A 57,040-nucleotide genomic window follows, 5' to 3' on the forward strand; every position below is an offset into this window, starting at 1 on the left:
CGGCGGGCGGCCTGGTCGGTGGCCAACAGGGTCAGGACAGCCCCCGGCGCCATGGCCATCAGCGCCTTGCGCGCCCGCAGGACCGGCAGGGGACAGACCAGCCCCTTGGCATCCAAGCTGCGATCCCCGCTCATCGCGGGGCCTTCAGCGCCGCGGTGGCCAGGAACAGCCAGCCCAGGATGAAGCTCATGCCGCCCACCGGCGCCACCGCGCCCAGCGCGCTGGGCCCCCACCAGCCCAGGCCATAAAGGGCGCCGCCGAACAGCACGCAGCCCAGCAGGAATAGCCAACCCGCCAGCGCCGCCAGCCGCCGGTGCAGCACCTGGCCGCCCAGCGCCGCCGCCACGGTCACCCCGGCGTGCATCAATTGATACTGGCTGGCCGTCTGCCACAGCCCGACGGCGTGGGCGTCGCGCACGGCACCCAGGCCGTGGACGGCATAGGCGCCGGCCGCCACCGCCAGCGCGCCGATGATGCCGGCGACCACCACCCGCAGCCGGGCATCCCTTGTCAAGGCGTTCCCTGGCAACGCGTCCCTTGCGGGCATTCCCCTACCCCTTCGCATTCAATGTCTTGGGGCAGGATATGAGACGGCAGCGCCGGAACCGCAAGCGTTCCTGGAAACGCGAACGGGCCGCCCCTGGGAAGGGACGGCCCGCCGCTTGCGTCTTTTATAAGATCAGCCGGCCAGCTTGGCGGCGATCTTCGCGACATGGGCGCCCTGGAAGCGGGCGCCGGCCAGCTCGTTCTCGCTGGGCTGGCGCGAGCCGTCGCCGTTGGCGATGGTGGTGGCGCCGTAGGGGCTGCCGCCCGTCACCTGCGAATTGTCGGTCTGGCCCTGGAAGCTGTAGGGCAGGCCCACCACCACCATGCCCTGGTGCAGCAGCGTGGTGTGAAAGGACAGGATGGTGCTTTCCTGGCCGCCGTGCTGGGTGGCGGAGGAGGCGAAGACGCTGCCCACCTTGCCGATCAGCGCGCCCTTGAACCACAGGCCGCCCGTCTGGTCCAGGAAGTTGCGCATCTGTGAGGCCATCATGCCGAAGCGGGTGGGGGTGCCGAAGATGATGGCGTCGTACTGGGGCAGCTCATCCACGGTGGCGATGGGCGCCTCCTGGTCCAGCTTGATGCCGGCCTTCTGCGCGACCTCGGCCGGAACCAGCTCCGGCACGCGCTTCACCACCACCTCGGTGCCGGCCACGGACGCGGCCCCTTCGGCCACGGCCTTGGCCATCGTCTCGATATGGCCGTAGCTGCTGTAGTAGAGGACGAGAACCTTGGCCATTGCCATCTCCATCAAAGGGTTCAGCCGGCGTTGGTGCGGGGTGCGGCGCCCGGCGTTGCGATGAACGAACCATACCCGCGTTCCCCGTTGCGGATAATCAGGCGACTGGGCATAAAATTGTTCCGCCTTTTGCAACAATTCTGGCACAGCCCGCGAGAGACCTGACATGGACCGCCTGGACGACATGGCCCTGTTCGCCCGCGTGGCCGAAACCCGCAGCTTCACCGTGGCGGCGGCCAAGCTGGGCCTGTCCCGCTCCGCCGCCAGCCGGCGCATGACGGACCTGGAGGCGCGGCTGGGCGCCCGGCTGCTGAACCGCACTACGCGGCGCATCAGCCTGACCGAGGCGGGGGAGACCTACCTGGCCCGCGTGCAGCAGATCCTGGCCGACGTGGATGACGCCGACCGCTCCGTCGCCAGCCTGCACGCCGCCCCGCGCGGTGTGCTGAAGGTGGCGGCACCCATGACGTTCGGCATGCAGCACCTGGCCCCCGCCATCGCCGACTTCCTGTCCGCCTTCCCGGCGATCGAGGTGGAGATGGATTTGAACGACCGCTTCGTCGACCTGGTGGACGAGGGGTATGACGTCGCGATCCGCATCGGACAGTTGAAGGACAGCACCCTGGTGGCCCGGCGCCTCTGCCCCGCCCGGCTGGTGCATGCGGCCAGCCCGAGCTATTTGACCCGGCGCGGCGTGCCCCGGGCGCCGGAGGACCTGGCCCAGCATGATTGCCTGGTCTACACCAACCTGCCGCAAGGGGCCCAATGGCTGTTCCGTACCACGCCGCTGACCCCTGGGGCGCCGCGTGGCGGCAACCACGACCTGGACGCCGCCACCCGCCTGGTCAAGGTGAACTCCCGCCTGCGCGCCAACAACGGCGACGTGCTGCTGCAGGCGGCGTGCGCCGGCGTCGGCATCATCGCCCTGCCCACCTTCATCTGCGGCAAGGCCCTGGCCGAGGGCAAGGTGGTTCCCATCCTGCAGGAATGGGCGGTGACGCGCAGCGCCATCAACGCCGTCTTCCCCGCCAACCGCCACCTGTCGTCCAAGGTCCGCGTCTTCGTCGACTTCCTGGCCGACCGCTTCGGCCCCAATCCCTATTGGGATGCCGGGCTGAAGCTGGGGTAGAGAAGCCCAGCGCGGCAGAAAAAGACGCAACGGAGCGTAGCGACAAGGCCCCGACCGGGGCCGCCGGACCTTTCCGGGGAGCGTAGCGGACTGAAAAGGGAGGATAGCCAAGGGGCGGATGCCCCGCCGGCGCTTGAGGGAACCCAAAACCCATAATTAAAAACGGCGGATCAGGCTTGGGCCCCTGGGGGCATCCATCCTGGTCCGCCGTTTTTTCTCAGTCGGATGGGCAAAAGCCTCGAAACCGCATCCAGGGCGGCCGCTTTGCCGCGATAGATCCGACCGTGTTTCCGGACGTCCCACCATGCCGGGGGTTTCGTTCGGTTCAAAGCGCGGGCTATGCCGCCCGCCTCCTGAGACAAAGCGTGCGCCTGGGCGCCGCCGGGGTCAAACGCCGTTCCGGCATGCCGCGGCGCGGCGGCCGCCCGCCCAGGTCATACCGGGTTAACAGACCGCCCCTTGCGCCCTTGACCTTTGTCCGCCGGGGTACCTCCGCCCGCGAACCCGCAATTGCTGCAACCCGCCCATCCGGGCGGTTCATATGCCGCAAAACATCCCCGCTTGACATGGAAAGGGGAGTGGCTACTTAAAGGGTACTGATTTGGTCCGGATTGCCGGGCCGGGTTTTTCAACAGGCACAGGACCCCAACGCACGTGATCCGGCTGAGCAAATTGACGGACTACGCCGTCGTGGTGATGACCGCGATGATGCAGGGGGATGGCGGCCCGCATACCGCCGTCTCGCTGGCGGAGCGTACCGGCCTGCCGGCCCCCACCGTGTCCAAGATCCTGAAACTGCTGGCCCGCGACGGCCTGATGGCCTCGCACCGGGGTGCCGCCGGCGGCTATCGCCTGGCGCGCGCGCCGGACGCCATCAACGTCGCCCAGATCATCGCCGCCATCGACGGCCCTATCGCCCTGACCGACTGTGTCGAGGGGGCGCCCGGGGCCTGCGGGGTGGAGAGCCTGTGCCCCCGCCGGGGCAACTGGGACCGGGTGAACCGCGCCGTCCGTGGCGCGCTGGAGGGCGTCAGCCTGGCCGACATGGCCCGGCCGATGTTCCCCGATCCCGTCCTGCCCAAGGCGGCGCCGGCCCTGCCGGCCACCGCCGACGCTATTTGATTTCGAGGAAGAGCGAGAACATGGCCGCCACCGAACAGACCGTCGAACAGGTCCGCGCCGTCACGGAGCAGAAGTACAAGTACGGCTTCACGACCGAGATCGAGTCCGACCTGGCGCCCAAGGGCCTGAACGAGGACATCGTCCGCTTCATCTCCGCCAAGAAGGGGGAGCCGGAGTGGCTGCTGGAATGGCGCCTGCAAGCCTACCGCCACTGGCTGACGATGGAGGAGCCGACCTGGGCCATGGTCGACTTCCCCAAGATCGACTACCAGGACAGCCATTATTATGCAGCACCCAAGGCCGCCAAGGACAAGCCCAAGTCCCTGGACGAGGTCGATCCCGAGCTGCTGGCCACCTATGAGAAGCTGGGCATCCCGCTGAAGGAACAGGCCATCCTGGCCGGTGTCGAGGGCGCCGGCGACATGCCGGCCGTGGCCGTGGACGCCGTGTTCGACAGCGTGTCGGTCGCCACCACCTTCAAGAAGAAGCTGGAGGAGAAGGGCATCATCTTCTGCTCCATCTCCGAAGCGGTGCGCGAGCATCCGGAGCTGGTGCGCAAGTACATGGGCTCCGTCGTCCCCTACTCCGACAACTACTACGCCACGCTGAACTGCGCCGTGTTCACCGACGGGTCGTTCGTCTACATCCCCAAGGGCGTACGCTGCCCCATGGAGCTGTCGACCTACTTCCGCATCAACGCCTCCAACACCGGGCAGTTCGAGCGCACGCTGATCATCGCCGACGAGGGCAGCTACGTCAGCTACCTGGAGGGCTGCACCGCCCCCATGCGCGATGAGAACCAGCTGCACGCCGCCGTGGTGGAGCTGGTGGCGATGGATGACGCCACCATCAAGTATTCCACCGTCCAGAACTGGTACCCCGGCGATGAGAACGGCAAGGGCGGTATCTACAACTTCGTGACCAAGCGTGGCGCCTGCCGCGGCAAGAATTCCAAGATCAGCTGGACCCAGGTGGAAACCGGCTCCGCCATCACCTGGAAGTACCCGAGCTGCATCCTGCAGGGCGACAATTCGGTGGGCGAGTTCTACTCGGTCGCCATCACCAACAACTACCAGCAGGCCGACACCGGCACGAAGATGATCCACATCGGGAAAAACACCCGGTCGACCATCGTGGCCAAGGGCATCTCCGCCGGCAAGGCGCAGAGCACCTATCGTGGCTTGGTGCGCATCCTGCCCAAGGCGGAAGGCGCGCGGAACTACACCCAGTGCGACAGCCTGCTGATCGGCGACAAGTGCGGGGCCCACACCGTGCCCTACATCGAGAGCCGCAACCGCACCGCCCGGGTGGAGCATGAGGCCACCACCGCCAAGATCAGCGAGGACCAGCTGTTCTACTGCCGCGCCCGCGGCCTGTCGGAAGAGGACGCCGTGGGCCTGATCGTCAACGGCTTCTGCCGGGAGGTCCTGAAGGAACTGCCCATGGAGTTCGCGGTCGAGGCGCAGAAGCTGGTCGCCATCAGCCTGGAAGGCAGCGTGGGCTAAGGGCGCCGCAACCGCCCCCACCCACCCAAGCTGCACACGACATTCGGTTTCAAGGAACGTTTCAAAATGCTCGAAATCCGCAACCTGCACGCCACCGTCGACGGCAAGGAAATCCTGAAAGGGATCAACCTGACCATCAACCCGGGCGAGGTGCATGCCATCATGGGCCCTAACGGCTCGGGCAAGAGCACGCTGTCCTACGTGCTGTCGGGCCGCGACGGCTATGAGGTGACCGAGGGTTCCGTGACCTTCCAGGGCAAGGACCTGCTGGCCATGGAGGCCGAGGAGCGGGCGGCGGAGGGCGTGTTCCTGGCCTTCCAGTACCCGGTGGAAATCCCCGGCGTGTCCAACACCACCTTCCTGAAGACGGCGTTGAACGCGGTGCGCAAGCACAAGGGCTTGCCCGAGCTGGACGCCATGCAGTTCCTGAAGCTGATCCGCGCCAAGGCCAAGGCCTTGAACATGAACGACGACATGATCAAGCGCGCCGTCAACGTCGGCTTCTCGGGCGGTGAGAAGAAGCGCAACGACATCCTGCAGATGGCCATGCTGGAGCCCAGCTTCGCCATCCTGGACGAAACCGACAGCGGCCTGGACATCGACGCCCTGAAGCTGGTGGCCGACGGCGTGAACAGCCTGCGCAGCCCCGAGCGCTCCATGCTGGTCATCACCCATTACCAGCGCCTGCTGAGCTACATCGTGCCCGACCACGTGCACGTCCTGGCCTACGGCAAGATCGTGCGCAGCGGCGGCAAGGAGCTGGCGCTGGAGCTGGAAGCCAAGGGCTATGCCGAATTCGGCTCGCCCGAAGCCGCCTGAGGGGTGCGTTCCATGGCCGCCATCGCCACCCTGAAAGACCTGTACGAAACCCTGAGCCCCGGCCTGCCCGGCGCCGGTGCCGCCGGCCTGGACCGGCTGCGCGCCGACGGTTATGCCCGCTTCCTGGCCGACGGCATCCCCACGACCAAGGTCGAGGGCTGGAAGTACACCAACCTGCGCGACCTGGCCGGCGTCAGCCTGGCCCCGGCGCAATCGGCCGCGAACACGGATTTCGATATCCCCAGCGTGGCGCCGGGCAAGACCCACCGCCTGGTGTTCGTGGACGGTGTGTTCAACGCCGCCCTGTCCGCCGTGGGCACCCTGCCCCAGGGCGTCACCCTGGACAGCCTGCGCGGCCTGATCGAGTCCTCCCCCGCCACGGCGGCCGAGGTGCTGGAGCGCTTTCCGGCGCCCAAGGCCGACACCGGCCGGCGCGTCGGCCCCAATCCCGGCCGTGGCCAGTCGGGCGGCCTGGTCGGCCTGAACGGCGCCTTCCTGGCCGAGGGCGCGGTGCTGACCGTGGGTGAGGGCGTGACGCTGGCCCAGCCGGTGGAGATCGTCTTCGTCGCCACCGCCGCCGATGGCGCCTGGCATCCCCGTTTGCTGATCGACGTGGCGGCGGGCGCCGAGGTGACGGTGGCCGAGCACCATGTGGCCCGGGGTGGCGGCGCCACCTTCGCCAACATCGTCAGCGGCGTGCGCGTCGGCGAAGGCGCCATCCTGCGCCACGCCAAGTTCCAGGAGGAGGATGACGCCGCCCTGCACTTGGCCAGCGTCACCGCCACGGTGGCGGCGTCGGCCACGTATGAGACCTTCGTGCTGACCACAGGCGGCCGCCTGGCCCGCACCGATGTCCAGGTGCGCCTGGAAGGGTCGGGCGCCAGCACCCGCGTCTCCGGCGTCTATGGCGTGGATGGCAGCCGGCATGCCGACTTCACCAGCCTGATCGACCATGTCGCCGCCAACTGCACCAGCCGCGAGGTGGTGAAGGGCGTCATCGACGGCAAGGGTCGCGCCGTGTTCCAGGGCAAGATCATCGTGCGGCCGGACGCGCAGAAGACGGACGGCCACCAGCTGAACCGCGCCCTGCTGCTGTCCGACACGGCCGAGATCGACGCCAAGCCCGAGCTGGAGATCTACGCCGACGACGTGAAGTGCAGCCACGGCGCCACGGCGGGCGAACTGGATGAAGAGGCGCTGTTCTACCTGCGCGCCCGGGGAATTCCGGCCGACACCGCCCGCGCCCTGCTGATCGCCGCTTTCCTGGACGAGGTGGCGGAGGAGATCGGCGACGCACACCTGCGCGCCTATGCGACCGCCCGCATCCAGGACCGCATCGGCCGCCTGACGGGCATCACAGTCGACACCGACGTCCCGGTGTTAGGGGAGTGACCTCATGGACACCCGCATCTTGACCAACGCGCCGTACGACGTGGACAAGGTCCGCCAGGATTTCCCCATCCTGACGCGCCTGGTGCATGAGAAGCCGGGCCGTCCGGGCAAGCCGCTGGTCTATCTGGACAATGCCGCCAGCGCGCAGAAGCCGCGGGCCGTCATCGACGCCATGGCGAATTTCATGGCGCACGATTACAGCAACGTCCATCGCGGCGTGCACTACCTGTCCCAGGTGGCGACCAACCTGTATGAGGCGACGCGGGTCAAGACGGCCACGTTCCTGAACGCGCCCTCCCCCGACACCATCGTCTTCACCCGCAGCGCCACCGAGGCCTTCAACCTGGTGGCCAGCAGCTGGGGCGGCGCCCATCTGAAGGCGGGTGACGAGATCATCCTGAGCGTGATGGAGCATCACGCCAACATCGTGCCCTGGCAGCTGCTGCGCAGCCGCACCGGCATCGTCATCAAGGTGGCGCCGGTGCTGGACGACGGCACGCTGGACCTGGACGCGCTGGCCGACCTGCTGAAAAGCCCCAAGGTCAAGCTGGTGTCGATCACCCACGGCAGCAACGTGCTGGGCACGGTCACGCCGGCGGCGGAGATCGCGCGCATGGCGCACGCGGCCGGCGCCAAGGTGCTGTTCGACGGCAGCCAGGCGGCGGTGCACATGCCGGTGGACGTGCAGGCCATCGACGCCGACTTCTACATCATGACCGGGCATAAGCTGTACGGCCCCACCGGCTTCGGCGTGCTGTACGGCAAGGCCGAGCTGCTGGAGTCCATGCCCCCCTATCAGGGCGGCGGCGACATGATCCAGACGGTGACCTTCGAGGAAACCACCTTCCGCGAGGTGCCGCACCGGTTTGAGGCCGGGACGCCGCCCATCGTGGAGGGCATCGGCTTCGGCGCCGCCATCGACTATGTCACCGCCCTGGGCATGGACGCCATCCACGCCCATGAGCAGCGCCTGCTGGCCTATGCCACGGAGCGGCTGCAGGCCATCCCGGGCCTGCGCCTCATCGGCACCTCGCCCGCCAAGGCGGCCATCCTGTCCTTCACCATCGAGGGCGTGCACCCGCACGACATCGGCACCCTGGTGGACCGGGCCGGCGTGGCGGTGCGGGTGGGCCGGCACTGCGCCGAGCCGCTGATGGACCGCTTCGGCGTGGGCGCCACCGCCCGCGCCAGTTTCGCCCTGTACAACACCGAGGCCGAGGCCGACGCCCTGGTGGACGCCGTGCGCGCGGTGAGGGAGTTCTTCAACTGATGTTCGACGATCTGCGCGACCTGTACCAGGAAGTGATCCTGGACCACGGCAAGAATCCCCGGAACTTCGGCAAGCCGGAAAACTTCAACCGCATGGCCCGGGGCGAGAACCCGCTGTGCGGCGACAAGATCAACGTCTACCTGTCCATCGGCCCCGATGGCCGGGTGCGGGACGCCCATTTCGACGGCCGTGGCTGCGCCATCAGCCAGGCCAGCGCCTCGCTGATGACGGAGACGCTGAAGGGCAAGACGGAGGCGGAGGCCGAGGCGCTGTTCGGCCACTTCCACGATATGTGCACCAAGGACGACCACGAGCACACCGACCACGGCCCCCTGGACCCGGAGGCGGTGGAGAAGCTGGACGTGCTGTCGGGCGTGCGGGAATTCCCCATGCGCGTCAAGTGCGCGACCCTGGCCTGGCACACCATGCATGCCGCCCTTGAGGGCGACGACAAGACGACGACGGAGTGAGCGAGATGTCTGGAGCCGAACGACCCATCGCGCCGGATGTTACGCTGCAGGCGCCGGCCACCATCCCGGATGAGGACAAGCTGCCCCCCGACGCGCCCCTGGCGGATCGCGTGACGGAGGCGTTGAGGACCGTCTACGACCCCGAAATCCCGGTGAACATCTATGAGCTGGGCCTGATCTACCGCTGCGACATCGACGCGGACGGCCTGGTCGAGATCGACATGACCCTGACCGCCCCGGGCTGCCCCGTGGCCGGGGAAATGCCGGGCCAGGTGCAGGGCGTCGTTGCCTCCGTCGACGGGGTCAAAGACGTGACCGTGAATCTGGTGTGGGAGCCGGCCTGGAACCCCAGCCTGATGTCCGATGAGGCGCGCGTCGCCCTCAACATGTTCTGACGTGTGGAGAGAATCATGAGCCGCATGGAACGCCCGAAAGCGATGAGCCTGACGGATGCCGCCGCCGCGCGGGTGAAGGAGATCATGGCCCAGCGGGAAACGCCGGCCGTGGGCCTGCGCGTCGGCGTGAAGGCGCGCGGCTGCTCCGGCCTCAGCTATTTCGTCGAATACGCCGACGCCAAGAAGCCGTTCGAAGAGGTGGTGGAGGAAAAGGGCGTGACCCTGCTGCTGGACCCCGCCTCCACCATGTTCCTGCTGGGCACGGAGATGGACTACAAGGAGGACAAGTTCCAGTCGGGCTTCGTCTTCACCAACCCGAATGAAAAGGGCCGCTGCGGCTGCGGCGAGAGCTTCACGGTCTGACCGGCCGACGCTCATAGACTTGGCGCCCAGGGCGCGGCGGGACACCCCTGCCGCGCCCTTCGCTTTTCCGGGGCCTGGCGACGCCCCTGGGCGGGCCCATTAATTAAAGCAAATTTCCGAAACTACCCGCCCCAACGTTGATTATCGCTCTCATTCCCAAATGATGGATCAGCCACCTATCCTTTAGGTGCGTACTTATATTTGTACATTACAGGCGAATGTTTTCGCTGTCAGGATAATTGCCTCCTATATACGAAAGATAGCGCCATACACCCAAACGTTACTTGGGAAGCGCCCCCAAAATTAATCCCCCGTTAAGCGGATTGCGGCAATGTGTCGCAGTTTGGATGCCCTATCCGCCGCTTGATTTGGAGAGATCGATGATCCGCTGGTTCGCCAACCTGAAACTGATCATGAAGCTGGCCATTCCCCTGAGCTTGATCGCGGTGGTGGCCATCAGCATCGTGGTCATGGCCAGCCGGGGCTTGAACGATCTGAACGACGCCACCAACCACGTCATCGAGGTCGACGCCGCCCGCCAAGCGCTGGCGCTGGAGACGCAGAGCCAGCTGAACGCCGCCACCGTGGACGCCAAGAACATGATCCTGGTGGAAAGCGAATTCAGCAAATTCGAGAAGACCTACCGCGAGAAGATCGCCAAGGCCCAGGCCAACATCGACAAGCTGATCAGCCTGGCCGACACGCCGGAGCGGCGCGCCATCAATGAAAACCTGAAACAGTTGCTGAACGCCTATGTCGCCGCCAACGAGCCGTCCATCGAGGCCGCGCGGCGCAACGAGGATGCCACCGCCGCCAAGATTTCCATGGGCGCCGCCCGTGACGCCCGCCTCGCCGTCATGGAGGCCCTGCAGAAGCGGGTGGAGGCCAACCAGGCCGCCATGGACAAGGCCAAGGTGGACACCGACGTTCTGACCGACAACGTCAGCAACACCCTGATGACGCTGGCCGGCACCGGCATGGTCGCCAGCTTCGGCCTGATGGCCGCCATCGTCATCTTCCTGACCGTCCGGCCCATCAGCCGCGTCACCGGCGCCATGAGTGCCATCGCCGACGGCCAACTGGAGACCGAGGTGCATGGCGCCGACCGCAAGGATGAGGTGGGCGCCCTGGCCCAGGCCCTGCTGATTTTCAAGGACAACGCCTTGGCCGTCCGCCGGCTGGAGGCCGAGCAGGCCCAGGCCAAGGCCCGTGCCGAGGCGGAGAAGCGTCAGGCGATGGAACGCCTGGCCAACGATTTCGAGCGGACCGTCCTGGGTGTGGTCAACGGCGTGACCTCCTCCTCCTCGGAGATGCAGCAGGCCGCGCAGAGCCTGTCCGCGACCGCCGAGCAGACGTCCCGCCAGGTCACCTCCGCCGCCGGCGCGGTGGAGCAGGCCTCGCAAAGCGTCCACACCGTGGCCGCCGCCGCCGAGGAACTGACCGCCTCCATCAACGAGATCGGACAGCAGGTCGCCCGCTCCACCGCCATCGCCGGCGAGGCGGTGCAGGAGGCCGGGCGCACCCAGGAAAAGGTCGAGTTCCTGGTCCAGGCCGCCAACCGCATCGGCGAGGTCATGACCCTGATCTCCACCATCGCCGGTCAGACCAACCTGCTGGCCCTGAACGCCACCATCGAAGCCGCCCGGGCGGGTGAGGCCGGCAAGGGCTTCGCCGTCGTCGCCGCCGAGGTCAAGGGCCTGGCCAACCAGACCGCCAAGGCGACCGAGGAAATCTCCGCCCAGATCTCCGCCATCCAGTCCGCCACCGGCGACGCCGCCACCTCAATCACCAGCATCGCCAGCACCATCGTCCGTATCAACGAGATCGCCAGCACCATCGCCTCCGCGGTGGAGGAGCAAGGGGCCGCCACCCGCGAAATCGCCAGCAACGTGCAGCAGGCCGCCGTCGGCACTTCGGAGATAGCCTCCAACATCTCCGGCGTGAAGGACGCGGCAACCCATACGGGAAGCGCCGCCACCCAGATGCTGGGCACCGCCGGCCGCCTGTCCACCGACGCCGGCGCCCTGCGCACCCAGGTCAACAGCTTCCTCTCCGTCCTCCGCACCGCCTGACCCCGGCGGCAACGGGCCCGGTAGAGGGCAGGCAGGACAACGGTCAGTATGAAGGAAGCGCCCGGCGGCCCCACCGCCGGGCGTTCCTCATGGCGCCGGCGGCCAACCCTGGCGGATCACATCCTTGATCGACCGGACCAGCGCGATCAGGTCCGGGATCATCCGCCGCATCGTGTCCATATTGCCGTCGAATTGGGGGCGAGGGGCGGGGGCGCCGATTATGATGGGTGGATCGTGGCGTTTCCCGGCATCAATGGCCAACCCCAATAAAGTCGAGCCGGTACTTTTGCCCGCCTGCGGATCCTCCCCCTTCATCATTGGCTCAAAGGTGTCGTAGCGCTGAACGACCAAGGAGCCGAACCAGGTCCAGCCGCAGATCTTCTCATGGTCGAACTCGAATACCCTGAACTTCTTATGCCACTTGAGTGAGACGCCGCAGGAACGGAAGATCTCGGCAGCCTCGTCCATGCTAAAGCGCGGGCCGTCAATATCTCCCATCGTGGCATACTTCTCGCAGAACCTTAGATAGTTCCGCACGTAGTCAGAGGCGGCCACAATGCTCAACAGATGCTCGCGGCTTTCGAGGTCACGTATTAAATGCATCAATATATCCTGCCTTCAATATCGCGAATCTTAATGGAAAGGCTGGACGCCTTGCTTATTATGGAGGACGGGACTGGCTTTGTCTGAACCGGCACCTCCAGCCAAAGCTGCCCCATCAGGTGGGATTCCAAGAGTTCTTCTGGTCTGGACGGGACCTCGGCAATCCTGACCCCAGGCCGGTACTTCCTGTAAGCCTCCTGCAACATAGCGAACGCCGACTCTTCCTTTATATCAGCCAACTGAGTGAACTTCCGTGATACCGGGCCGGCACCGAGCATCGGGTCCAGCGGACCATATGAATCGAGAACCCAGTATTTTTTCCCGGACATCTTTTCTATGTAGATTTGATTAAATTGATAACGCGCCGCCTGCTGCCGGTCGAACTCCTTCCCAGCCCGTATCCGTTCCAGCCAGGTCGTGAGGGTGCGCAGAACGGTGACGCCCGGGAAAGCGGCTCCGGGGGTCGCTGCTGTGGAAAACGCGGTGTCGGCCTCGACGACATCGAGCACGGCGAAGCTGCGCCCTTCGGGCAAGCCGGCCACGATTTCCATGCGCACGATCATGGGGCTGAGGCCCTGCGCCACCGCCTGGGCCCGCAGTGCCAAGCCAGCGCGGGCCGCTTCAGCCCGGGCTAGCCCTACCCGGGCGGCCTCGCCCAACGCACTGGCCTGGACCTTGGACGCCGCCGCCGCTTCGGCCCCCCGCGCCATGGCCGTCGCGGGGGAGCGCCCCGCCTCGATGCCCAGGAACTCCAGGAAGCCCAGCAGTTCCTTGCGCCAGCCGGCGGTATCGGCGATCCAGCCCGCGCGGCCGGCACCCTCCACGCCGGCCACCACACTCGCCTGGATACCATAGTTGGCCAAGTCCAGCAGGTAGGCGCCCAATTCCAGCGGCGCGTAGAACGCCCGGTCCACCGTGCCGAGCAGATCTGGACGTTCCATACCCAGGGCCTGTCGCGTCTCCGGCGAAAAGCCCAGCTTGGGGGGCGACCCCAATTCCCGAGTGATGGTCTGGGCGATCGACCGTTCGCGCTCCAGCGGCGGCCGGAATCCGGGGACGGGATAGATGAACCGCGGATGCCCGGCCGGGTCGGTGGCCATCAGCGGGGCCGTGGCGCCCGGTGGCGTCAGGCTATAGCCGTCAGGCAACCACCAATCCGGTGGCAATTCCCGCATGAAGACGCCGACATAGGCATCGGTCTCGGCCATGGCACGTCCCCGTGGTTGCGCGCCCGGGTTGATTTACGGCGCGCACCCTCACGGTCAAGGCTGACATCTTGGCTTATGCATTTCGGTGCCCGGGGACGCCCTTACCCGGGGCTGGCGACACCCAAATTGGTGACGGCCATGTCCAGCTCCTCCAGATCGACGGTGGCCACGTCGATGACCACGTAGGAGGAGGCGGGAAAGCGGGCCATGAGCCGGTTGCGGAAATCGCGCGGCCCGGCGGCATAGCCATGGACGACGCGGGCGCCGCCCTTGCCTCCACCGACGCCACCGGCCACCAGGCTGATGCGCGCCTCGAACAGGGTGTCACCCGGGGACCATGCCTGGGAGAACAGATTCAGATGGCGGGGGATGACCTGCTGAAGGGTGCCGCGCCGCTCCTCCACCTCCTTGGAGCGGGCGGCGATCTCCTCCATCTCGCCATCCAGCTCCCGCAGGGTGTCACGCAGCTCCCCTTCTTGCAGGCGGGCCTGGCGCAACTTGGCGGCGGCGCGGTTACGCTCCTCCACCGCCGCGGTGACGCGCTTTTCGGTCTTGCGGATCTCCGCGATCAGGCGCTTCAGCGACCAGGCCATGATGGCGCCGCCGATGGCCACGGCGCCGACATGGGTGGGGTCGGGGTTGGCATAGGCCTCGGCCAGGGCGTCCATCAAACCCATGGGGAATCCTCCTCGATCGGCGGCTCAGACGGACGCGGGGGCGCCGCGCGCGGCCAGGCCGCCGGACGGGGCCGATCCCTGGACCTGGCGCAGGTTGGTGACGGTGAAACCGTCGGCCAGGGCGAATTCGTTTTGCAGCGCCGTGCGGGCGTCCATTTCCGTGCGGGCCCAGACGCGCGCGCGGTGGAGATGCCGCCACAAGGGGCAGATGGTCTCCATGCCGGCGACCACGCCGTTGGTCAGGGCGCTGTTGGCGATGTCGGCGGAATAGAGCGCCATGCCGGTGGCGGAGGGCGGGCCCAGGTCGTGCCAGACCTCGACCCGCCGCCGCTCGAACTCCTCGCATTCCTTTTCCAGGCGCTGCAGCGCGCTGGTATCGCGGAAGCGTTGCGCGATGCGCTGGTCGCGCACCCGGGTGGTGTCCCGGTTCGCGGCCGCCAGCTTCTCCGCCGTGCGCTGGATTTGCTGGATCTCCTGCTTCACCTTGGCATGGCGGGCCAACAGCTCATAGACGTCGCTGATCACCAGCCGCAGCAATTCCATCAACAGCACGCCGGCCAGGATGGCGCCCACGATGGCTAGGATCACCAGATCCGGTTTGTCGATGTGCACCAGGCCCTCGGCTGCTGATGGAGTGGATGACGCTATCGCATGGATACCCGCGTGAAGTTGTACGGTGAATTGCGCATTAACAGGCTGGGAATCAGCAAAATCTTCCGTATAGGCAACGGCCGGGGGCTGGCCGCTGCCTACAGGGCGGCCCCCATCGGGCGGTCAGGCCGCCGCCTGTCCGGCGGCCCGCGTGGCCGCGTCGCGGATGTCCGCCACCAGCTGGTCCACCCGCTCGGGCTGGGTATCCCAGGCGAACATGAAGCGGGCGCCGCCGCCGATGAAGGTGTAGAAGCGCCAACCGCGCGCCCTCAGGGTATCCAGCACCGCCGCCGGTGCCGTCAGGAACACGGCGTTGGCCTGCACCGGAAACATCGGCGCCACGCCCGGTACATCCGTCAGCCCGGCGGCCAGGCGCTGTGCCCCGGCATTGGCATGGGCGGCGTTGCGCAGCCAGGCACCGTTTTCCAGCATGCGCACCCAGGGCGCCGACAGGAAACGCATCTTGGATGCCAGCTGGCCGGCCTGCTTGCAGCGGTAATCGAAGTCTTCCGCCAGGGCCCGGTCGAAGAACAGGATGGCCTCGCCCACCGCCATGCCGTTCTTGGTGCCGCCGAAGCACAGCACGTCCACGCCGGCACGCCAGGTCATGTCCGCCGGGTCGCAGCCCAGGCTGGCGCAGGCGTTGGCGAAGCGGGCGCCGTCCATGTGCAGGCGCAGGCCCAGCGCCCGGCAGGTGGCGGAAATGGCGCGGATCTCCTCCAGGCTATAGACCTGCCCCGTCTCCGTTGGCTGGGTAATGGTGACGGCGCGGGGCTTGGGGAAATGGATGTCCGACCGCCCGGTGGCCAGGGCGCGGATGGCATCCGGCGTCAGCTTGCCATCCGTCGTCTGCGCCACCAGCAGCTTGGACCCGTTGGAGAAAAACTCCGGCGCGCCGCACTCGTCCGTCTCCACATGCGCGGAAGCGGAGCAGATGACGCTGTGGTAGGACTGGCAGAGCGAGGCCAGGGCCAGCGAATTGGCCGCCGTCCCGTTGAAGGCGAAGAAGACGTCGCAGGGCGTACCGAACAGATGGCGGAAGGCATCAGCCGCGCGCGCCGTCCACACATCCTCGCCATAAGCCGCGGCGTGGCCGCTGTTGGCCTCCGCCATGGCGGCCCAGGCCTCCGGACAGACGCCGGAGTAGTTGTCGCTGGCGAACTGCTGCGCCTGGAACTGGGGAGGAACGGTCGCGGTGTGGGTGTCGCTGGTCATGGGAAGGCCGCCTTCGTCATCTCTGGTTTCGATCAAGAGCGAAACGGACACGTGGCAGCTTCCCGTTCATTGCCGGATCGGCCACATCCTTCCCTGCGGGAAGCGCCACCTTGCCGGGTAAGCAGGTTGGCGTTGAGCGTCAGCCCAACTCTTGATGCATGGCGAGAGGGATAACGGCAGACGGCCGCCGACGCAAGCCCCTTGCCGCGCAGACCCGGTGCGGCATTTGCGGGCGGCGGGGAAATCAGCCGCCTACGGCAGGGGCAGGGGTCAGGCCCAACCCCTGAGGGGCCGGCTGCGCCGAAGCGGGCGGGCGTACGGGCAGCGGGCGTACGGGCAGCGGGCGCGGCGCCAGGGCTGACGGGGGGTCCTCCACCGGCTCCGTCCCATCACCCTCCCCCAACAGGTCGGCCAGCGCCTCATCCTCCGCCGGGGGCTCAAGGGGGGCGGCGCCCTCGGGCCCCCCATCGGCGGCGGCGGTATCATCGCGCAACGAGATGGGCAGCACGACGCTGATGGTGTAGCCGCCCTCCCGCGCCAGGCGATTGGTGACCAGCACGCGGAAATCGGCCTCGGTGGGGGCATAGCCGTGGACCACCCCCGCCTCCGCCATGCCACCGCCGCGGCCCACGCCACTCCGGCCCATGCCACTCCCTCCCACTTGGCGGGGCGCCGTCGCGGCGCGCAGGTGCGCCTCGAACAGCTGGTCGCCCGGCGCCCATTCCAGGGAGACGAGGTTGAGCGGGCGGGGCACCGTCTGGCGCAGCACCGCCATACGGCTGCGCACCTCCTCCGTCTGGGCCGCGATCTCGCGCAGCGCGTCCTCCCCCTCCTTCAGGGCCATGGCCAGCTGTTCCTCCTGCTGGCGGGCGACGCGCAGGTCGGCCGCGGCCTCGTTCTTCTCGTCCACCACGGCGGCGATGCGCCGTTCCGTCTCGCGGATCTTGAACAGGATGCGGCGAACGGAAAAGGCCAGGAAGGCGCCCCCCACCGCCAGGATGAGGAAGACCACGAAGTTCAGGTTGCTATAGGCGCCGGTCATCAGCGCACCATGCGACGGTGCGGCCGCACCAGGCGGGCCTGCGCCGCGGACCGCACCCCGGCCGCCGCCTCCGCCACCGCCTTGAAGCCCTGGGCGGCGCGCAGGTTGTTGATGGTGAAGCCGTCCTTGGGACCGAAGGCCAGCAACAGGCGCGAGCGCGCCTGGCGCTCGTTGCCCGCCCAGACCCGCGCGCGGTGGGTATAGCGCCAGAGCGGACAAATCTCCTCCGCCCCGGCGGCGGCCCGCTCCATCAGGCTGCGGTTGTTCAGGTCCGCAAGATAGAGCTGATCGTCCAGGGTGGCGTCGCCCACCTCGTGCCACACATCCACCCGCCGCCGCTCCAGCTCCTCACACTCCTGCTGCATGCGGTGCAGGATGGTGTTGAGGCGGAAGCGCTCGGCGTTGTTGCGGTCGCGCACCATGGCGTTGGCCCGATTCTGGGCCCACAAAGTCTCCGTGGTGCGGCGGGTCTGCTGGATCTCGTACTTGATCCATCGGTACTTCGCCGCCCACTCATAGATGTCGACGATCACCAGGCGCAAAACCTCAAGCAGCGCCACGGCGGCCAGCACGGCGCCCGCCACCGACAACACCACCAGATCCGATTGCGCGACCTGCACCGGGGCCCCTCTGACCGACCTCTCCCGCCTGGCATCGATGATATCGCCTGAGCCGGTAAGCGGCCCGCGCAAAATACCCGTCTAAGTCATTAGGACAGGCGGCCTGTCCAACCGGAGAGGGTCACGACCCGGAAACGCGACAGGGGAAACAGGGTTGGCGGGCCGCATCCCCCTCCCCTATCCTGGCGGCCAACCATCAGTCCCCCTGAACGGAAGCCCGCCCCATGGACAGCCGCCTCGACACGGCCACCCCGCACGCCATCCACCTCCGCGACTACGCCCCGCCGGCATGGCTGATCGATACGGTGGATCTGCACGTCGATCTGCGGGAAGAGGCGGCGACCATCCGCTCCACCCTCGCGGTGCGGCGCAATCCGGCGGCGGCCGGCGCCACCGCCGCCCTGGACCTGGACGGGCAGGAGCTGGAGCTGCTGGCCGTGCGGGTTGACAACCGCGTGCTGGGGCCCGACGACTACACCCTGACGCCCGACCGGCTGACCCTGGTCGGCCTGCCCGACCACGCCACGGTGGAGATCACCACCCGCACCCGGCCGCAGGACAACACCGCGCTGGAGGGGCTGTACAAGTCCTCCGGCAACTACTGCACCCAGTGCGAGGCCGAGGGCTTCCGCAAGATCACCTATTTCCTGGACCGTCCGGACGTGATGGCCCGCTACACCACCACCATCGAGGCGGAGCGGGCGCGCTATCCCGTGCTGCTGTCCAACGGCAACCTGACGGCCAGCGGCGACAGCGCCATCGAGGCCGGCCGCCATTGGGCACGGTGGGAAGACCCGTGGCCCAAGCCCTGCTACCTGTTCGCGCTGGTGGCCGGCGCGCTGGTGCATATCGAGGACCGCTTCACCACCCGCTCCGGCCGCGAGGTGGCGCTGCGCATCTATGTCGAGCCGGGAAACGAGGCCAAGTGCGGCCACGCCATGGAGTCGCTGAAGAAATCCATGAAATGGGATGAGGACGTCTATGGCCTGGAATACGACCTGGACATCTTCAACATCGTCGCCGTGTCCGATTTCAACATGGGCGCGATGGAGAACAAGAGCCTGAACGTCTTCAACACCAAGTACATCCTGGCCCAGCCAGAGACGGCCACCGACACCGACTTCCTGGGCATCGAGACGGTGGTGGCGCACGAATACTTCCATAACTGGACGGGCAACCGCGTCACCTGCCGCGACTGGTTCCAACTGAGCCTGAAGGAGGGCCTGACCGTCTTCCGCGACCAGGAATTCTCCGCCGACATGAATTCGGCACCGGTCAAGCGCATCCAGGACGTGCAGCGCCTGCGCCAGGTGCAGTTCAATGAGGACGCCGGCCCCACCGCCCATTCCGTTCGGCCGGAAAGCTACATCGAGATCAGCAACTTCTACACGCCCACCGTCTATGAGAAGGGGGCGGAGGTGCTGCGCATGTACCGCACCCTGCTGGGCCATGCGGGATATCGCAAGGGCATCGACCTGTACTTCGCCCGCCATGACGGCCAGGCGGTGACGACCGACGACTTCCTGGCCGCCATGGTCGAGGCCAACGGCCAGAAGCCCACCGACCCGCTGTGGGCGCAGTTCCAGCGCTGGTACACCCAGGCCGGCACGCCCATCATCTCGGGCGACGGCCGGCATGACGCCACCGCCGGCACCTACACCCTGACCCTGCGCCAAACGCTGCCGGCAACGCCCGGCCAGCCTGACAAGGCCCCCCAGGTCATTCCCGTGGCCCTGGGCCTGCTGGGCCCGGATGGCCAGGATTTGCCCCTGACCCTGGCGGGGGAGACAGAGACCGGCGCCACCACCCGCATCCTGGCGCTGACGGAGGCGGAACAGAGCTTCACCTTCGTCGGCGTGCCGCAGGCGCCCGTGCCCTCGCTGCTGCGCGGCTTCTCCGCCCCGGTGCGGCTGGATTTCAAACAGGATGACGCGGCGCTCACCTTCCTCATGGCCCATGACAGCGACGCCTTCAACCGGTGGGAAGCGGGGCAGACGTTGGCGACGCGCCTGATCCTGGCCGATGTCGACGCCCGCGCCCAAGGGGGGAGGCCATTGCCCCCCAGGCCTATATCGACGCCATCGCCCAGACCCTGGCGCGGGCGGGGGAGGACAGGGCCTTCGCCGCCCTGGCCCTGGCCTTGCCCACCGAAGGCTATCTGGGCCAGCAGCGGGTCCTGGTGGACGTGGACGGCATCCATGCCGCCCGGCTGGGCCTGCGCCGCACCCTGGCGCGGGAACTGAACGGCGCCTTCCGCAAGACCTATGACGGCAACCGCACGGACGGCGCCTTCACCATCACCCCGGACGCCATGGGCCGCCGCGCCCTGAAAAACGCGGCGCTGGCCTACCTGATGGCGCTGGACGACGCCCCGGCGCGCGCCCTGTGCCTGGCGCAGTACCAGGGCGCCACCACCATGACCGACGCCATCGCGGCCCTGGCCCTGATCGCCGACAGCGCCATGGACGAACGCGCCAGCTGCCTGGCCGACTTCGCCGACCGCTGGAAGCATGAGGCGCTGGTGATGGACAAGTGGTTCGCGGTGCAGGCGCTGAGCGACCGCACCGATACGCTGGACCGGGTGCGCGGCCTGATGGAGCACCCCTCCTTCTCCATCCGCAACCCCAACAAGGTCTACGCCCTGGTGGGCAGCTTCACCGCCAACCCGTCCAAGTTCCATGCCGCCGACGGCAGCGGCTATGCCTTCCTGGCCGACACGGTGCTGACGCTGGACAAGCTGAACCCGCAGGTCGCCAGCCGCATGGTGAAGCCCCTGGCCCGCTGGCGCCCCTATGACGCCGGCCGCCAGGAACACGCCAAGGCGGCGCTGGAACGGATCGTCGGCACCGCCGGCCTGTCGCGCGACGTCTATGAGATCGTGTCAAAGAGCCTGGCCGCCTGAATAAAGACAACGGAACAGGAATGCAGACTCCAGTCAAGGAACCTGGCATTCCTGTTCATTTCTAAATTCTCTTGCCGGTTGGTCGCCTGTATACTGGAGGAATATTTAATTCCTCACGATGGAAATCATGGCGCTATCAAAACAAAAAGGGCAAACTCGGCTCTGCTTTCTTCTCCTATCCATCGCGACCGGCTGCATGCCATTCAGCAGCAGCGAGGCGGTAAAGCCGTTGTCCGCCACGCTGGCGCATGACGGTTACGTCTCCGATATCGAGATCAAGGCGCTGCCCCCCGACGCCTCGCCCGAGTTCAAGGGCAAGCTGGAACTCGCCCTGCGCACGGAACTGGCGAAATGCGCCAAGGGCAGCCACCCCCTGCGTCTGGAAGCCCGTGTCGCCCGCTTCAGTGGCGAAAACGCGGGGCGCGCCATTTTACTAGGCGACTCCAACGTCGTGCGCGGTTCCGTGCAGCTGTTCGATACCGCGGACGGTGCTCTCGCCGGTGATTATGACGTCAACCGCTCGGTGGGCGGCGGCGGCGTTCTGGCGGCTATCGGCCTGAGAGGTGCTGAAGGTCAAATGGCCCAAGCGTTCGCCAACCAAGTCTGTGAGCAAGCCTTCAAGGCCGAAACCAAACATCAACAAAGCCACTGACCAAGCCATGGGGCGACGGACATGCGTCCGCCGCCCCTGGTCATCATCAGCTGGTGGGGCTGCCGGCGGCCGCCGGGGTCGCCACAACTGGCGACGCCTTGCCGGTCAGCGTGGCCACGAAGGCGGGGTCGGCGAACATTTTCGCCAAGGCGTCGTTCAGGGCGCTGGCGACGGTCTCCGCCGCGTTGGAGCCGTTGGCCATCAGGATGGTCTTCTTGGCCGTGCCAGCATAGGTCTGGCTGAAAGCAGGGGCGCCAGAGCCATTACCCACCGCGACCGTCAAATTCACATCAGCGGTGGCCGTGCCGGAAAACACGCCCGCACCATACTGGTTATAGAACTGGTTGACGGAGACGGTGATCGGCCGGCCACCGGCCTGCACGTGGAAGCCCCGCGCCTCCAACTCCGTCTTGAACGCATCGGTCACGATGGCCGGGACATCCTTATCGGAACGGATGGCCGCCATTTCGGTGCCGAAACCATTAATCTTGGCGGAGATGCGATTGCGGTCGGAAGTGCGGGCGTCCACCACGGTCAAGCCCACCGGCTTGGCATCGGCCACGACCTCGGCCTTGGTGGGGACGTACTTCACGGTGGCGACATCTTCGGACAGCGCACACCCGGCGAGCATGGAAATGGCTACCAGGCCTGCAAACACGCGGATCATCAACTACCCCCATATCTTGGCGTAGGGCCGCCAACCGGCGTCCTACCTAGGCTTTAAGGGGTATGCCAAAGCGGCTGATATCAGCAATGCGGTCGTACAATAATGCATTAATAGTTGAGGGCCCAACACAAGGGTACGTTGGTGGGATTGCCCGCTAATGCGTTGTTACCTCGGATGAAAATCCAGGCCCCCGCCTCTTGCCGGTGGGCCGCTGCCGCAGCGCCCAGCACTGCGGCAGAACGACGCACCACCTTCAATGCGCCAGCAGGACCGGCAGGGTGGCGTTGTAGAGGATGTGGCGGGTGACGCCGCCCAGGATCATCTCCCGCAGGCGGCTGTGACCATAGCCGCCCAGCACCAGCAGGTCGGCATTGGCGGCCTTCGCCTCGGCCAGCAACAGGGCGCCCACCGACCGGCCCTCGGCCATGGGCTGGCGCACCTGGGCCTTGACGCCGTGCCAGGCCAGATAATCGGCCAAGTCGCGGCCGGCCGCGCCATCGGTCTTGTCGGTTTCCACGGCGATGACGGTGACCGTCTCCGCCGTCGTCAGCAGGGGCAGCGCCTGGGCCGCCGCTTGGGCCGACTCACGGCTGCCGTTCCAGGCGATGACGATGCGGCGCCCCAGGCCGGCATCGGCGTTGAAGCTTGGCGGCACCACCAGCAGGGGTCGGGCGCTGTCCAGCAGGATGGCCTCCAGCATCAGCAGGGCCTCGCCCCCCGTCGTTTCCGCCACCTGAGCCATGACGCTGACATCGGCCAGGCGGGCCTGGACCACCGCCACATCTTCCTGGTTGCCCACCACCTCGCGGAAGTCGCCGGTGACCGGCGCGGCCGCGTCGGGGCTTTCCGCCAGGGTGGCGCCGGCCTCGGCCAGGACCGCATCGAAGGTCTGGTGGGCGCGGGTGCGGTGGTTGCGCGACTCCTGTTCCACCATGGTCATGATCTCCTCGACCAGGGCGCCCGACACCCCCTCGCCCAGGGCCGGCACGGCCTCGCGTGGGTCGGGATTGGGCACCAAGCCCAGGACGTGACCGCCATCGCGCCGGGCCAGGGCGAAGGCCGCCGCCAGGGCCGCACGGTCACCGGCGCCGCCGGTCAGCACGGACAGGATCTTGCGATAGGACATGGGGCCGTTCTCCTCTGGACGCCGGCGCTCAGGCGGCCGGCACATCGTGGAGAAGCTTCACCGTTTGGACGGATGCACGCATTGACGTGCCTCAAGCATGGACCCGGCCCCCCCGGGGAGCAAGGGCCACGGGGAAAGCCCGGCGCCTCACGCCTCGGTCCGCCAGGGTTCCGGCCGGGTTAGTTGGCTCAGCAGCCGGCGGGCCACATCGGCGGCGGATCCCAGGACGGACAGGATGTCCCAGCGCATCTCCCCCAGGCCGCGCCCGCCCCGTTCGCCCTTGGGCCGCCCCTCATCCGTGGCCTGCTGCTGGTTCAGCACCAGCCAGAGGCCCAGGAAGGGCACCGGCGCCGCGTGGGCCACGGCCTCGATGTCCGCGCGCTGGTCGGGACGGGCGTAGACGGCGTCGGCCACCACGGCATGGCCGGCCTCCAGCACCAGGCCGGCGCGTCCCGCCATCTCGCCATAGACGCGGGCCGTCACCGCCTCGCTATAGCCGGACGCGGCCAGCGTTCCCTCTTCCGGCGCGTCCAGCAGGCGGCGGCGCAGCGACTCCGACTGCAGGATGACGGCCCCAGGAATGGGTCCGATCTCCGGCGCCAGCATGCGGGCCAGGGTGGATTTGCCCGTGCCGGGCAGGCCGCCGATGGCGATCAGCCGGGGTGCCCGTGGATTCAGGGCGGACAAGGCCAAATCCAGATAGGCCGCCGCCTCCCGCCGGAAGGAGGCGCCCGCCCCCACCGGCCGCCGGGCGGCGGCGGTGCTGGCCGTCATGTGGGCGCGGATGGCCGCGCACAGGCTGATGAACAGCGGCAGCAAGGCCAGGCCGGCGAAGTCCCCGGTCTGCTCCAGATACCGGTTCAGCACCAGGTTGGCGAAGGGCCTTAGCCGCCGATGCTCCAGATCCATCAGCAGGTAGGCGAGGTCATGGAAGACGTCGATGACCGCCGGGCCACCACCGGCCGCCTCGCCTTCCTGCCCGCCGGCTTCGTCCAGCAGGATGGCGGCGCCGAACAGGGTGGGCTGGTCAGCCCAGACGCAGATGTTGCCCAGTTGCAGGTCGCCATGGCAGGGCCGGACATAACCGGAGCGCCGGCGCCGTTCGATCAGCCATTCCTGTCGGGTGACGGCCCCCATCAGCCCCCCTTCCAACCGGTCCAGAGCGGGGGGATCGAACAGGTCGGGATGCAGGCGCAGGGCGCCCAGCGCACCGGCCACCGCCGCCCGCACCGCCTCGACGCCGCCGGGCGGAGGGCGGCCCGGACGGTCGGGGGTTTCGTCATGGGCGCTTTCGTGCAGGGCGGCCACGGCATCGGCCACGGCGCGCATGCCGTCGCGGGTCAGCAGCCCCGCCTCCGCCTGGCGGTCGAACAGGCCGGATTCGGCGAAGCGGCGCATGACCACCACCCAGTCCACGGCCGCGGCATCGGCACCCGAATCGGCCGGTGCCAGCACCAACCGGCCATGGGCGCCCGGCACCACCGCCAGCACGCCTTCATACAGGCCCGGGGCCGTGCGCCGGTTGACCGCCACCTCGGCCAGGGCCACCCGCCGCCGCCTGTCGGGCGTGGACAGATCCAGGTGGGGGAAGTGAACGGCGCGACGGATTTTATAGGCGCGGTCGCCAGCCAGGAAGATGACGGCGCCGTCGGTGTCGATTCGCTCCACCGCCAAACCCTGATGGGTCGCCGCATCGCCCAGCAGGGCGATCGTGGCGGCCTGGTCCATGGAGGACGAGATCGTGGGCGCCGGACACAGATCCATAAGCCGATTTTAGCGATGTTTTATGACAGGCCGACGTGCGGCGTACGTCCCTTTTGCAGGCAGCGGGACGAATACCCCAATCACCCCTGCCTTGCGTCCTATGACCCTGACAGTGATGCGGCAACGAAACCATATAAGGGGCGGACATTGCGCCCATGCGGCGCCTCTTCATGAAATTGTAACCGGCCGGACCTATCAAGTGCGGCGACGGGATCGAGGGTAAGGCCTTGCGCGTGTGTAGCCTGTCTGGCTGGACGCCTCTTTGTCGCATATGCGCAACAGTTGGCGGCTATGCGAGGCAAAAGGTAGCGGTCACTGCTTTGCCCGTTGAGTTGCCTGCCTCATTCGGGAATCATCCTGGAAACTTCTTATTAAGGATCACGGTCGTGCTACGGCGTCTTCTCAAGTCCACGGTATTGGCGTTGGGGCTGGTTTCAGTCGCGGCGCCGGCTTTCGCCGAGGACACCCCCAGCTTCCTCAGCCTCGGCATTGGCGAGTACGACGTGCTGCGGACCGGGCCGAAGCACAACACGACCGACTATCGCATCGAGTATCGCCCCAACACCGCGCTGTTCTCCAGCAGCTGGATCCGGATCAGCCCGTGGGTGGGTGGTGAGTTCACCGGCCAGGGCGGCGCCTATGGTGTCGGCGGCATCCTGTTCGACATTCCGCTGGGCAGCTCCTTCGACTTCACGCCCAACTTCGGCGTCGGCGTCTATGGCACCGGCAGCGGCAAGAACCTCGGTAGCTGGGTGGAGTTCCGCTCCACCGCCGAAATCTCGTACAAGTTCGAGAACCAGAGCCGCCTGGGCCTGTCCTTCGGCCACATCTCCAACGCCGGCATCGGCGAGGTGAACCCCGGTTCCGAGATCGTGACCCTGTACTACCACATCCCCACCAGCTGGCTGTTCGGCGGCTGGTAAGCAGGCCGAGCCACTCGGGGCTGGGATGATCAAGGGCGCCTTCGGGCGCCCTTTTCGTTTTGGGCTCATGGAGCTGGCAGCCACGCGACACAGTCCGCGCACGCGAAAGCGCCCGACGTCCAAGGGGACCGGGCGACCAGAACCAGCATTGTCAGGGACATTTAAGAGGAGTGGTGGGTGTACAAGGACTCGAACCTTGGGCCCGCTGATTAAGAGTCAGCTGCTCTACCAACTGAGCTATACACCCGCCCCTCAAGAGCCGCCGCCGAGGCGTCGACCGCCGGGCGCTGCGTCCCGGTGAGGGCCGCTTTGTAGCGTTCCGGCGCGCCCTTGTCGACAGAAAAATGACAGCAAAAGCGTGTCATCAGCCAGCCGCCAGGAATGGCACCCATGCGGCGAACGATACACGCCGCATATCGAAAATTGATTGGCAGGGCAGGGACTTAGCAAGTGCGCCCAACGGCGGGCACATCAGCATGTCGCCAGAATGAACGTCGAATTTTCAAGGGAGAGGAGTGGTGGGTGTACAAGGACTCGAACCTTGGGCCCGCTGATTAAGAGTCAGCTGCTCTACCAACTGAGCTATACACCCGCCCCTCATGGACCGCCGCCGTGGCGCCGGTCATCCGCGCTGTGTCGCGGTGAGGGCGGTTTCATACGGCGACAGGCGGTGCTTGTCGACAGAAAAATGCAGGGGCGCCTCCGCATGGCGCCCTTGCACGAACCGGGGGCGTCAGAAATCGCTCATGCCGCGGCGGGACATACGCACGTCACGATGGACGTGCACACACAGCAGCAGGCCGAAACCGGTCATGACCGTCAGCGCCGACGACCCTCCGTAGGAGATCAGCGGCAGGGGCACGCCCACGACGGGGATCAGGCCCATGACCATGGCGATGTTGATGAACATGTAGAGGAACAGGTTGACCGTCAGCCCCATGGCCACCAGCCGGCCATACTGGTGGCGGCAACGCATGGCGATGACGTAGCCGTAGACCAGCAGCAGGGTGTACAGGGCCAGGAAAACCAGGGCCCCCACCATGCCCATCTCCTCCGCCAGCATGGTGAAGATGAAGTCCGTCTGCTTCTCGGGCAGGAAGTTCAGGTGGCTTTGCGAGCCCATGAGGAAGCCCTTGCCGAACATGCCGCCGGAGCCCAGGGCTATCTTGGACTGCATGATGTGGTAGCCGTGGCCCAGCGGGTCGTTCTCGGGGTTCAGGAAGGTGTTCACCCGGTTCTTCTGGTAGTCGTGCATGAAGTGCCAGATGACCGGGATGGCGGCCAATACACCGCCGATGACCAGCGCGAACTTCCACAGCCGCACGCCCACCAGCCAGAAGATGGCGCCCGACACCATCAGCAGCATGAGTGAGGTGCCCAGGTTGGGCTGTAGCAGCACCAGGCAGACGGGCGCCACGATCATGATCAAGGCCGGGATGAGGAAGGTGATGCGGCCGGTATCCTCCAGCGAAGCGCCGTGGAAATAGCGCGCCAGCGCCATCACCAGCGTCACCTTCATCAACTCCGACGGTTGCAGCTGCATGAAGCCCAGATCGATCCAGCGCTGGGCCCCCATGCCAACATGGCCCATCACCTCCACCACGATCAGCAGGAAGAAGGCGATGCCATAGAGGAAGTAGGAAAACTTCAGCCAGATGCGGATGTCGATCAGCGCCACGACCAGCATGATCACCGCCCCCACGGCGAAGCGCATGATCTGGCGCGTGGCCCAGGGGTCGAAATTGCCGTTGGCGGCCGAATAGAGCATGGCAAAGCCGATGCAGGCCACCGTGGTGATCAACAGCACCAGGCTCCAACTGATCTGGCCCAGCTTCTCGCTGAGGCTCATGTTGGATTGGGGATCGAGCCCCATGTCGAGGTTCATCATCGCGGGGTCCCTTCCCCTGGCGCGGCCGGCGCGCTGGTGACCCGGGCCAGGGCCGGGGCGGCGGGTTGAGCGGAAGGGACGGCCTGGCCGGAAGCGGTGGGCGCATCGCCTGCCGCCGCGTCAGACGCCGGGGTGGTCCCGGCATCGGCCTGCTGCGCCCGCGCGGCCTCCATCAGCTGGATTTCAAGCAGCAGGTCACGGGCGATGGGGGCCGCGACCGAGCTGCCGCCCACGCCGTGCTCGACGATGACGGCGCAGGCATACCGGGGCGCCTGCACCGGCGCGAAGGCGATGAACAGGGCGTTATCGCGGTCCTTCCACGGCCGCTCGGCCTTCAGCAGGCCAGCGTTGCGTTCGGCCATGGTGATGCGCTTGACCTGGGCGGTGCCGGACTTGCCGCCCATCTCCATGCCCGGCTGGGTGATGCGGGCGGCATAGGCCGTGCCGCCGGCAGAGGTCACCCCCGCCATGCCGGCCAGGATGCGTTGGATGAATTCCGGCTTCACGCCGATGTCGGGCCAGACCGTCTGCTCGGTGTATTCCTGCTCCACCGCCTTGGTCAGGTGGGGCTTCACCGCCTTGCCGCCGCTGGCCAGGCGGGCGCACATCACCGCCAGCTGGATGGGGGTGGCCGTGACATAGCCCTGGCCAATGGCGACACTCAACGTTTCGCCATCGTACCAATTTTCCTTGTAGGTCCGCCGCTTCCACTTGGTATCGGGGATGATGCCGTTCTTCTCGCCCGGCAGGTCCAGGTCGGTCCGTTCACCCAGGCCGAAGCGGCGGGCCATGTCGGCGATGCGGTCCACGCCGATACGCCGCGCCAGGTCATAGAAATAGACGTCACACGACATGCGGATGGCGTCATGCATGTCGACGGACCCGTGGCCGCCCTTTTTGTAGCAGTGGAAGGTGTGGCCACCGAAATCATAGTGCCCTGGGCAGAAGACGCGGTGGGTGGGGTCCACGCCGGCCTCCAGCCCCGCCAGCGCGGTCATGGGCTTGAAGGTTGATCCGGGAGCGTAATGGCCCGCCACGACCTTGTTGGTAAGGGGCGAGGCCTCATTCTTGATCAGGCTATCGTACAGGTCCTGCGGGATCCCCATGGCGAACTGGTTGGGATCGAAGCTGGGATGGGAGGCCAGCGCCAGGACGCCGCCCGTCTGCACGTCCAGCACCACGGCGGCGGCACTCTCATGCTCCGCCAGGCGCTGCTGGGCGTAGTACTGCAGCTTGGCGTCGATGGTCAGGGTCACCTGATGGCCCGGCTGGCCGTCGTTGCGCGCCAGCTCACGCACGACGCGGCCCACGGCGTTGACCTCCAGCTGGCTGGTCCCGGCGGTGCCGCGCAGGGCCAAGTCATGTTTGCGCTCGATGCCGCTCTTGCCGATGCGGAACCCCGGCAGGGACAGCAGCGGGTCGCGCGCGTTCTGCAACTCCTGCTCCGACACCACACCGACATAGCCCAGGATATGGGCCGCCTGCTCCCCGAAGGGGTAGGAGCGCACCTGCCCCACCTCGATGGACACGCCGGGCAGGTCGGGCAGGTTGACCTCGATGGCCGACACCTGGTCCCAGGTCAGGTTCTCCCGCAGGGTCACCGGCGCGAAGGAGCGCAGGCGGTCGACATCGCGCAGGATGCGGCGGCGGTCGGCGTCCGTCAGCGGCAGCAGCTTGACCACCTTGTCCAGCGTCTCGTCCACGTCATCGGTGCGTTCGGACACCAGGACGGCGCGGAAATTCTGCTCATTCACCGCCAGGGGCACGCCGGCGCGGTCGACGATGATGCCGCGCGAGGGGGCCAGCAGGCGCAGGGAGATGCGGTTATCCTCCGCCAGCGTGGTGTAGTGGTCGCCTTCCAGGACCTGCAGGTAATAAAGACGCGCCACCAGGGCGGACAAGGCGCCGGCCTTGAGCCCGCCCAGCACCAGCGTGCGGCGGTTCATGACGCGCTGGCGTTCGGCGTCCCTATCGATCGCGTTGAACATGTAAACCTCTTACTGCGGCCGCCGATCGTGACCGATCCAGGAGCCCCCTCGGGCGCCGGGCGCCGCTTGGCTTCACCGTCCCGCCCTTCGGTACTCAACTGCCGGGCCAGCCGTCGCTGGCCTGAAAAACCACTCTGTCAGCTCAGCAGACTGCGGTGCAGCTTGCTGAAGCACCAGGCCGGAACCGGGAACAGCACGATGGCCAGCAGCGCCTGGGCCACCACGTTGCCGGGGGCCACCAGGTGCACCGTCATCAGGCTGTAGGCCACCCACTGCACGGCACCGGCACCCACCGCCACCAGGGCGAACCCCAGCCACAGGAACCAGAAGGAGTTTCCCAGAAAATAGCGGCGCTGCGTCAACACCAGCCAGTAGGACAGCACATAGACCAGCGCGCTCATCCCCAGCGGCGATCCGCCCAGCAGATCCTGCAACACCCCGATGCCGAAGGCCATATAGGGCTTCAGCAGGTCGGGGCGATAGATCGCCCAGTAGTAGATGGCCATCAAGGTGAGGGGCGGCGCCACGAAGGAGTAGTCGGGCAACTGCAGGGGCATCATGCCCACCAGCATGGCCGCCACCGTGGTGCTGAACGGCACCGAGTTCCGACCGGCCTGGTCCAGCCGCTGCCAGATGCCGACCGCCATGGCCAGTGTCACTGCATCGCGCCGGGCTGGGCCGCCTCGGCCGCCAGTCCGCCGGGGATACCGAAATCGACAAGCTGCACGTACTCGATGCGCGACAGGTCGACGATGGGGGTCACCCGCGTTTCGCCATCATGGGTGGCGGCGACGACGCCCACCGGCAGGCCGGCGGGGAACAGGCCACCGTGGCCGGAGGTGAACACCCGTTCGCCCACCGTCGGCTCCACACCGCGGGGGATGTACATCAGGCGCGGCTGGTCGGAATTGTCACCCGACAGCATGGCGCGCTGCCGGGTGGTTTCCAGCACCACCGGAATGCGGGCGTTCAGGTCGGTGACCAGCAGGATGCGGGACGACCACTCGCCCACCTGCACCACGCGGCCGATGACACCCTGCCCGGCCATGGCGGCCTGGCCGCGGCGCACGCCGTCACGCTGGCCGGCCATCACCACCAGGGTCCGGACGAAGGCGCCGCCGGGGTCGGCGATGACGCGGGCGGTGATGTAGGAGGCGGCGGGGTCGGGCTTGTACGCCAGCAGGCCGCGCAGGGAGTTGTTTTCCGCCTCCAGCCGCAGGGCCGTCTGCTGCCACTGGCGCAAACGCTCGTTATCCTCGCGCAGGCGCTGGTTCTCGGCATACACGGAAACCAGCTGGCGGCCGGATTCCAGCACGCTGGCGACGGCGCCAGCGGGGCGGGCGATGAAACCCAGGATGGGGGCGAAGGCGTCGGTGACGCGGGCGCGGGCGGCGTCGATGAACACGGGGTCGGCGCGCGTCATCATCATCAGCCCGATGGCGGCCAGCACCATCAGCATGAATGAGAATCGCTGGAGCAGCGCCCGCATGGGTGCTGCGATCCTGAGCGCGGTGCCACCGCTGCGCGTCTTCACAGGCAGTCCCCGTCCGCTACAGGGGGCCCCGGATCCTGTCCGGTTCAGAACCGATCCGGGCCCACCCTACAAAAACAAAGCCTGCCGCCCATTTGGGCAGCCGAAGGCCCCTGGTCAATACATGCTGATCAGCACGTTGCGCAGGGTCTTCATTTCTTCCAGCGCCCGGCCCGTGCCCAGCGCCACGCAGGACAGGGGATCGTCGGCGATCGACACCGGCAGCCCGGTGGCGTGACGCAGCACGAAGTCCAGGTTGGACAACAGCGCGCCACCACCGGTCAGCACGATGCCCTTGTCCACGATGTCCGCGGCCAGTTCGGGTGCCGTGTGTTCCAGCGCGACCTTCACCGCCTCGATGATCTGGCTCACCGGCTCCGCCAGGCTTTCCGCGATCTGGCGTTCGCTGATGATGAGTTCCTTGGGCACGCCGTTCATCAGGTCGCGGCCCTTTATCTCCATCACCCGGCCCTCGCCGTCTTCCGGCGGGCAGGCGGAACCGATTTCCTTCTTGATGCGCTCGGCCGAGCCCTCGCCCACCAGAAGGTTATGGTTGCGCCGGATGTAACCGATGATGGCCTCATCCATCTTGTCGCCGCCCACGCGCACGGAGCGGGAATAGACGATGCCGCCCAGCGACAGGACGGCCACCTCGGTGGTGCCGCCGCCAATGTCCACCACCATGCTGCCCGTCGGCTCGGTCACCGGCAGGCCGGCGCCGATGGCGGCGGCCATGGGTTCCTCGATCAGGAAGACGCGGCGCGCGCCGGCGGCCTCGGCCGATTCCTGGATGGCCCGGCGCTCAACAGCGGTCGAACCCGACGGCACGCAGATGATGACCTGCGGGCTGGCGAAGCTGCGGCGGTTGTGAACCTTGCGGATGAAATGCTTGATCATTTCTTCCGCGACCTCGAAATCGGCGATGACACCATCGCGCAACGGACGGATGGCCTGAATGTTGCCCGGCGTGCGGCCCAGCATCAGCTTGGCCTCGTCACCGACGGCCAAGACCTGCTTCTTGCCGCGGACGTTCGCAATCGCGACCACGGACGGTTCGTTCAGGACAATACCGCGACCCTTGACGTAGACCAGCGTATTGGCCGTGCCGAGGTCGATCGCCATATCGGCGGAGAAAATGCCAAGCAAGTTCGTAGGACATCGGTTAGTGGGTTGCGGGAAGATGGCCCTGCGAACCGTGGTTTCCCCTGGGAAACGACCATCGCACCGCCACAGGGGTTGCATAGAACAGAATCGCTAGGCCGCTCAAGCCCAGAAAGGCCTCGGCGGCGATTTTATCGCCGCGGCGCGGAACGTCTGCGAACCCAGCGGACCCCGGGGCGCGCTTCCGACGCGGCCGGGCAGCCTGCCCGCTCAACCGGGCCCGGCACTCAACCTGCGGGCGCGCAGGCGGCGGTGGGCACCGCCCGACGCCCCTTCGTGCCGCTAGACTCGGGGTTTACAGCGTTAACGGGCGTCGGGCCTCAGGCGCTGATCGCCGCCGGCGCGGTCTTCTGCCGCTTCACCAGCAGCTTGTTCAACGCGTGCAGGTAGGCGCGGCAGGTCGCGACCAGGGTGTCGGCATCGGCGCCCTGCCCGTTCACGGTCTTGCCCCCCTCCTCCAGGCGCACGGTCACCTCTGCCTGGGCATCGGTGCCGGCGGTGACGGCGTGCACCTGGTACAACTGCAACCGGGCGTCGTGGGGGAAGACCAGCTTGATGGCGTTGAACACGGCATCCACCGGGCCGTTGCCGAAGCTGACCACCGGCGGTACTGCCTCGCCCCCCACCGTCACCTCCAGCACCGCGTGCTGCGGCCCGCGGGAACCCGCGACCACCTGCAGCGAGACGAACTGGATGTGATCGTGCTGGCGGCCAACCTCGTCATCGATGAGGGCGATGATGTCCTCGTCGAACACATCCTTCTTACGGTCGGCCAAATCCTTGAAGCGGCGGAACGCCTCGTTCACGGCGTTGTCGCCCATGTCGTCGTAGCCCAGCTCCTTCAGCTTGGCGCGGAAGGCGGCGCGGCCGGAATGCTTGCCCATCACCAGGGTGGAGCGGTTCAGGCCCACCGACTCCGGGGTCATGATCTCATAGGTGCCGGCGTGCTTCAGCATGCCGTCCTGGTGAATGCCGGACTCATGGGCGAAGGCGTTGGCGCCGACGATGGCCTTGTTGGGCTGCACCACGAAGCCGGTGATGGTGGACACTAGGCGCGAGGCGCGGGTGATGGCCTCGGTCTTGATGCCGGTCTTGTAGGGCAGATAGTCGGCGCGGGTGCGCAGGGCCATCACGATCTCTTCCAGGGCGGCGTTGCCCGCGCGCTCCCCCAGGCCGTTGATGGTGCATTCCACCTGGCGGGCGCCGCCGGCGACACCGGCCAGCGAGTTGGCCACGGCCAGGCCCAGGTCGTTGTGGCAGTGGACGGAGAAGATGGCCTGGTCGCTGTTGGGCGTCTTCTCGCGCACCGCGCGGATAAGCGCGCCATATTCCTCCGGCACGGCGTATCCCACGGTATCGGGAATGTTGATGGTGGTGGCGCCGGCCTTGATGGCGGTTTCCACACAGCGACAGAGGAAGTCCAGCTCGGTGCGGGAGCCATCCTCGGCCGACCATTCCACGTCCGCGACATGGTTGCGGGCCAGGGTGACGCTGTCCCAGATGGCCTGGACCACGGCGTCCGGCTCCATCTGCAGCTTGTACTTCATGTGCAGCGGGCTGGTGGAGATGAAGGTGTGAATGCGCTGGCGCGCCGCCCCCTTCAACGCCTCGGCCGCGCGCTCGATGTCATTGCGGTGCGCGCGGGCCAGGCCGGCGATGGTGGCGTTGCGCACCACCCGGCCCACTTCCCGCACCGCCTCGAAGTCACCGTTGGAGGCGGCGGGGAAGCCGGCCTCGATCACGTCCACGCCCATCTCTTCCAGCGTCTGGGCGATGCGGATCTTCTCTTCCAGGTTCATGGAGGCGCCGGGCGACTGCTCGCCGTCGCGCAAGGTGGTGTCGAAGATGACAACGCGGTCGGAAGACGGATGGGTCATGACGAAAAATCCTGCGCTGCCGTCCCGGCCTGGCGGGCGGGACGGGTATTGAGACTGACGACGAGCCAAGCCGGATCGACTTGATCTACGCCGCAATCCGGCCGCTGGCAACGGCCAACGGGCGTTTTGTTGCCGCAGGACAGATCCCTTGGAAAGGAATGCATCGCCTGCACCGGGCCGAGGAAAAGAAAAAGGCCGGCGCGTCGGCACCGGCCTTGATCCTGACTGAGGTCCCGAACCGCTTAGTTGCGGCTCTTGTCCACCAGCTTGTTGCTGGCGATCCAGGGCATCATGGCGCGCAGCTTGCCGCCCACTTCCTCGATCGGGTGCTCGGCCTCACGGCGACGGGTGGCCTTGAAGCTGGGCAGGCCGGCCTTGTTCTCCAGCATCCAATCGCGGGTGAAGCGGCCGGACTGGATGTCGTCCAGCACGCGCTTCATCTCGGCCTTGGTCTCGGAGGTGACGATGCGCGGGCCGGTGACGTAGTCGCCGTACTCGGCGGTGTTGGAAATGGAGTAGCGCATGTTGGCGATGCCGCCCTCGTAGATCAGGTCCACGATCAGCTTCACCTCGTGCAGGCACTCGAAATAGGCCATCTCAGGGGCGTAGCCCGCCTCGACCAGGGTCTCGAAACCGGCCTGGATCAGCTTGGTCAGGCCGCCGCACAGCACGGCCTGCTCACCGAACAGGTCGGTCTCGCACTCTTCCTTGAAGGTGGTCTCGATGATGCCCGAGCGGCCGCCGCCGACGGCGGAGGCATAGGACAGCGCCACTTCCAGGGCGTTGCCCGAGGCGTTCTGGTGCACGGCCACCAGGCAGGGAACGCCGCCGCCCTTCTGGTATTCGCCGCGCACGGTGTGGCCGGGGCCCTTCGGGGCGATCATGAACACGTCCAGGTCCGGCCGCGGCTCGATCAGGCGGAAGTGCACGTTCAGGCCATGACCGAAGGCGATGGCGGCACCCTGGCGCAGGTTGGCGGCCAGCTCGTCGCGGTACAGGTCGGCCTGCAGCTCATCCGGGGTCAGGATCATGACGACGTCGGCCCAGGCGGCGGCCTCGGCCGGGGTGACCACCTTGAAGCCGGCGCCTTCGGCCTTCTTGGTCGTGGCCGAGCCGGCGCGCAGCGCCACCACGATGTCCTTCACCCCGCTGTCGCGCAGGTTCTGGGCGTGGGCGTGGCCCTGGCTGCCGTAACCGATGATGGCAACCTTCTTGCCCTTGATCAGGTTAACGTCGGCATCACGATCATAATAAACGCGCATGGGTCTAAGCCTTTTGTTGGTTGCGCCCGCCAACCCTTGGGGGCGCGCGCTCATGGAGTGTCGCCTTCCCGGGGGGAAAGCGGTTTGGAAAAAACGGGTCAGATGCCGCCGGGGCCGCGGGACATGGCCACCACGCCGGTGCGCGACACGCCCACCAGGCCCAGCTCGGCCATCAGGCCGATGAAGCGGTCCAGCTCCTCCCCCTGCCCCGTGATCTCGAACACGAAGCTGGTGATGGTGGCGTCCACCACCCGGGCCTTGAACACATCGGCCAGGCGTAGGGCCTCCACCCGCTTCTCGCCCGTGCCGGCCACCTTGACCAGCGCCGTCTCACGCTCGACGAAGGGGCCTTCCATCGTCAGGTCATGAACCCGGTGCACCGGCACCAGGCGGCCCAGCTGCGCCTTGATCTGCTCGATGATCATGGGCGTGCCGGTGGTGACGATGGTGATGCGCGACAGGGTGGCGTCGCGGTCGACCTCCGCCACCGTCAGGCTTTCGATGTTGTAGCCACGGCCCGAGAACAGGCCGATGACGCGGGCCAGCACGCCCGGCTCATTATCCACCAGGATGGAAATGGTGTGGCGTTCGATGGCGGGGGGGCGGACAGGACAGGACGGGCGGTCAAGATGGGCTCCGGTCAGGCAGGGCGGTGAAGGGGGCGGCGGCGGGACGGGCGGCGCTCATACCAGCACCATGCCGTCCTCCGGCGTCGCGTTCTCCACCTTCTCGTCCGGGCCCAGCAGCATTTCGTTGTGGGCGCGGCCGCCGGGGATCATGGGGAAGCAGTTTTCCTTCGGATCCACGCACATGTCCACGATGACGGGCCGGCGGATGCTGATCATCTCATTGATGACGTCGTCCACCTGACCGACCTCCGTGGCGCGCAGGCCCACGCCACCGAAAGCGTCGGCCAGCTTCACGAAGTCGGGCAGCGCCTCGGAATAGCTTTCCGAGTAGCGGCCGCCGTGCAGCAGCTCCTGCCACTGGCGGACCATGCCCATGTACTGGTTGTTCAGGATGAAGACCTTGACCGGCAGGCGGTACTGCAGGGCGGTCGCCATTTCCTGGATGTTCATCAGGATGCTGGCCTCGCCCGCCACGTCGATGCACAGGGCGTCGGGGTGGGCCACCTGGGCGCCGATGGCGGCCGGCAGGCCGTAACCCATGGTGCCGAGGCCGCCGGAGGTCATCCAGTGGTTGGGCCGGTCGAAGGGCAGGAACTGGGCGGCCCACATCTGGTGCTGGCCGACCTCGGTCGTGATGAAGACGTCATCGCGGCCGGAGATGGCGGCGCGCAGGCGCTCCAGCGCGAACTGCGGCTTGATCACCTTGCTGGTCTTCTCGTACCGCAGGCAATCGCGGGCCCGCCAGAACTCGATCTGCTCCCACCACTGGGCCAGGGCCGCCTTGTCCGGCTGCTTGCCGCGCGCCTTCCAGATGCGAATCATGTCTTCCAGCACGTGGGCGGCGTCGCCGACGATGGGGACGTCCACCCGCACGTTCTTGTTGATGCTGGACGGGTCGATGTCGACATGGATTTTCACGGAGTTCGGCGAGAACTCCGAAACCTTGCCGGTCACGCGGTCATCGAAGCGGGCGCCGATGCAGACCATGACGTCGCAGCCGTGCATGGCCAGGTTGGCCTCGTAGGTGCCGTGCATGCCCAGCATGCCCAGCCACTGCCGGTCCGACGCCGGAAAGGCGCCCAGGCCCATCAGGGTGGTGGTGCAGGGATAGCCCGTCATGCGGACGAACTGCGTCAGCAGCTGGCTGGCCACCGGACCGGCGTTGATGACACCGCCGCCGACATAGAAGATGGGCCGCTTGGCCTTGGCCAGCAGGTCGATGGCCTCTTCCACCCGGTTCAGATCCGGCTTCACCTGGGGACGATAGCTCTTGGGCATGCTGTCGGCCGGGGAACGGTAGGCCCCTTCCGCGAACTGCACGTCCTTGGGGATGTCGATGACCACGGGGCCCGGGCGGCCGTTCTTGGCCACGTAGAACGCCTCGTGCAGGGTGCGCGCCAGGTTGTTGACGTCCTTCACCAGGTAATTGTGCTTGGTGCAGGGGCGGGTGATGCCCGTGGTGTCGCATTCCTGGAAGGCGTCGTTGCCAATCAGGTGCGTGGCGACCTGGCCCGATAGGCAGACGATGGGAATGCTGTCCATCAGGGCGTCGGCCAGGCCAGTGACGGCGTTGGTGGCGCCGGGGCCGCTGGTGACCAGCACGACGCCGACCTTACCCGTGGACCGGGCATAGCCCTCCGCCGCATGCAGCGCCGCCTGTTCATGGCGGACCAGGATGTGGCGGATGTCGTTCTGCTGGAAAAGCGCGTCATAGATGGGAAGTACCGCGCCGCCCGGATAGCCGAAAATGACCTCTACGCCCTGGTCCCGCAACGCCTTCAGGACGATGTCGGCACCGGTCAGACTGGTCTCGCTCGTGGCAGCACTCATTTCCCAAAAATCCTGGTTTCTAGTCGCCCCGTCGCCCCCGCTCACCGGGGCCGCTTGGGAACACCAAATAGCCCCCTTCGCAAACGCGAAGGCCGGGCGGATCGGGACCCTAGACGGAACCGTACCCAGGGTCAACCGCTTTTGCGAATTATCGCAAAGATTTCACCCAGCAGACTTTCGATTAATTTCTCATAACCGGTATGCGTCTGACTGAAACCGGGATCAACCCGCCGGGCGTCGGGCATCTGGTGACGGAACCAGGTGGTCTGGCGCTTGGCATAGTTGCGGGTGTGCCGCTGCGCCAGAGCCACCGCCGCCTCCCGGTCCAGGGTGCCGGCCAGATGGGCGGCCAGTTCCGGCACGCCCAGCGCCTTCATGGCCGGCAGGTCCGGGTCCAGGCCCAAGGCCAGCAGGGCCCGCACCTCCTCCAGCGCGCCCCGCTCCATCATCGCCCGGAAGCGGGCGTCGCCGTTGGCGTAAAGCCGCTCGCGGGGCGGATCGACGACCAGGGTGTGGAAGGCCAGGTCGGCCGGCGCGGTGGCCGCCGCGGCGCGCTGCCAATCGCCCAGGGTGCGGCCGGTGCCCACCACCACCTCCCACGCCCGCACCAGGCGCTGGGTATCACCGGGGGACAGCCGGGCCGCTGCCCCTGGATCCCGAGCCGCCAGGTCCTGATGAAAGGCGGGGCCACCCAGCTTGGCGTGCAGCGCCTTGGCCTGCTCCCGCACCGAGTCCTCGATGGCGGGAATGTCGGCGATGCCGGCTATCAGGGTGCGCAGGTACAGGCCGGTCCCCCCACCAGGATGGGACGCTCCGCCGCCCGCACCTCCGCCAGGGCCAGGTCGCGCCAATGGGCGGCGGACATGCGCAGCGCCGGCGGCACCGTGCCGTAGAGGCGGTGGGGAGCCTGCGCCAAATCCTCCGCCCCCGGCTGGGCGGTCAGCAGCGCCAGGCCCTGATAGATCTGCATGCTGTCGGCGTTGATGACGGTGCCGCCCAGACGCACCGCCAGGTCCAGGGCCAGGCGCGACTTGCCCGACGCCGTGGGGCCACCGATGACCACCACCAGCTTGCGCGGCGTATCGGGCCCGTTGGTCCCAGGGTCCAGGGTGGCACCCGTGCCGATCGCAGGGGCCGGATGCCCGACTGCGTCTTGCCTGCCGGCCCCGCCCCCCGTATCAAGACCGGCGGAAGCCCCCTCAAACCCTTCGGACATGCCATGACCCATGTGGTGACCCTGATCGCCGGCGCCCCCCTGACATCGGGAGAGGCTGCGGCGACGATGCTGGACGATAGCATGGTCCGCGCGGCGCGCGCCGCCCTGCAAGCGCTGGGGGCGGAAACCAGCGCGCCCGACTGGCTGGCGCCGGGGCGGGCCTGCGACATCGCCTTCGCCGGGCTGCATCCCGACCAGGCCCAGGCCGCCTGCGCCCAGGCGCTGCTGGGCCAGCCGGTCGACGCCATCACGCAAGAGTCGGCCGGGCGGCGCAAGGCGGTGCTGGTGGCCGACATGGAATCGACCATCATCCACCAGGAGATGCTGGACGAGCTGGGCGCCCTGATCGGCCAGCGCGACACCATCGCCGAAATCACCCGCCGGGCCATGAACGGCGAGATCGACTTCAAGGGCGCCCTGCGGGAGCGCGTCGCCCTGCTGGCCGGCATGGACGCCACGGTGATCGAGGATCTGAAGGGCATCATCACCCTGATGCCGGGCGCCAGGTCCCTGGTGGCGACGATGCGCAAGCATGGCGCCTATTGCGCCCTGGTGTCCGGCGGCTTCAAGCCCTTCACCGCCCATGTCCGGGCCCTGCTGGGCTTCGATGAGGACCAGGCCAACGACCTGGTCATCCAGGATGGGAAGCTGACCGGGCAGCCGGTGGAGCCCATCCTGGACAAGGACGCCAAGGCGGCCGCGCTGACCCGCATCTGCGCCCAGCAGCGCGTGGCGCTGACCGCCGCCGTCACCGTGGGCGACGGCGCCAACGACCTGCCCATGCTGCTGGCCGCCGGCCTGGGCATCGCCTTCCATGCCAAGCCGGCAGTGGCGGCATCGGCCCGCGCCCGGGTGGACCATGGCGACCTGACGGCCCTGCTGTACGCCCAGGGCTACCGTGAGGCGGAGATCGTGGCCGGCTGACGCCGGCCATTGATCCCACACCCCTCCGGTTACCGCCCGGTCACGCCGCCAGGGGTTCCCGGCCGTAGTTCTTGGCGTAGGCGTTCTCGACCCCCGCCAGGATGTCGACGATCTGGAAGTAGCGGTCCCAGAACGGCGTCTCCCGCAGGGCCTCGACCAGAAGCTGGTAGGCCTCATGGCTGCGGGCGTCCCACACCCAGATATCGGTTACATTGGTAGAGTAAAACTCCACGTCATAGAACCGCATGCGCGCATCATCCTTGTACCGGGTGACGATGGGCTGTAGATGACGCGCCAATTCCTGGAAACGTTGGTCAATCGGCATGCCCAGCCATTCGGGCATGGTCTTCACCAGCATGAAGACGGTGATGGCCGGCTCAAAGTTTTCCTTGGCGATTTCGGAAGTCATTTGGTTTTTCCTTGCACTGTGTTGCGATGGCGGCAGTATGAGGCGATTGACCCCATTGCCCTACTCGCATCCCCCATGAGCAAGACACCCGACCTGAAGCCCCGGAAATCCCCCACCCAGGCGCGCGCGGCCGAAACGGTCCGCATCATCCTGGAGGCGGCGGCTCGCATTCTGGAGGCGCGCGGCCTGGCGGGCTTCAACACCAACGCGGTGGCGGAGCGGGCGGGCGTCAGCGTCGGGTCGCTCTACCAGTACTTCCCCGGCAAGGACGCGTTGACCGCCGCCCTGATCCAGCGGGACGGCGAGGTGCTGCGGGAGGAGATGGCCGCCGCCGCCCGCCTGCCGGCGGCCCGGGCCGCGCTGTCCGGCATGATCGCGGCCGCCGTGGGCCATCAGTTGCGCCGCCCCATCCTGGCGCGCCTTCTGGATATCGAAGAGAGCCGCCTGCCCCTGGGCGAGCAGCAGGACGAGAAAACCAAGGAATTGCAGGATCTGCTGGACCAGGTGCTGGCCCGCGTCGACCTGCCGGCCGGGCTGTCCACGGACACGGCCGGGGCCGACCTGTTCGCCATCGTGCGTGGCATGGTGGACCATGCCGGCAGCCGGGGCGAAGTGGACGCGCCCGACCTTCAACATCGGGTCGAGCGCGCCGTGTTCGGGTATCTGGGCCTGGCCTGACGGCCGCCCCGTTTATTCCAGCGGCAGGGCCACGAACAGCAGGTCGCCCGCCCGTTCCACCAGCAGCAGCACCGCCTTCTGGCCGTTGTCCTTGGCCTTGGTCACGCGCACGGCCACGTCGTTGGGGGTGTTGACCTCTTCCTGGCCCACCTCGACGATCAGGTCGCCGGCCTTCAACTCGCGCTTGGCGGCGGGGCTGTTGGGGGCGACGCGCACCACGGCCACGCCCTGGGCGTCGTCCCGCACGCTGTATTTCTGCCGGACCTTGGGGCTGAGCGCGTCCAGGGTCAGGCCCACGCTGTCGATGGTGCCCTCGGCTTCGGCCGGCCCGGTGTTGCCGGTCGCGGCGGCCACCGCCCCGGCATCGGTGTCTTCCCTCAATTCACCCAGCGACACCGTGACGTTGATCTTGCCGCCCTTGCGCAGCACCACCAACGCCGCCTTGTGGCCCACCGGCTCCTCCGCCACGATGCGGGGCAGCATGCGGCCGTTGGTGACGTCCTTGCCGTCGATGCTGACGATGACGTCGCCTTGGCGAAGGCCGGCCTGCTCACCGGGACCGCCGGGGCTGACCACCGCCACCAGGGCGCCGCGCTGCTGTTTCAGCTTCAGGGTTTCGGCGATGTCGGGCGTCACGTCCTGAATCTGCACGCCCAACCAGCCGCGCCGCACTTTGCCGGTGTCGCGCAATTGCTGCACCACGTTCTTGATCACCACCGCCGGGATGGCGAAGCCGATGCCGACGGAGCCCGCCTCGCCATCATTCGCCTGGGGGGAGAAGATGGCGGTGTTCATGCCGATGACCTCGCCATTGAGGTTGATCAGCGGGCCGCCAGAATTGCCCAGGTTGATGGAGGCGTCGGTCTGCAGGAAGTCGTCGTACTTGCCGGCACCGATGTCGCGGCCGCGGGCGGAGATGATGCCGGCCGTGACCGTGCCGCCCAGGCCGAAGGGGTTGCCGATGGCCACCACCCAGTCACCGACCTTCAGCGCGTCGCTGTTGCCCCACACCATGGCGGGCAGCTTGGATGCCGGCTCCACCTTCAGCAGGGCGATGTCGGTGGCCTTGTCGGTGCCCACCAGCGTCGCCTTCATCTGGGTGTCGTCCTGCAGGCGGACGGTGATCTCGTCCGCCCCCTCGATAACGTGGTTGTTGGTGACGACGTAACCGGACGGGTCGATGATGAAGCCCGACCCCAGCGAGGTGGCCTGCCCGCCCTTGTCATCGCCGCCGCCCTGGTCGTTCTCCTTCTGCCGTTCCTGATAGTCGCGGAAGAAGTCGCCGAAGGGGGAGCCGGGCGGGAACTCCGGCATGGGCAGCTGGCTCTGCTTCTTGTTCTTCACCGTCTGGCTGGTGGAGATGTTGACCACCGCCGGCAGCATCTTCTCCACTAGGGGCGCGAAGCTGTGCGGCGGCGGCTCCGCCCGCGCCGGGGCCGGGTCGCCACAGGCCGTGGGCAACAGCAGCACGCCCAACACCATCAGCGACCGGCGCAGGGCCGAGAATGGGCGGGCGGCGCCCTTCTTCGGGGGACGGCCATCGGCGAGGGTGCGGCAAAGGCGGGAGACGTCACTGTCGGGCCACTCCTGGCAGGGGGACGCCCCAAGACTGGCATCCGCCCATCATCATTCCATTTTCCCACGATGGGGCCATTTTCCCACTGTAGGGCCATCGCCCCACTATAGGGGGGTCATGTCGCGCCTGTTAAGGGGGATGGCTCGTGATATCGCAAGGGGATAAGACGGCAGCCCGTCGAATCCCCAACTCAGCGGCGCGCCAGCCACACCAGGGCGACGCCGATGCACGCCCCCGCCAGCCCGGCCCAGCGCAGGCGCTCCGGCGGCGTCTCCGCCATGCGGCCCGCCAAGCGGCGCATGGTCACCGGCAGCAGGGCATAGCACACGCCCTCCAGCACCAGGGCCAGCGCCGCCCCCGTCATCAAGTCGTTCAAGCCGTTAGCCCCCGTCTTCCTACTTCCCGGCCCACTTCTCGGCCCGCTTGCGTTCCGCTGTTCCGCCCGCCCCCAGATACTTGAAGAAGTCGGCGCCGGGCGAAAGCACCAGGGTGGTGTCATCCGGTTTCAGCGTGTCGCGGTAGGCCTGAAGGCTGCGGTAGAAGCTGTAGAATTCGGGATTGCGGCTGATCGCCTCATTCATGATGCGAATCGCCTGGTTGTCGCCCTCGCCCCGGGTGATCTGGGCCTGGCGCTGGGCCTCGGCCAGCAGCACGGTGCGGTCGCGGTCGGCCCGGCTCTTGATCTGCTGCGACAGTTCCTGGCCTTGGGCGCGGGCCTCCGCCGCCTCGCGCTCGCGTTCGGAGCGCATGCGGGCGAACACCGCCTGGCTGGTCTGTTCCGGCAGGTCGGCCCGGCGCAGGCGCACGTCCACGATCTCGATGCCCAGGCGCTGCGCCTCCTGGTTCACCTGGGACTTGATGTCGGCCATGACCTTCTCGCGCTCCTGCGACAGCACGGCCGGCAGGGCGACATTGCCCAGGACGCGGCGCATGGCCGAGTTCACGATGACCGACAGGCGCAGGCGGGCCTGCTGCTCATTGCCCAAGGTCTGGAAGAACATCAGCGGGTCGGCGATGCGGTAGCGGGCATAGGCGTCCACCTCCAGCCGCTTCTGGTCGGCCAGGATGGCGCTTTCCACCGGCGGGTCGATGTCCAGCACCCGGCGGTCCAGGATCACCACGTTCTGCACGAAGGGGATTTTGGCCCACAGCCCCGGCTCGCGGATAACGCGCATGGGCTCACCGAACTGGAGCACCAGCGCCTGTTGCGTCTGGTTGAGGGTGAAGAAGGTGCCCTGCAGCAGGATGGCCAGCAGCACGAGCACGCCCAGAGGGACGATCCAGCGTTTTTCCATGATGCGTCCCTCCCCTTAATTGCCGGCCGCGGTGGGCGTGCCGGACGATGATGCCGGCGGGGTGGCCAGCGGGGTGGCCGGATGCGCCGGCGGCTTCAGCATGTCGTTCAGGGGCAGGTAGGGCACGGCGCCGCCCCCGGCCTTGTCGTCCAGCAGGATCTTGCGGGTGCCCTTCAGGATCTGCTCCATGGTGTCGATGTACAGGCGCCGGCTGGCGGCGTCGGGGGCCTGGGCATAGGCCTCCAGCACCTGCTGGAAGCGCTTGGCGTCACCCTGGGCCAGATCCACCACCTGGTCGCGGTAGGCCTGCGCCTCCTGGTTCAGGCGCTCCGCCTCGCCACGGGCGCGGGGGATGATGTCGTTGCGGTAGGTCTCCGCCTCGTTGCGTAGGCGCTCCCGGTCCTGGCGGGCGCGCTGCACGTCGTTGAACGCCTCCACCACCGCCGGCGGCGGTTCGACCCGCTGCAACTGCACCTGGGTGATCTCGATGCCCGCCTGGTACTGGTCCAGGATGGTCTGCAGCAACTGGCGGCTGTCGTTCTCGATGCGCTGGCGGGCGTCGGTCAGGGCGGGTTGGATCTCGGTGCGGCCGATGATCTCGCGCATGGCGCTTTCCGCCACCTTCTTCACCGTCTCTTCCGGCTCGCGGATGTTGAACAGGAACTTGGCCGGGTCCTTGATGACCCAGAACACGGCGAAGTCGATGTCGACGATGTTCTCGTCGCCCGTCAGCATGGTGCTTTCGTCGGCCACGTCGCGGTCGCTGACGCTGCGCCGGCCGTCGCCCTGGCTGCGATAGCCGATCTCGATGCGGTTGACGCGGGTGACCTGGGGCAGCAGCACCTGCTCGATGGGGGCCGGCAGGTGATAGCGCAGGCCCGGCTGTTCCACCCGCACCGGCTTGCCGAAGCGCAGGACCACCCCCTGCTCATCCGCCGCCACCCGGTAGATGCCGGTCAGCCCCCACAGGACCACCGCCGCCGCCACGCCGACACCCACGATGCGGCCGCTGCTCCAATTGTTGAGGTTGAAGGAACCGCCGGCGGGCGCGCCACCGCGCGGCCGGCCGCCGTTGCCCCCGCCCGAGCCGCCGCCTGGGCCGCGCCCGGCACCACCGCCGTTGCCACCCAGCAGAACGCGCAGACGCTCACCGCCCTGACGCACCGCGTCCTCCAGCCCCGGCTGCGGCCGGGGACCGGGCTTGCCGCCCGGTTTGGAGGTGCCGCCGCCGGCGACACCGGGGCTCTGGCCCCAGGGGTTGTGGGGGGAAGCGCTGGACGGGGACGAGCCCTTATCCGTTTCCCTTCCCTTGCCGGGATCATCCCCCGATCCATCGCCCGACCCGTTGCCGGATCCGTTGCTGCCGCCGTTCGACCCTTGATTGGACCAGGGCATGTTCGCCTTTCCTGTCCCCGTGATCTGATTATTCCGGTACCCGTACCCATATGAGGGGCACCCAAGACAGAGGGCGACAGTGGCCGAGCGGCCACCATGGGCGGCCATCTCTCCCCCTGGGCTTCCCCCCATTCGGGCGGCACCGTATATAGTCGGGCAGTCGCAGGGAAGCCCGACACGGGCGATATGACCCCCCGCCCCCCACTTTACAAGATGAAGGCGTTTGATCATGGCGGTTACCGAGTCCCAGGTGTTGGAGGCCCTACGGCAGGTGGCGGATCCCGACCGCGGATCTGACATCGTCAGCCTCAAGATGGTTTCCGGCGTCGCGGTGAAGGACGGCCATGTCCACTTCACGCTGGAGGTCGATCCGGCGCGCGGCGCCGCCCTGGAACCCCTGCGCCAGGCGGCGGAGAAGGCGGTGGACCGGCTGGCGGGCGTGCTGTCGGTCACGGCGGTGCTGACCGCCCACCGCCCCGCCCCCAAGGCCGTCAGCGGCGGCGGCGCCCCCGGCACCGGCGCGCCCGGCGCGGGCAAGCCCGCCAAGGCCGGCGTTCCCGGCGTGGGCGCCATCATCGCCGTCGCCTCGGGCAAGGGCGGGGTGGGCAAGTCCACCACCTCCACCAACCTGGCGCTGGCCATGGCCGCCAACGGCCTGAAGGTGGGCCTGCTGGATGCCGACATCTACGGCCCGTCCATGCCGCGCATGATGGGCCTGAGCGGCAAGCCCGACAGCGCCGACGGCAAGCGCCTGGACCCGCTGGTCAACTATGGCGTCAAGGTCATGTCCATGGGCTTCCTGGTGGCCGAGGACACGCCCATGATCTGGCGCGGGCCCATGGTGATGAGCGCCCTGACCCAGATGCTGCGCGACGTGAACTGGGGCGAGTTGGATGTGCTGGTGGTCGACATGCCGCCGGGCACGGGCGACGCCCAGCTGACCATGGCGCAGAGCGTGCCGCTGGCCGGCGCCGTCATCGTCTCCACCCCGCAGGACATCGCCCTGCTGGACGCGCGCAAGGGCCTGAACATGTTCCGCCGCGTGGACGTGCCCGTCCTGGGCATCATCGAGAACATGAGCTATTTCTGCTGCCCCAACTGCGGCCACCGCAGCGACATCTTCAGCCATGGCGGCGCCCGCGCCGAGGCGGACAAGCTGGGCATCGACTTCCTGGGCGAGGTGCCGCTGGACATCGCCATCCGTGAGACCAGCGACGCCGGCACCCCCATCACCATACAGCAGCCCGATGGCGTGCACGCCCAGACCTACCGCGCCATCGCCGCGCGGGTGGCGGAGAAGATCAAGGCCGGCGGCGGTCGGGCGGCCCCGCGCTTCGTGATCGAATAAACCTATCACCCGATAGCCAAGTCCTTGGAAAAACGGCGGTACGCGGTCGCAACATTCCGCATCGGACCCGAAATCGACGTTCTGTTGCGCCATTTTAGCGTCCGCTGTTTTTTCCTTTCCAATGGCAGGGCCTCATGATACATAAAGTTCCGTGTAGCGGAGCTAGAGTGGATATCATGCGTCAGGTCGATACGGTTCAGGTTGCATATGCGTTCCGGAACGGGGCCCATTCCTTCCAGGTGGAGGATCCGGCCACGGGTGCCATCGCGGTGGCCCACGGCGTTCCCGAGATCGCGTATGAGCAGGTGACCCGTACCCTGTCGGAGCGGGCGACGGGCTTGTCCGGCCGCCGGGTGGTGGCGCGCCCCGCCCTGCCCTTCGATGATTTCTTCAACTGGCTGCGCCAGAACCCCATCGCCAGCGTCGCCGGCGCCCCGGTGAAGGTTGAGTTCGCCTGGGAACTGCGCTGACGCGTTCAGAGGTCGGACGGCCCCACGGGCCGCTCCGGTGAGAGTACCGCCTGCAAATCCGGGAAAACACCGGACGGGCGAACAGGGATAGAGGAAACACCAAGCCTGCGTGGCCCCCAGGGCCAAAGCGAAACGCCCGGAAGGTCCGCCTTCCGGGCGTTTTTGCTGTGCCCCACCCGGGAGCCCCATCAAGGGGGATTATCAGGGGGGCGCCAGCGGCCCGCCACGCTCGATGGCGCGTTGATAGGCGGGCCGCGCGCGGATCTTCGCCAGGAAGGACAGGATGTTGGGATAGGCGTCCACGATGCCGGCACGGACTGCGAACGCCTCCAGCGGGTAGCTCATCTGGATGTCGGCCGCAGTGAACGCGTCCCCAGCAAACCAGGGACGCGTCGCCAGTTCCGCCTCCCAATAGTCGGCGTGCAGCGAGAGTTGGGGATCGACCAGCACCCGCTGCGTCGCGGCGGCGATCCCGCGCGCGATGGGCCGGATGGGAAAGGGCACACGGCCGGGAAGGTCGCGGAAGATGAGCTTCAGCAGCAAGGGCGGCATGGCCGACCCCTCGGCATGATGCAGCCAATGGGTGAACCTCAGCCCTTCGTCCGAGCCGGCGGACGGCACCAGCCGCCCCTCCCCGTACCGGGTCAGGATGTACTCGATGATCGCCCCCGATTCGGCGATCACCCGCCCCCCATCCACGATCACGGGCGATTTCCCTAGCGGATGGACCGCCCTCAGCGCCGGTGGCGCCCGCAGCGTCCGCGGGTCCCGCTGGTGGACGACAAGCTGGTAGGGCAGTGCCAACTCCTCCAGCAGCCACAGCACCCGGTGGGAGCGGGAGTTGTTGAGATGGTGGACGGTCATCATGGGGCATTGATCCTGCGCGGCGGCCCAGCCTTTGGGGCGACAGTGTTTACACTGTAATCATCAAAGCGGATGATTACAACGTAAACATCAGGACATTGCAGGGTCTGGGCGACGCGACGCGCGGCCGTCACCGCCGGCCGAACAGCCGCTCGATGTCCGCCAGCTTGAGTTCCACATAGGTGGGGCGGCCGTGGTTGCACTGGCCGCTGTGCGGTGTGGCCTCCATCTCGCGCAGCAGCGCGTCCATCTCCCCCAGCGTCAACACCCGGCCCGCCCGGACGGAGCCATGGCAGGCCATGGAGGAGCATACCTCCTCCAGCCTTTCCTTCAGCGCGTGCTGGTCACCCAATTCCGCCAGCTCATCCGCAATGTCGGTCACCAGGGCCTTGATGTCCGCCTTGGCGCCCAGCAGGGCCGGAATCTCGCGCACCACCACCGCGCCGGTGCCGAAGGATTCCAGGCAGAGGCCCAGCTCCGCCAACTCGTCGGAGCGTTCGGCCAGGCGGGCGGCCGCGGCCTCCTCCAGCTCCACCACCTCGGGGATCAGCAGCATCTGCCGCTTCACGCCCTGGGCCACCATGGACTGCTTGATGCGCTCATAGACCAGGCGCTCATGCGCCGCGTGCTGGTCAACGATGACCATGCCGTCGCGGGTCTGGGCGACGATGTAGGTCTGGTGGATCTGGGCGCGGGCGATACCCAGGGGGAAGTCGGGCACGTCGTCGGCACCGGCCTGCGCCAGGACCGCCGCCGCCACGGCCAGGTCGGGACCGACGGGGCTGGACGCACCGTCAGCGTAGGCCGGCGCCTCCGCCAACACCGAAGGCGCATAGGCGGGCGCTTGACCTTCCCCCCTTGGCCCCTCCCCCTTGGCCCCTCCCAGGCCGCCACCGGCGCCTGGAAGGCGCGCGCGGCCTCCACCTGGGTGCCGGTGGGCCGGGTGATGCCAGACCAGGAGGCGCCACCGGCATGGGCGCCGCTATGGGGCTGCGGCTGCCATTGGAAGGCGGTCTGGGGGATGGGCTTGGCCCCCTCGGGGCGCAGGCTGGCCAGGGCCGCCTGGCCCACGGTGGTGGAGGCGCGATGGCCGGCGCCGGCCAGGGCATGCTTCAGCGCGCCCACGATCAGGCCGCGCACCAGCCCCTGGTCGCGGAAACGCACCTCGGTCTTGGCCGGGTGGACGTTGACGTCCACATCCTCGCACGGGATGTCGAGGAACAGGGCCAGCAGGGGATGACGGTCGCGGGCCAGGAAGTCGGCATAGGCGCCGCGCACGGCGCCCAGCAGCAGCTTGTCGCGCACCGGCCGGCCGTTCACGAACAGGTACTGTCCGGCGGCGGTGTTCTTGTTCAGGGTGGGCAGACCGATATGGCCGTACAGCCGCACGCCCTCGCGCCGGGCATCGATGGGCAGGGCGTTCTCCTGGAACTCCCGTCCCATGATGGCGCCCAGGCGGGCCAGCAGCGGGTCCTCACCGTTGAGCGTACCGGTCTGAGCCGGCAGGCGCAGGGGCGTGCGCCCCTCGTCCGCCACGGTGAAGGCGACGTCCGGGTGGGCCATGGCCAGGCGCTGCACCACGTCGACGGCGTGGTCCGTCTCCGTCCGCGTGGTCTTCAGGAACTTCAGCCGCGCCGGGGTAGCGTAGAACAGGTCGCGCACCTCGATGCGCGTGCCCACCGGGTGGGCCGCCGGCACCGGGCGGCCCTTGGCCCCGCCCTCCACCGTCAGGGCCCAGGCGCTGTCGCTGCCCGGCTGGCGGCTGGTGATGGTCAAGCGGCTGACGGCGCCGATGGAGGGCAGCGCCTCCCCTCGGAAGCCCAGAGTGTGGATGTTCAGCAGGTCATCGCCCGGCAGTTTCGACGTGGCGTGGCGCTCCACCGCCAGCGACAGCTCCTCCGCCGCCATGCCGCCGCCATCGTCCACCACCTGGATCAGGGCCTTGCCACCATCGCGCAGGGTGACGTCGATGCGCTTGGCGCCAGCATCCAGCGCGTTCTCCACCAGCTCCTTCACGGCGGCGGCGGGACGCTCCACCACCTCGCCAGCGGCGATGCGGTTGACCAGGGTTTCAGGCAGAAGACGGATGGGCATGATGGCGCCAGTCTAGAGCAGATCACGTAACGGCGGAATCGCCGTGCGGTGTGAATCTGCTCGCGGACAGACTCAGCGGAGACGCCGACGCAAAGCGCCACGGGAAAGCCGGGCACCCCGCAGGGGCATGCCCGGCCCTTCCCTCAGGCACTCAGCGCAAGCCCTCGCGCACCACGCGGATGAGGCCAGCGGTGGAGCAGTCATGGCCGCGGCGCGATCCGCCCTCCAGCTCCGGCAGGATGGCCTTGGCCAGCTGCTTGCCCAGCTCCACGCCCCACTGGTCGAAGGAGTTCAGGTTCCACAGGATGCCCTGCACGAAGATCTTGTGCTCATAGAGCGCGATCAGCATGCCCAGGGTCTGCGGGTCCAGCTTCTGGAACAGCAGGGTGTTGGTCGGGCGGTTGCCGGTGAACACCTTGTGCGGCACCAGGGCCTCCAGCTCCTCGCCATCCAGGCCCTGGGCGGCCAGTTCGGCCCGCGCCTCATCCTCGGTCTTGCCCAGCAGCAGGGCCTCGGTCTGGGCCAGGAAGTTGGCCAGCAGCAGGGTGTGGTGGCGGCCCACCGGGTTGTGAGTCTCGATGGGCGCCAGGAAATCCGCCGGGATCAGCGGCGTGCCCTGGTGGATCAGCTGGTAGAAGGCGTGCTGGCCGTTGGTGCCCGGCTCGCCGAACAGCACCGGGCCGGTGGCGTAGTCCACCGGGCGGCCGTCGCGGTCGACACCCTTGCCGTTGCTCTCCATGTCCGCCTGCTGCAGGTAGGCCGGCAGGCGGGCCAGGTACTGGTCATAGGGCAGCACGGCGTAGGACTGGGCGTCCCAGAAATTCACGTACCACAGGCCGATCAGACCCATCAGCACCGGCATGTTGGCGTCCAGCGGAGCGGTGCGGAAATGCTCGTCCATCGCGTGGGCGCCGGCCAGCAGCTCGGCGAAGCGGTCGGGGCCGATCATCAGCAGGATGGGTAGGCCGATGGCCGACCACAGGCTGTAGCGGCCACCCACCCAATCCCAGAAGCCGAACATGTTGTCGGTGTCGATGCCGAAGGCCGCGACCTCCTTGGCGTTGGTCGACACGGCCACGAAGTGCTTGGCCACCGCATCCGCCGGCGCGCCCTGGGCCAACAGCCAGTCGCGCGCCGTGTGGGCGTTGGCCAGCGTTTCCTGCGTGGTGAAGGTCTTGGAGGCGATGATGAACAGCGTCGTCTCCGCATCCACCTTCTTCAGCACCTCGGCGATGTGGGTGCCGTCGACGTTGGAGACGAAATGGGCCTGCAGATGCGGGTGGTGGTAGGGCGTCAGCGCCTGGGTCACCATGACGGGGCCCAGGTCGGAACCGCCGATGCCGATGTTGACGATGTCGGTGATGGGCTGGCCGGTCCAGCCGCGCCATTCCCCATCGCGCACGGCGGTGGCGAAGGCGCCCATGCGGTCCAGCACGGCGTGCACATCCGGAACCACGTTGCGGCCGTCAACCAGCACTTCAGCACCCTTGGGCTGGCGCAGGGCGGTGTGCAGCACGGCGCGGCCTTCCGTCAGGTTGATGGCGGCACCGGCGAACATACGGTCGCGCCAGCCTTCCAGGTCACGGGCGCGGGCGAAGTCCAGCAGCAGGGGCAGGGTCTCGTCGGTCAGACGGTTCTTGGAGTAGTCCAGCAGCAGGGTGCCCAGCTTCAGGGAGTATCTGTCGAACCGCTCCGGGTCGGCGGCGAACAGGTCGCGCATATGCACGCCGTCCAGCGCCTGGCGGTGCCGGGCCAGCGCCGCCCAAGCCGGGGACTGAACCAGGGGCGTGTCCGGGGTGGGGGTCTGCGTGGCTGACATCGTTCTCTCCTGACCTGTGGCCAGGGGCATCCGGATCCCATTATCCCGCCCCTGGAAAGCCCCAGGGGTTTAGCACGGTTGCCGGGGGTTAAGCAGCGGTTCGGAGGGGATTTTCGTCCGTTTGACGCGATTTTGTCCCCGTTTTTGACGTTAACGGGCGCGGCGCGGTGGTGTAGGCCCGAGTGAATGGGGCCACTTGGCGCAAGCGGGCGGGCCGGATCGGTTCCATCGCCCGCTGGGCCCTTGATCGCCCCGGCCGCGCGGCGACAATGGGGACGATGCCGCAACCCTGGACGAGTCCGCCCCCATGTCCCGTCTTCATCGAATCGCCCTCGCCCTGCCCCTCTCGGTGGCGACGCTCACCGCCGCCGCCAGCGCCTGGGCGGGGGAACGCGGCTGGACGCTTCAGGGGCAGGCACTGCGGATCACAACCCCCTGCGCCCGCACGGTGGACATCACCGCCTCATCCAGCGCGCACGACGTGAGCATCCGGGCCACGGCGGATGACCCGAAGGAGCTGGACCAACTGACGGCCAGCGGCGGCCAGGTGGCCCAGCTGGGCATCAGCGGCCGCCGCTGCTATCGCGAGGGGGAGGATTGGACGCGCTGGCAGCCCACCTTGCGCATCGCCATCACCGTGCCCGCCGGTATCCCGCTGGAGGTGCAGGAGGGCGGGTCCACCGACTACCAGGCCAACGGCAGCTTCGGCGCCCTGGGGCTGACCCTGGACGGCTCCGGCGATTTCAAGGTCGACCGGGTGGCGGGCGGCGCCCAGATCCGCATCCATGGATCGGGCGATACCCAGCTGGATCGCCTGGAGGGCGCGCTGAAGGTGCGCGTGGCGGGCTCAGGCAATGTCGGCATCATCCAGATGACCGGCCCCTCCACCGACCTGGAGAGCAGCGGCAGCGGCACCATCACCATCGGCGGGGGCAGTGGCGGCACCACCCAGGCCAAGCTCAGCGGATCGGGTAACGTCACCCTGCCGGCGGTGCAGGACCTGCGCCTGACCATCGACGGCTCGGGCGACCTGGCGGCGGCCAAGGTGCAAGGGCCCTTGTCGGCCCATCTCGGCGGTTCGGGTTCGCTGACCATCCACGCGGTGTCGGCGCCCACCGCCCAACTGAAGCAGTCGGGCAACGGCGACATCACCATCGACGGCGGGGAGATCGGCACCCTGTCCACCGCCATCAGCGGCAGCGGCGACCAAGTGCTGCACGTCAAGGTCACCGATGCCACCCTCTCGCTGAGCGGCAGTGGTGACCTGACGATAGACCAGGTGACCGGCCGGCTGGAGCAGTCACGCAGCGGCAGCGGCGACGTTCACGCGGGCGGACGCTGACCTGAGGGGATTGATCAACGGGCCTGGCGGCGGGCGGGGCGCACCATGGCCCGGGACCGGGGCAGGCGCACCGGTTCCGACTGAACCACGGCGCCATCCTCCTCCACAGCGAACAGGCCGCCCTGGTCCACCACCACCGGCGCGGGGGCCAGTGCGGGCGCGGCGGCGGGCAGGACACTGTCGGGCAGGACACTCAGGGGCAGGCCGATGGCGTCGCCCAGGGCCGCCATTTCCTTTGGCAGGCCGTTAGAGGCCTTGGGTGCCTTGGCGGGCAAGGTGGGGCTGACATCCTGGGGCAGCATGGCGTCATCGCCCAGGGCGCGATACTCCCGCACCAGTTCCTGCAAGGTGGACCACACGGAACGGATTTCCCCCTCCAGCACGGCGCGGCGCCGGTGCAGGGCGGCAGGATCTGCCTTGATGGCGGCAAGAATTGCCGAGATGGGAAGGCCGTCAAGGCTGTCGGGACCGGCGCCGGGACGCGCGGACCGGCGGCGTGCTTCCAAGCCATTGGGCAGCGGATTGTCCTGCATGGCCACGGCCGCCGGGGTTTCCGGAGCGGTCCGGCCCGCCAGGGGACCGGCCTGGAAGAAACGCGCCTTGAAATCGTCGAACGTGAACGTCATCGGAACCCCCCGGAGCCTGGATCGCTGTCAGGAGTCCAACAGCAACCCGCGTGCCAGCGAGCGGGGCGTCACGGGCGGCGAAAAAGGGAGGCCATCCTCCGGGCTTGACACTGGAAAAACCCCGGGGCCTGCAAAGCGCAATGCATAAGGCAAGGGTTGCCCGAAAATCGTCCGCTCATGACAAAAGGCCCGGAGGGAGGTCATCCCGTCCGGGCCTTCGCATTGAGGCAGGCGTCAGTGGGCGCCGGCGGAGCTGCTGTCGCGCTGCACCGTCGGGGCGTTCGCCGACGGCTTGTCGTCACCCTTCCAGAACATCAGGCTGTCCAGGAAACCACGATCGCCGACCACGGTGCCCGGCCATTCCTTGTCGACGATCTTGCGGATCTGCGGGTCGGCCTGATCGCCGCCGGCCTTGGCCACGAGGGCCGCTTCGCCCTTGCTTTGGTTGGCGGTGGCGGAGGCCACGGCCGTCGCCTCGGTGGTGGCGGCGCCGAACACGGTGCTGGTGGCCCGCGTCTCCTTCACGATCTCCTGCGGGCGCGGGCTGCCCGGCTGCGGCGGACGCAGGTTGAAATCGGGCGGCACCTCCAGCGGCGCGCGCGCCAGCACCCGGAACTCGTCCGGCGTCGGCCGCGACCCGCCGAACAGGTAGTCCAGGCTGTCACACCCCGTCAGGGCTGCCAAACCGGCCGCCGCGAGCATCAGCCGCGCGCTAAACACCTTAGAATTCTCGCCCATATCCTCGTCCGTCGAATGTAGGCCCCGGACCCCGGGACCCCGTGAACCTGACCCTAACCCACTCCGGGGCCCCACTTGCGGAGAACCCCACCGTTCCCCGGCTGGCGTCACCCAACTGGCACCACCATGCGGGCATCCCGTTTGCCGGCGACACCCTACCGCGTCGCGGGCCTGACGAACAGCCCATCCACGACCAGCACCAGCATCCCGACCACGATGCCGCTGTCGGCGACGTTGAATGCCGGCCAATGCCATGCCGCGATGTGGAAGTCCAGAAAATCAACGACGGCGCCCAGGCGCAGCCGGTCGATCACATTCCCCAACGCCCCGCCGATGACCATGCCGGCGCACACCGCCTCGATCAGGCGGGCCGCGCGCCGCATCCACACCGCCATGGCGGCGGTGATGACCAGGGCTAACACGATCAACATGACGGTGCCCGTCGCGCCGCCCTGATTAAACAGGCCGAAGCTGACGCCGTGGTTCCACACCAGCACCAGGTTGAAGAAGGGCAGCAGGGTGATGCCGTCACCCGCCTCGGCGAAGCGCCCCAGGATGGCGGCCTTGCTGGCCTGGTCGGCGGCCAGGACCAGGGCCGCCGCGACCAGGCCAGGAACACCGAAGCGCCCCAAGACACGGGCCAGCATGCTCATACCTGGTCGCCCCCAACGGCACCAACGGCGTCATCGCAGCGATGGCACAGTTGTTCCGCACCTTCGGCGGCGGCCGGCACCTCCGGCAGGATGCGCCAGCAGCGCTCGCACTTCTCGCCCTCGGCCGCGCCGAACACCACGCCCACGCCGGCCACGTCGGCCAGGGCGAAGGCGCCTTCCGGCGCCGGCTCCAGGGTCACGGTGATGCCGGAGGTGATGCTGATTTCCGCCAGATCCAGGCCGGCGAGGGCCGCCTGATGCTCCGGCTGCACATGCACGGTCGGATGCGCCTGCAGGGAGGAGCCGATGGTCTTGTCGGCGCGCTTCAGTTCCAGGGCGCCGGTGACCACGCGGCGCAGGTCGCGCACCACCGCCCAGCGGGCGGCCAGGGCGTCGTCGCGCCAGCCGGCCGGAATGTCCGGGAACTGGCGCAGATGCACGCTTTCCGGCAGCGCCGCCCGGCGGGCGTCGTCGCCCTCGGCGCGGAAGGCCAGCCAAGCCTCCTCCGTCGTGAAGCACAGGATGGGGGCCAGCCAGGCCGTCAGCGTCAGGAACAGCTGCTCCAGCACCGTGCGCACGGCGCGGCGGCGGTCGCTGGTCGGCGCGTCGCAGTACAGGCTGTCCTTGCGGACGTCGAAGTAGAAGGCCGACAGGTCGACCGCGCAGAAGTTATGCAGCTCGGTGATCAGGCGGTGCAGGTCGTATTCCTTGGTGGACTGGCGCACGATGCCGTCCATCTCGGCCAGACGGTGCAGCACCCAGCGCTCCAGATCCGGCATCGCCGCCGGTTCCACCCGCTCGGCCTCCGTGAAGTCCGCCAGGGCGCCCAGCAGATAGCGCAGGGTGTTGCGCAGGCGGCGGTAAAGGTCGGCGTTGCTCTTCAGGATCTCCTTGCCGACCTTCAAATCCTCCGAATAGTCGGAGCCCACGACCCACAGGCGCAGGATGTCGGCGCCGTATTCCTCCATCACCTGCTGCGGCGCCACCACGTTGCCCAGGGACTTGGACATCTTGCGGCCCTGCTCATCCAGGGCGAAGCCGTGGGTCAGCACCGCCTTGAAGGGCGCGCGGCCCCGGGTGCCGCAGCTTTCCAGCAGCGAGGAATGGAACCAGCCGCGATGCTGGTCCGACCCTTCCAGGTAGAGGTCGGCGGGCGACGACAGGTCGTTGCGCCGCTCCAGCACGAAGGCGTGGGTGGAGCCCGATTCGAACCAGACGTCGACGATGTCGAACACCTGGTCGTAATCGGCGGGGTCATAGTCCGGGCCCAGGAAGTCGGCGGCGGGCCGGCTGTACCAGGCATCCGCCCCCTCGGTCTCGAAGAAGCTGGCGATGCGGTTCAGCACGCCCTCATCCTTCAAGGGCTGGCCGTCCGTCTTGGACAGGAACAGGGCGATGGGCACGCCCCAGGCGCGCTGCCGGCTGATGCACCAGTCGGGGCGGCTTTCCACCATGGAATAGATGCGGTTGCGGCCCTGCGGCGGCACCCACTGCGTCTCGTCGATGGCCGCCAGCGCCCGCGTCCGCAGGTCGTTGGTGTCCATGGAGATGAACCACT

The 57,040-nt window shown here is 67.7% G+C and carries 51 protein-coding genes, 2 tRNA genes, 3 pseudogenes and 1 riboswitch (2 of these 57 cut by a window edge); of the genes and pseudogenes, 19 read left to right on the forward strand and 37 right to left on the reverse strand.

Annotated features, from left to right (window positions below):
• The 3 genes from UCD39_RS16650 to wrbA form a co-directional block, all read right to left on the reverse strand.
• A protein-coding gene (locus UCD39_RS16650; RefSeq protein WP_330497040.1) for a sulfurtransferase TusA family protein crosses the window boundary here: on the reverse strand, positions 1-134 show its 5' portion. Its footprint begins 94 nt before the window's first position; only the first 134 of its 228 coding nucleotides appear in the window; the start codon lies at positions 132-134; its stop codon lies off the left edge, out of view.
• On the reverse strand, positions 131-514 hold the full coding sequence (locus UCD39_RS16655) for a DUF423 domain-containing protein (RefSeq protein WP_330497041.1): 384 nt from the start codon (positions 512-514) through the stop codon (positions 131-133). Before UCD39_RS16655 ends, UCD39_RS16650 begins: the two co-directional genes overlap by 4 nt.
• A 165-nt stretch (positions 515-679) precedes the next feature.
• Complete coding sequence (gene wrbA, locus UCD39_RS16660; RefSeq protein ID WP_145735729.1) at positions 680-1,282, reverse strand: NAD(P)H:quinone oxidoreductase; 603 nt, start codon at positions 1,280-1,282, stop codon at positions 680-682.
• Positions 1,283-1,448: 166 nt separating this feature from the next.
• Here wrbA and UCD39_RS16665 point away from each other — a divergent pair, with 166 nt between their 5' ends.
• The 10 genes from UCD39_RS16665 (at position 1,449) to UCD39_RS16710 (ending at position 11,819) form a co-directional block, all read left to right on the forward strand.
• A complete protein-coding gene (locus UCD39_RS16665; RefSeq protein WP_330497042.1) occupies positions 1,449-2,411 on the forward strand; it encodes a LysR family transcriptional regulator in 963 nt (320 codons plus the stop codon).
• 654 nt (positions 2,412-3,065) lie between these two features.
• Positions 3,066-3,533: an SUF system Fe-S cluster assembly regulator gene (locus UCD39_RS16670; protein ID WP_145735725.1), complete on the forward strand. Its 468-nt coding sequence runs from the start codon at positions 3,066-3,068 to the stop codon at positions 3,531-3,533.
• 20 nt (positions 3,534-3,553) lie between these two features.
• Complete coding sequence (gene sufB / locus UCD39_RS16675; protein ID WP_145735723.1) at positions 3,554-5,038, forward strand: Fe-S cluster assembly protein SufB; 1,485 nt, start codon at positions 3,554-3,556, stop codon at positions 5,036-5,038.
• Positions 5,039-5,104: 66 nt separating this feature from the next.
• Positions 5,105-5,857: a Fe-S cluster assembly ATPase SufC gene (sufC, locus tag UCD39_RS16680; RefSeq protein ID WP_330497043.1), complete on the forward strand. Its 753-nt coding sequence runs from the start codon at positions 5,105-5,107 to the stop codon at positions 5,855-5,857.
• A 12-nt stretch (positions 5,858-5,869) separates the two neighbouring features.
• A complete protein-coding gene (sufD, locus tag UCD39_RS16685; protein WP_330497044.1) occupies positions 5,870-7,249 on the forward strand; it encodes a Fe-S cluster assembly protein SufD in 1,380 nt (459 codons plus the stop codon).
• Between the two features lie 4 nt (positions 7,250-7,253).
• The gene (locus UCD39_RS16690; RefSeq protein ID WP_330497045.1) at positions 7,254-8,519 is read left to right on the forward strand and encodes a cysteine desulfurase; all 1,266 of its coding nucleotides are present in this window, start codon (positions 7,254-7,256) and stop codon (positions 8,517-8,519) included.
• Positions 8,519-8,989, forward strand: a complete 471-nt coding sequence (sufU, locus tag UCD39_RS16695) for a Fe-S cluster assembly sulfur transfer protein SufU (protein ID WP_330497046.1) — start codon at positions 8,519-8,521, stop codon at positions 8,987-8,989. The genes UCD39_RS16690 and sufU overlap by 1 nt, the downstream gene beginning before the upstream one ends.
• A 5-nt stretch (positions 8,990-8,994) precedes the next feature.
• Positions 8,995-9,384 carry an SUF system Fe-S cluster assembly protein gene (locus UCD39_RS16700; protein WP_330497047.1) on the forward strand — a complete coding sequence of 130 codons (390 nt, stop codon included), beginning with the start codon at positions 8,995-8,997 and terminating at the stop codon, positions 9,382-9,384.
• 15 nt (positions 9,385-9,399) lie between these two features.
• Entirely contained in the window at positions 9,400-9,747 is a 348-nt protein-coding gene (locus UCD39_RS16705) for a HesB/IscA family protein (RefSeq protein WP_145735712.1), read from the forward strand.
• 380 nt (positions 9,748-10,127) lie between these two features.
• On the forward strand, positions 10,128-11,819 hold the full coding sequence (locus tag UCD39_RS16710; RefSeq protein ID WP_330497048.1) for a methyl-accepting chemotaxis protein: 1,692 nt from the start codon (positions 10,128-10,130) through the stop codon (positions 11,817-11,819).
• An 87-nt stretch (positions 11,820-11,906) separates the two neighbouring features.
• Here the strand turns inward: UCD39_RS16710 and UCD39_RS16715 are convergent, their stop codons facing one another.
• The 7 genes from UCD39_RS16715 to UCD39_RS16745 all read right to left on the reverse strand — a co-directional run bounded on the left by UCD39_RS16715 (position 11,907) and on the right by UCD39_RS16745 (position 17,835).
• Positions 11,907-12,422, reverse strand: coding sequence for a hypothetical protein (locus UCD39_RS16715; protein WP_330497049.1), 516 nt, complete (start codon positions 12,420-12,422; stop codon positions 11,907-11,909).
• Positions 12,422-13,630: a hypothetical protein gene (locus UCD39_RS16720; protein ID WP_330497050.1), complete on the reverse strand. Its 1,209-nt coding sequence runs from the start codon at positions 13,628-13,630 to the stop codon at positions 12,422-12,424. Before UCD39_RS16720 ends, UCD39_RS16715 begins: the two co-directional genes overlap by 1 nt.
• A gap of 101 nt (positions 13,631-13,731) precedes the next feature.
• Positions 13,732-14,307, reverse strand: a complete 576-nt coding sequence (locus tag UCD39_RS16725; RefSeq protein ID WP_330497051.1) for a hypothetical protein — start codon at positions 14,305-14,307, stop codon at positions 13,732-13,734.
• A 24-nt stretch (positions 14,308-14,331) separates the two neighbouring features.
• Positions 14,332-14,919, reverse strand: coding sequence for a hypothetical protein (locus UCD39_RS16730; protein WP_330497052.1), 588 nt, complete (start codon positions 14,917-14,919; stop codon positions 14,332-14,334).
• Between the two features lie 162 nt (positions 14,920-15,081).
• On the reverse strand, positions 15,082-16,173 hold the full coding sequence (locus UCD39_RS16735; protein ID WP_330497053.1) for a threonine aldolase family protein: 1,092 nt from the start codon (positions 16,171-16,173) through the stop codon (positions 15,082-15,084).
• Positions 16,174-16,228: 55 nt separating this feature from the next.
• Positions 16,229-16,336, reverse strand: a riboswitch (SAM-I-IV-variant riboswitch).
• An 81-nt stretch (positions 16,337-16,417) separates the two neighbouring features.
• Entirely contained in the window at positions 16,418-17,215 is a 798-nt protein-coding gene (locus UCD39_RS16740; RefSeq protein ID WP_330497054.1) for a PilN family protein, read from the reverse strand.
• Complete coding sequence (locus UCD39_RS16745; RefSeq protein ID WP_330497055.1) at positions 17,215-17,835, reverse strand: hypothetical protein; 621 nt, start codon at positions 17,833-17,835, stop codon at positions 17,215-17,217. The genes UCD39_RS16740 and UCD39_RS16745 overlap by 1 nt, the downstream gene beginning before the upstream one ends.
• A gap of 224 nt (positions 17,836-18,059) precedes the next feature.
• On the opposite strand from UCD39_RS16745, the pseudogene pepN reads away from it, so the two are divergent.
• From pepN to UCD39_RS16760, 3 genes and pseudogenes are all read left to right on the forward strand, one after another.
• Positions 18,060-19,820: pseudogene (gene pepN, locus UCD39_RS16750) on the forward strand (aminopeptidase N); the annotation flags it as partial.
• Positions 19,814-20,737 (forward strand): aminopeptidase N C-terminal domain-containing protein, encoded by a 924-nt coding sequence (locus UCD39_RS16755; RefSeq protein ID WP_330497056.1) that lies wholly within the window; start codon positions 19,814-19,816, stop codon positions 20,735-20,737. The pseudogene pepN and the gene UCD39_RS16755, both read left to right, overlap by 7 nt.
• A gap of 118 nt (positions 20,738-20,855) precedes the next feature.
• The gene (locus UCD39_RS16760; RefSeq protein WP_330497057.1) at positions 20,856-21,389 is read left to right on the forward strand and encodes a hypothetical protein; all 534 of its coding nucleotides are present in this window, start codon (positions 20,856-20,858) and stop codon (positions 21,387-21,389) included.
• A 46-nt stretch (positions 21,390-21,435) separates the two neighbouring features.
• Here UCD39_RS16760 and UCD39_RS16765 read toward each other — a convergent pair whose 3' ends face one another.
• The 3 genes from UCD39_RS16765 to UCD39_RS16775 all read right to left on the reverse strand — a co-directional run bounded on the left by UCD39_RS16765 (position 21,436) and on the right by UCD39_RS16775 (position 24,910).
• Positions 21,436-22,056: a YajG family lipoprotein gene (locus UCD39_RS16765; protein WP_330497058.1), complete on the reverse strand. Its 621-nt coding sequence runs from the start codon at positions 22,054-22,056 to the stop codon at positions 21,436-21,438.
• A gap of 253 nt (positions 22,057-22,309) precedes the next feature.
• On the reverse strand, positions 22,310-23,182 hold the full coding sequence (locus UCD39_RS16770; RefSeq protein WP_330497059.1) for a universal stress protein: 873 nt from the start codon (positions 23,180-23,182) through the stop codon (positions 22,310-22,312).
• Positions 23,183-23,329: 147 nt separating this feature from the next.
• On the reverse strand, positions 23,330-24,910 hold the full coding sequence (locus tag UCD39_RS16775) for a bifunctional aminoglycoside phosphotransferase/ATP-binding protein (protein WP_330497060.1): 1,581 nt from the start codon (positions 24,908-24,910) through the stop codon (positions 23,330-23,332).
• A gap of 422 nt (positions 24,911-25,332) precedes the next feature.
• On the opposite strand from UCD39_RS16775, the gene UCD39_RS16780 reads away from it, so the two are divergent.
• Positions 25,333-25,869 (forward strand): acyloxyacyl hydrolase, encoded by a 537-nt coding sequence (locus tag UCD39_RS16780; protein WP_186456017.1) that lies wholly within the window; start codon positions 25,333-25,335, stop codon positions 25,867-25,869.
• 171 nt (positions 25,870-26,040) lie between these two features.
• On the opposite strand, the gene UCD39_RS16785 is transcribed toward UCD39_RS16780, so the two are convergent.
• From UCD39_RS16785 to miaA, 12 genes and pseudogenes are all read right to left on the reverse strand, one after another.
• Positions 26,041-26,116, reverse strand: a tRNA-Lys gene (locus UCD39_RS16785).
• A 269-nt stretch (positions 26,117-26,385) separates the two neighbouring features.
• Positions 26,386-26,461: transfer RNA gene (locus UCD39_RS16790), tRNA-Lys, on the reverse strand.
• Between the two features lie 141 nt (positions 26,462-26,602).
• Complete coding sequence (gene rodA / locus UCD39_RS16795) at positions 26,603-27,757, reverse strand: rod shape-determining protein RodA (protein WP_330497061.1); 1,155 nt, start codon at positions 27,755-27,757, stop codon at positions 26,603-26,605.
• On the reverse strand, positions 27,754-29,745 hold the full coding sequence (mrdA, locus tag UCD39_RS16800; RefSeq protein ID WP_330497062.1) for a penicillin-binding protein 2: 1,992 nt from the start codon (positions 29,743-29,745) through the stop codon (positions 27,754-27,756). The genes rodA and mrdA overlap by 4 nt, the downstream gene beginning before the upstream one ends.
• Before the next feature lie 137 nt (positions 29,746-29,882).
• A complete protein-coding gene (gene mreD / locus UCD39_RS16805; protein WP_145735686.1) occupies positions 29,883-30,392 on the reverse strand; it encodes a rod shape-determining protein MreD in 510 nt (169 codons plus the stop codon).
• 8 nt (positions 30,393-30,400) lie between these two features.
• Complete coding sequence (mreC, locus tag UCD39_RS16810) at positions 30,401-31,279, reverse strand: rod shape-determining protein MreC (RefSeq protein WP_145735684.1); 879 nt, start codon at positions 31,277-31,279, stop codon at positions 30,401-30,403.
• 114 nt (positions 31,280-31,393) lie between these two features.
• The gene (locus UCD39_RS16815; RefSeq protein WP_040849683.1) at positions 31,394-32,422 is read right to left on the reverse strand and encodes a rod shape-determining protein; all 1,029 of its coding nucleotides are present in this window, start codon (positions 32,420-32,422) and stop codon (positions 31,394-31,396) included.
• A 335-nt stretch (positions 32,423-32,757) separates the two neighbouring features.
• The gene (locus UCD39_RS16820) at positions 32,758-34,314 is read right to left on the reverse strand and encodes a 2-isopropylmalate synthase (protein WP_330497063.1); all 1,557 of its coding nucleotides are present in this window, start codon (positions 34,312-34,314) and stop codon (positions 32,758-32,760) included.
• A gap of 242 nt (positions 34,315-34,556) precedes the next feature.
• Positions 34,557-35,576, reverse strand: coding sequence for a ketol-acid reductoisomerase (ilvC, locus tag UCD39_RS16825; protein ID WP_145735680.1), 1,020 nt, complete (start codon positions 35,574-35,576; stop codon positions 34,557-34,559).
• A gap of 98 nt (positions 35,577-35,674) precedes the next feature.
• Positions 35,675-36,169 (reverse strand): acetolactate synthase small subunit, encoded by a 495-nt coding sequence (gene ilvN, locus UCD39_RS16830; RefSeq protein WP_330498472.1) that lies wholly within the window; start codon positions 36,167-36,169, stop codon positions 35,675-35,677.
• Positions 36,170-36,259: 90 nt separating this feature from the next.
• Positions 36,260-38,035, reverse strand: coding sequence for an acetolactate synthase 3 large subunit (locus UCD39_RS16835; protein WP_330497064.1), 1,776 nt, complete (start codon positions 38,033-38,035; stop codon positions 36,260-36,262).
• Positions 38,036-38,166: 131 nt separating this feature from the next.
• Positions 38,167-39,263, reverse strand: a pseudogene (gene miaA, locus UCD39_RS16840) (tRNA (adenosine(37)-N6)-dimethylallyltransferase MiaA).
• Here miaA and serB point away from each other — a divergent pair.
• Positions 39,255-40,175, forward strand: a complete 921-nt coding sequence (gene serB, locus UCD39_RS16850; protein ID WP_330497067.1) for a phosphoserine phosphatase SerB — start codon at positions 39,255-39,257, stop codon at positions 40,173-40,175. The pseudogene miaA and the gene serB sit on opposite strands and share 9 nt — an antisense overlap.
• Positions 40,176-40,215: 40 nt before the next feature.
• Here the strand turns inward: serB and UCD39_RS16855 are convergent, their stop codons facing one another.
• Complete coding sequence (locus UCD39_RS16855) at positions 40,216-40,584, reverse strand: darcynin family protein (RefSeq protein ID WP_330497068.1); 369 nt, start codon at positions 40,582-40,584, stop codon at positions 40,216-40,218.
• 75 nt (positions 40,585-40,659) lie between these two features.
• On the opposite strand from UCD39_RS16855, the gene UCD39_RS16860 reads away from it, so the two are divergent.
• The gene (locus UCD39_RS16860; protein ID WP_330497069.1) at positions 40,660-41,262 is read left to right on the forward strand and encodes a TetR/AcrR family transcriptional regulator; all 603 of its coding nucleotides are present in this window, start codon (positions 40,660-40,662) and stop codon (positions 41,260-41,262) included.
• 12 nt (positions 41,263-41,274) lie between these two features.
• Here the strand turns inward: UCD39_RS16860 and UCD39_RS16865 are convergent, their stop codons facing one another.
• From UCD39_RS16865 to hflK, 4 genes are all read right to left on the reverse strand, one after another.
• Complete coding sequence (locus UCD39_RS16865; protein ID WP_330497070.1) at positions 41,275-42,732, reverse strand: DegQ family serine endoprotease; 1,458 nt, start codon at positions 42,730-42,732, stop codon at positions 41,275-41,277.
• A 296-nt stretch (positions 42,733-43,028) separates the two neighbouring features.
• On the reverse strand, positions 43,029-43,214 hold the full coding sequence (locus tag UCD39_RS16870; protein ID WP_330497071.1) for a DUF2065 domain-containing protein: 186 nt from the start codon (positions 43,212-43,214) through the stop codon (positions 43,029-43,031).
• A gap of 19 nt (positions 43,215-43,233) precedes the next feature.
• Entirely contained in the window at positions 43,234-44,133 is a 900-nt protein-coding gene (gene hflC, locus UCD39_RS16875) for a protease modulator HflC (RefSeq protein WP_330497072.1), read from the reverse strand.
• 15 nt (positions 44,134-44,148) lie between these two features.
• Entirely contained in the window at positions 44,149-45,528 is a 1,380-nt protein-coding gene (gene hflK, locus UCD39_RS16880) for an FtsH protease activity modulator HflK (RefSeq protein WP_330497073.1), read from the reverse strand.
• A 226-nt stretch (positions 45,529-45,754) separates the two neighbouring features.
• Here hflK and apbC point away from each other — a divergent pair, with 226 nt between their 5' ends.
• Complete coding sequence (gene apbC / locus UCD39_RS16885; RefSeq protein WP_330498473.1) at positions 45,755-46,876, forward strand: iron-sulfur cluster carrier protein ApbC; 1,122 nt, start codon at positions 45,755-45,757, stop codon at positions 46,874-46,876.
• Positions 46,877-47,052: 176 nt separating this feature from the next.
• Entirely contained in the window at positions 47,053-47,346 is a 294-nt protein-coding gene (locus tag UCD39_RS16890; protein WP_145735659.1) for a hypothetical protein, read from the forward strand.
• 201 nt (positions 47,347-47,547) lie between these two features.
• On the opposite strand, the gene UCD39_RS16895 is transcribed toward UCD39_RS16890, so the two are convergent.
• The 3 genes and pseudogenes from UCD39_RS16895 to pgi form a co-directional block, all read right to left on the reverse strand.
• On the reverse strand, positions 47,548-48,213 hold the full coding sequence (locus UCD39_RS16895; protein ID WP_330497074.1) for a glutathione S-transferase family protein: 666 nt from the start codon (positions 48,211-48,213) through the stop codon (positions 47,548-47,550).
• A 127-nt stretch (positions 48,214-48,340) separates the two neighbouring features.
• A pseudogene (gene mutL / locus UCD39_RS16900) lies at positions 48,341-50,304 on the reverse strand (DNA mismatch repair endonuclease MutL).
• A gap of 151 nt (positions 50,305-50,455) precedes the next feature.
• On the reverse strand, positions 50,456-52,123 hold the full coding sequence (gene pgi, locus UCD39_RS16905; RefSeq protein WP_330497075.1) for a glucose-6-phosphate isomerase: 1,668 nt from the start codon (positions 52,121-52,123) through the stop codon (positions 50,456-50,458).
• 307 nt (positions 52,124-52,430) lie between these two features.
• Here pgi and UCD39_RS16910 point away from each other — a divergent pair, with 307 nt between their 5' ends.
• The gene (locus UCD39_RS16910; protein ID WP_330497076.1) at positions 52,431-53,465 is read left to right on the forward strand and encodes a GIN domain-containing protein; all 1,035 of its coding nucleotides are present in this window, start codon (positions 52,431-52,433) and stop codon (positions 53,463-53,465) included.
• A 14-nt stretch (positions 53,466-53,479) separates the two neighbouring features.
• Here the strand turns inward: UCD39_RS16910 and UCD39_RS16915 are convergent, their stop codons facing one another.
• The 4 genes from UCD39_RS16915 to ileS form a co-directional block, all read right to left on the reverse strand.
• Positions 53,480-54,091, reverse strand: a complete 612-nt coding sequence (locus UCD39_RS16915) for a hypothetical protein (RefSeq protein ID WP_330497077.1) — start codon at positions 54,089-54,091, stop codon at positions 53,480-53,482.
• 234 nt (positions 54,092-54,325) lie between these two features.
• Positions 54,326-54,829: a DUF3035 domain-containing protein gene (locus UCD39_RS16920; protein ID WP_145735646.1), complete on the reverse strand. Its 504-nt coding sequence runs from the start codon at positions 54,827-54,829 to the stop codon at positions 54,326-54,328.
• A gap of 155 nt (positions 54,830-54,984) precedes the next feature.
• Positions 54,985-55,482 (reverse strand): signal peptidase II, encoded by a 498-nt coding sequence (gene lspA / locus UCD39_RS16925; RefSeq protein ID WP_442943658.1) that lies wholly within the window; start codon positions 55,480-55,482, stop codon positions 54,985-54,987.
• Positions 55,479-57,040, reverse strand: partial view of an isoleucine--tRNA ligase gene (gene ileS, locus UCD39_RS16930; protein ID WP_330497079.1) — the 3' portion only. 1,318 nt of this gene lie beyond the right edge of the window; the window shows 1,562 of its 2,880 coding nt (coding positions 1,319-2,880); the start codon falls outside the window, past its right edge — the gene reads right to left on this strand; it ends in the stop codon at positions 55,479-55,481. Before ileS ends, lspA begins: the two co-directional genes overlap by 4 nt.

It is taken from the genome of Nitrospirillum karajorum, assembly GCF_036348415.1.
GTDB lineage: Bacteria > Pseudomonadota > Alphaproteobacteria > Azospirillales > Azospirillaceae > Nitrospirillum > Nitrospirillum amazonense_B.

Excerpts from the sequence above, each read along its gene's own strand:
- sufU (WP_330497046.1), top strand. The coding sequence starts at position 8,519 with ATGTTCGACGATCTGCGCGACCTGTACCAGGAAGTGATCCTGGACCAC.
- UCD39_RS16895 (WP_330497074.1), bottom strand. The coding sequence starts at position 48,213 with ATGATGACCGTCCACCATCTCAACAACTCCCGCTCCCACCGGGTGCTG.
- UCD39_RS16765 (WP_330497058.1), bottom strand. The coding sequence starts at position 22,056 with ATGATCCGCGTGTTTGCAGGCCTGGTAGCCATTTCCATGCTCGCCGGG.
- UCD39_RS16665 (WP_330497042.1), top strand. The coding sequence starts at position 1,449 with ATGGACCGCCTGGACGACATGGCCCTGTTCGCCCGCGTGGCCGAAACC.
- hflC (WP_330497072.1), bottom strand. The coding sequence starts at position 44,133 with ATGGAAAAACGCTGGATCGTCCCTCTGGGCGTGCTCGTGCTGCTGGCC.
- UCD39_RS16775 (WP_330497060.1), bottom strand. The coding sequence starts at position 24,910 with ATGGACCAGGCCGCCACGATCGCCCTGCTGGGCGATGCGGCGACCCAT.
- serB (WP_330497067.1), top strand. The coding sequence starts at position 39,255 with ATGACCCATGTGGTGACCCTGATCGCCGGCGCCCCCCTGACATCGGGA.
- UCD39_RS16835 (WP_330497064.1), bottom strand. The coding sequence starts at position 38,035 with ATGAGTGCTGCCACGAGCGAGACCAGTCTGACCGGTGCCGACATCGTC.
- sufB (WP_145735723.1), top strand. The coding sequence starts at position 3,554 with ATGGCCGCCACCGAACAGACCGTCGAACAGGTCCGCGCCGTCACGGAG.
- UCD39_RS16725 (WP_330497051.1), bottom strand. The coding sequence starts at position 14,307 with ATGGGTTTGATGGACGCCCTGGCCGAGGCCTATGCCAACCCCGACCCC.
- UCD39_RS16740 (WP_330497054.1), bottom strand. The coding sequence starts at position 17,215 with ATGACCGGCGCCTATAGCAACCTGAACTTCGTGGTCTTCCTCATCCTG.
- pgi (WP_330497075.1), bottom strand. The coding sequence starts at position 52,123 with ATGTCAGCCACGCAGACCCCCACCCCGGACACGCCCCTGGTTCAGTCC.
- UCD39_RS16820 (WP_330497063.1), bottom strand. The coding sequence starts at position 34,314 with ATGACCCATCCGTCTTCCGACCGCGTTGTCATCTTCGACACCACCTTG.
- sufC (WP_330497043.1), top strand. The coding sequence starts at position 5,105 with ATGCTCGAAATCCGCAACCTGCACGCCACCGTCGACGGCAAGGAAATC.
- mreD (WP_145735686.1), bottom strand. The coding sequence starts at position 30,392 with ATGGCGGTCGGCATCTGGCAGCGGCTGGACCAGGCCGGTCGGAACTCG.
- UCD39_RS16920 (WP_145735646.1), bottom strand. The coding sequence starts at position 54,829 with ATGGGCGAGAATTCTAAGGTGTTTAGCGCGCGGCTGATGCTCGCGGCG.
- rodA (WP_330497061.1), bottom strand. The coding sequence starts at position 27,757 with ATGATGAACCTCGACATGGGGCTCGATCCCCAATCCAACATGAGCCTC.
- UCD39_RS16855 (WP_330497068.1), bottom strand. The coding sequence starts at position 40,584 with ATGACTTCCGAAATCGCCAAGGAAAACTTTGAGCCGGCCATCACCGTC.
- UCD39_RS16760 (WP_330497057.1), top strand. The coding sequence starts at position 20,856 with ATGGAAATCATGGCGCTATCAAAACAAAAAGGGCAAACTCGGCTCTGC.
- UCD39_RS16770 (WP_330497059.1), bottom strand. The coding sequence starts at position 23,182 with ATGTCCTATCGCAAGATCCTGTCCGTGCTGACCGGCGGCGCCGGTGAC.
- UCD39_RS16720 (WP_330497050.1), bottom strand. The coding sequence starts at position 13,630 with ATGGCCGAGACCGATGCCTATGTCGGCGTCTTCATGCGGGAATTGCCA.
- UCD39_RS16735 (WP_330497053.1), bottom strand. The coding sequence starts at position 16,173 with ATGACCAGCGACACCCACACCGCGACCGTTCCTCCCCAGTTCCAGGCG.
- UCD39_RS16910 (WP_330497076.1), top strand. The coding sequence starts at position 52,431 with ATGTCCCGTCTTCATCGAATCGCCCTCGCCCTGCCCCTCTCGGTGGCG.
- sufD (WP_330497044.1), top strand. The coding sequence starts at position 5,870 with ATGGCCGCCATCGCCACCCTGAAAGACCTGTACGAAACCCTGAGCCCC.
- hflK (WP_330497073.1), bottom strand. The coding sequence starts at position 45,528 with ATGCCCTGGTCCAATCAAGGGTCGAACGGCGGCAGCAACGGATCCGGC.
- UCD39_RS16715 (WP_330497049.1), bottom strand. The coding sequence starts at position 12,422 with ATGCATTTAATACGTGACCTCGAAAGCCGCGAGCATCTGTTGAGCATT.
- UCD39_RS16860 (WP_330497069.1), top strand. The coding sequence starts at position 40,660 with ATGAGCAAGACACCCGACCTGAAGCCCCGGAAATCCCCCACCCAGGCG.
- UCD39_RS16915 (WP_330497077.1), bottom strand. The coding sequence starts at position 54,091 with ATGACGTTCACGTTCGACGATTTCAAGGCGCGTTTCTTCCAGGCCGGT.
- UCD39_RS16705 (WP_145735712.1), top strand. The coding sequence starts at position 9,400 with ATGAGCCGCATGGAACGCCCGAAAGCGATGAGCCTGACGGATGCCGCC.
- UCD39_RS16690 (WP_330497045.1), top strand. The coding sequence starts at position 7,254 with ATGGACACCCGCATCTTGACCAACGCGCCGTACGACGTGGACAAGGTC.
- UCD39_RS16890 (WP_145735659.1), top strand. The coding sequence starts at position 47,053 with ATGCGTCAGGTCGATACGGTTCAGGTTGCATATGCGTTCCGGAACGGG.
- ilvC (WP_145735680.1), bottom strand. The coding sequence starts at position 35,576 with ATGCGCGTTTATTATGATCGTGATGCCGACGTTAACCTGATCAAGGGC.
- UCD39_RS16710 (WP_330497048.1), top strand. The coding sequence starts at position 10,128 with ATGATCCGCTGGTTCGCCAACCTGAAACTGATCATGAAGCTGGCCATT.
- UCD39_RS16700 (WP_330497047.1), top strand. The coding sequence starts at position 8,995 with ATGTCTGGAGCCGAACGACCCATCGCGCCGGATGTTACGCTGCAGGCG.
- lspA (WP_442943658.1), bottom strand. The coding sequence starts at position 55,482 with ATGAGCATGCTGGCCCGTGTCTTGGGGCGCTTCGGTGTTCCTGGCCTG.
- wrbA (WP_145735729.1), bottom strand. The coding sequence starts at position 1,282 with ATGGCCAAGGTTCTCGTCCTCTACTACAGCAGCTACGGCCATATCGAG.
- mrdA (WP_330497062.1), bottom strand. The coding sequence starts at position 29,745 with ATGTTCAACGCGATCGATAGGGACGCCGAACGCCAGCGCGTCATGAAC.